At 40.7% G+C, this 57,671-nt stretch carries 60 protein-coding genes (1 of these 60 running past the window's edge); 30 read left to right on the forward strand and 30 right to left on the reverse strand.

The features are described 5' to 3' along the window. Positions 1-82 precede the first annotated feature (82 nt). The 7 genes from M2448_RS17900 to M2448_RS17930 all read right to left on the reverse strand — a co-directional run bounded on the left by M2448_RS17900 (position 83) and on the right by M2448_RS17930 (position 5,484). A complete protein-coding gene (locus M2448_RS17900) occupies positions 83-1,138 on the reverse strand; it encodes a hypothetical protein (RefSeq protein ID WP_280647508.1) in 1,056 nt (351 codons plus the stop codon). Between the two features lie 60 nt (positions 1,139-1,198). Continuing rightward, entirely contained in the window at positions 1,199-1,723 is a 525-nt protein-coding gene (locus tag M2448_RS17905) for a hypothetical protein (protein ID WP_280648049.1), read from the reverse strand. A gap of 42 nt (positions 1,724-1,765) precedes the next feature. Then, entirely contained in the window at positions 1,766-2,128 is a 363-nt protein-coding gene (locus M2448_RS17910; RefSeq protein ID WP_280647510.1) for a hypothetical protein, read from the reverse strand. 125 nt (positions 2,129-2,253) lie between these two features. After that, positions 2,254-2,865: a hypothetical protein gene (locus M2448_RS17915; protein ID WP_280647511.1), complete on the reverse strand. Its 612-nt coding sequence runs from the start codon at positions 2,863-2,865 to the stop codon at positions 2,254-2,256. Next, positions 2,862-3,917: an RHS repeat-associated core domain-containing protein gene (locus M2448_RS17920; RefSeq protein WP_280647512.1), complete on the reverse strand. Its 1,056-nt coding sequence runs from the start codon at positions 3,915-3,917 to the stop codon at positions 2,862-2,864. The genes M2448_RS17915 and M2448_RS17920 overlap by 4 nt, the downstream gene beginning before the upstream one ends. Before the next feature lie 109 nt (positions 3,918-4,026). Next, positions 4,027-4,179 carry a hypothetical protein gene (locus M2448_RS17925; RefSeq protein ID WP_280647513.1) on the reverse strand — a complete coding sequence of 51 codons (153 nt, stop codon included), beginning with the start codon at positions 4,177-4,179 and terminating at the stop codon, positions 4,027-4,029. Positions 4,180-4,263: 84 nt separating this feature from the next. Then, complete coding sequence (locus M2448_RS17930; RefSeq protein WP_280647514.1) at positions 4,264-5,484, reverse strand: carboxypeptidase-like regulatory domain-containing protein; 1,221 nt, start codon at positions 5,482-5,484, stop codon at positions 4,264-4,266. A gap of 678 nt (positions 5,485-6,162) precedes the next feature. Here M2448_RS17930 and M2448_RS17935 point away from each other — a divergent pair. From M2448_RS17935 to M2448_RS17945, 3 genes are all read left to right on the forward strand, one after another. After that, positions 6,163-6,816: a rhomboid family intramembrane serine protease gene (locus tag M2448_RS17935; RefSeq protein WP_280647515.1), complete on the forward strand. Its 654-nt coding sequence runs from the start codon at positions 6,163-6,165 to the stop codon at positions 6,814-6,816. Between the two features lie 145 nt (positions 6,817-6,961). After that, a complete protein-coding gene (locus M2448_RS17940) occupies positions 6,962-7,291 on the forward strand; it encodes a hypothetical protein (RefSeq protein WP_280647516.1) in 330 nt (109 codons plus the stop codon). A gap of 42 nt (positions 7,292-7,333) precedes the next feature. Beyond that, entirely contained in the window at positions 7,334-8,008 is a 675-nt protein-coding gene (locus tag M2448_RS17945) for an OmpA family protein (protein ID WP_280647517.1), read from the forward strand. Positions 8,009-8,396: 388 nt separating this feature from the next. Here the strand turns inward: M2448_RS17945 and rpsA are convergent, their stop codons facing one another. The 8 genes from rpsA to yihA form a co-directional block, all read right to left on the reverse strand. Further along, complete coding sequence (gene rpsA, locus M2448_RS17950; protein ID WP_280647585.1) at positions 8,397-10,193, reverse strand: 30S ribosomal protein S1; 1,797 nt, start codon at positions 10,191-10,193, stop codon at positions 8,397-8,399. Between the two features lie 173 nt (positions 10,194-10,366). Continuing rightward, positions 10,367-11,215 (reverse strand): hypothetical protein, encoded by an 849-nt coding sequence (locus M2448_RS17955; protein WP_280647518.1) that lies wholly within the window; start codon positions 11,213-11,215, stop codon positions 10,367-10,369. A gap of 180 nt (positions 11,216-11,395) precedes the next feature. After that, the gene (locus tag M2448_RS17960; RefSeq protein ID WP_280647519.1) at positions 11,396-12,445 is read right to left on the reverse strand and encodes an inorganic phosphate transporter; all 1,050 of its coding nucleotides are present in this window, start codon (positions 12,443-12,445) and stop codon (positions 11,396-11,398) included. Positions 12,446-12,455: 10 nt separating this feature from the next. Further along, positions 12,456-13,103, reverse strand: a complete 648-nt coding sequence (locus M2448_RS17965) for a DUF47 family protein (protein ID WP_280647520.1) — start codon at positions 13,101-13,103, stop codon at positions 12,456-12,458. A 212-nt stretch (positions 13,104-13,315) separates the two neighbouring features. Further along, entirely contained in the window at positions 13,316-14,176 is an 861-nt protein-coding gene (locus M2448_RS17970) for a hypothetical protein (RefSeq protein WP_280647521.1), read from the reverse strand. 69 nt (positions 14,177-14,245) lie between these two features. Continuing rightward, on the reverse strand, positions 14,246-14,890 hold the full coding sequence (locus tag M2448_RS17975) for a carbohydrate-binding family 9-like protein (protein ID WP_280647522.1): 645 nt from the start codon (positions 14,888-14,890) through the stop codon (positions 14,246-14,248). A gap of 40 nt (positions 14,891-14,930) precedes the next feature. After that, positions 14,931-15,413 carry a nucleoside deaminase gene (locus M2448_RS17980; protein WP_280647523.1) on the reverse strand — a complete coding sequence of 161 codons (483 nt, stop codon included), beginning with the start codon at positions 15,411-15,413 and terminating at the stop codon, positions 14,931-14,933. Beyond that, positions 15,410-16,015 carry a ribosome biogenesis GTP-binding protein YihA/YsxC gene (yihA, locus tag M2448_RS17985; protein ID WP_280647524.1) on the reverse strand — a complete coding sequence of 202 codons (606 nt, stop codon included), beginning with the start codon at positions 16,013-16,015 and terminating at the stop codon, positions 15,410-15,412. Before yihA ends, M2448_RS17980 begins: the two co-directional genes overlap by 4 nt. Positions 16,016-16,163: 148 nt before the next feature. Here yihA and M2448_RS17990 point away from each other — a divergent pair, with 148 nt between their 5' ends. Both M2448_RS17990 and M2448_RS17995 read left to right on the forward strand, forming a co-directional pair. Further along, positions 16,164-16,574 carry a hypothetical protein gene (locus M2448_RS17990; RefSeq protein WP_280647525.1) on the forward strand — a complete coding sequence of 137 codons (411 nt, stop codon included), beginning with the start codon at positions 16,164-16,166 and terminating at the stop codon, positions 16,572-16,574. 4 nt (positions 16,575-16,578) lie between these two features. Next, positions 16,579-17,064 (forward strand): GNAT family N-acetyltransferase, encoded by a 486-nt coding sequence (locus M2448_RS17995; RefSeq protein WP_280648046.1) that lies wholly within the window; start codon positions 16,579-16,581, stop codon positions 17,062-17,064. Here M2448_RS17995 and M2448_RS18000 read toward each other — a convergent pair. After that, positions 17,059-18,276: an FtsX-like permease family protein gene (locus tag M2448_RS18000; protein WP_280647527.1), complete on the reverse strand. Its 1,218-nt coding sequence runs from the start codon at positions 18,274-18,276 to the stop codon at positions 17,059-17,061. The genes M2448_RS17995 and M2448_RS18000 overlap by 6 nt on opposite strands. Positions 18,277-18,278: 2 nt before the next feature. Further along, on the reverse strand, positions 18,279-18,632 hold the full coding sequence (gene rbfA, locus M2448_RS18005) for a 30S ribosome-binding factor RbfA (RefSeq protein WP_280647528.1): 354 nt from the start codon (positions 18,630-18,632) through the stop codon (positions 18,279-18,281). A 734-nt stretch (positions 18,633-19,366) separates the two neighbouring features. On the opposite strand from rbfA, the gene M2448_RS18010 reads away from it, so the two are divergent. The 3 genes from M2448_RS18010 (at position 19,367) to nagB (ending at position 23,124) form a co-directional block, all read left to right on the forward strand. Further along, positions 19,367-20,191 (forward strand): ROK family protein, encoded by an 825-nt coding sequence (locus M2448_RS18010; RefSeq protein WP_280647529.1) that lies wholly within the window; start codon positions 19,367-19,369, stop codon positions 20,189-20,191. 49 nt (positions 20,192-20,240) lie between these two features. After that, positions 20,241-22,223: a glucosamine-6-phosphate deaminase gene (locus tag M2448_RS18015; RefSeq protein WP_280647530.1), complete on the forward strand. Its 1,983-nt coding sequence runs from the start codon at positions 20,241-20,243 to the stop codon at positions 22,221-22,223. 103 nt (positions 22,224-22,326) lie between these two features. Then, positions 22,327-23,124 (forward strand): glucosamine-6-phosphate deaminase, encoded by a 798-nt coding sequence (nagB, locus tag M2448_RS18020; RefSeq protein WP_280647531.1) that lies wholly within the window; start codon positions 22,327-22,329, stop codon positions 23,122-23,124. Positions 23,125-23,201: 77 nt separating this feature from the next. Here the strand turns inward: nagB and M2448_RS18025 are convergent, their stop codons facing one another. After that, a complete protein-coding gene (locus M2448_RS18025; protein ID WP_280647532.1) occupies positions 23,202-23,426 on the reverse strand; it encodes a DUF2007 domain-containing protein in 225 nt (74 codons plus the stop codon). A 182-nt stretch (positions 23,427-23,608) separates the two neighbouring features. On the opposite strand from M2448_RS18025, the gene M2448_RS18030 reads away from it, so the two are divergent. The 13 genes from M2448_RS18030 (at position 23,609) to M2448_RS18090 (ending at position 31,835) form a co-directional block, all read left to right on the forward strand. Further along, positions 23,609-24,043: a DUF2141 domain-containing protein gene (locus M2448_RS18030; RefSeq protein WP_280647533.1), complete on the forward strand. Its 435-nt coding sequence runs from the start codon at positions 23,609-23,611 to the stop codon at positions 24,041-24,043. Positions 24,044-24,118: 75 nt separating this feature from the next. Further along, complete coding sequence (locus tag M2448_RS18035) at positions 24,119-24,739, forward strand: hypothetical protein (RefSeq protein ID WP_280647534.1); 621 nt, start codon at positions 24,119-24,121, stop codon at positions 24,737-24,739. Further along, complete coding sequence (locus M2448_RS18040; protein ID WP_280647535.1) at positions 24,732-25,016, forward strand: transcriptional regulator; 285 nt, start codon at positions 24,732-24,734, stop codon at positions 25,014-25,016. The genes M2448_RS18035 and M2448_RS18040 overlap by 8 nt, the downstream gene beginning before the upstream one ends. A 189-nt stretch (positions 25,017-25,205) precedes the next feature. After that, positions 25,206-25,454 carry a GlsB/YeaQ/YmgE family stress response membrane protein gene (locus M2448_RS18045; protein WP_280647536.1) on the forward strand — a complete coding sequence of 83 codons (249 nt, stop codon included), beginning with the start codon at positions 25,206-25,208 and terminating at the stop codon, positions 25,452-25,454. A gap of 25 nt (positions 25,455-25,479) precedes the next feature. Next, on the forward strand, positions 25,480-25,719 hold the full coding sequence (locus M2448_RS18050; RefSeq protein WP_280647537.1) for a YtxH domain-containing protein: 240 nt from the start codon (positions 25,480-25,482) through the stop codon (positions 25,717-25,719). A gap of 17 nt (positions 25,720-25,736) precedes the next feature. Continuing rightward, positions 25,737-26,666: a peptidoglycan editing factor PgeF gene (gene pgeF / locus M2448_RS18055; RefSeq protein ID WP_280647538.1), complete on the forward strand. Its 930-nt coding sequence runs from the start codon at positions 25,737-25,739 to the stop codon at positions 26,664-26,666. A 39-nt stretch (positions 26,667-26,705) separates the two neighbouring features. Continuing rightward, positions 26,706-27,743, forward strand: coding sequence for an agmatine deiminase family protein (locus tag M2448_RS18060; protein WP_280647539.1), 1,038 nt, complete (start codon positions 26,706-26,708; stop codon positions 27,741-27,743). An 83-nt stretch (positions 27,744-27,826) separates the two neighbouring features. After that, positions 27,827-28,138, forward strand: a complete 312-nt coding sequence (locus M2448_RS18065) for a hypothetical protein (protein WP_280647540.1) — start codon at positions 27,827-27,829, stop codon at positions 28,136-28,138. A gap of 18 nt (positions 28,139-28,156) precedes the next feature. Then, entirely contained in the window at positions 28,157-28,381 is a 225-nt protein-coding gene (locus M2448_RS18070) for a hypothetical protein (protein WP_280647541.1), read from the forward strand. Positions 28,382-28,404: 23 nt separating this feature from the next. Further along, positions 28,405-29,280: a carbon-nitrogen hydrolase gene (locus M2448_RS18075; protein ID WP_280647542.1), complete on the forward strand. Its 876-nt coding sequence runs from the start codon at positions 28,405-28,407 to the stop codon at positions 29,278-29,280. Between the two features lie 14 nt (positions 29,281-29,294). Then, complete coding sequence (locus tag M2448_RS18080) at positions 29,295-30,023, forward strand: hypothetical protein (RefSeq protein ID WP_280647543.1); 729 nt, start codon at positions 29,295-29,297, stop codon at positions 30,021-30,023. Positions 30,024-30,152: 129 nt separating this feature from the next. Further along, the gene (locus M2448_RS18085; RefSeq protein WP_280647545.1) at positions 30,153-31,346 is read left to right on the forward strand and encodes an MFS transporter; all 1,194 of its coding nucleotides are present in this window, start codon (positions 30,153-30,155) and stop codon (positions 31,344-31,346) included. A gap of 36 nt (positions 31,347-31,382) precedes the next feature. After that, positions 31,383-31,835: a DUF3788 family protein gene (locus M2448_RS18090; protein ID WP_280647546.1), complete on the forward strand. Its 453-nt coding sequence runs from the start codon at positions 31,383-31,385 to the stop codon at positions 31,833-31,835. Positions 31,836-31,975: 140 nt separating this feature from the next. Here M2448_RS18090 and M2448_RS18095 read toward each other — a convergent pair whose 3' ends face one another. The 5 genes from M2448_RS18095 to M2448_RS18115 all read right to left on the reverse strand — a co-directional run bounded on the left by M2448_RS18095 (position 31,976) and on the right by M2448_RS18115 (position 41,368). Continuing rightward, on the reverse strand, positions 31,976-32,824 hold the full coding sequence (locus tag M2448_RS18095) for a hypothetical protein (RefSeq protein ID WP_280647547.1): 849 nt from the start codon (positions 32,822-32,824) through the stop codon (positions 31,976-31,978). An 80-nt stretch (positions 32,825-32,904) separates the two neighbouring features. Beyond that, positions 32,905-38,466, reverse strand: a complete 5,562-nt coding sequence (locus tag M2448_RS18100) for an MG2 domain-containing protein (protein ID WP_280697204.1) — start codon at positions 38,464-38,466, stop codon at positions 32,905-32,907. 310 nt (positions 38,467-38,776) lie between these two features. Beyond that, on the reverse strand, positions 38,777-38,956 hold the full coding sequence (locus tag M2448_RS18105; protein ID WP_280647549.1) for a hypothetical protein: 180 nt from the start codon (positions 38,954-38,956) through the stop codon (positions 38,777-38,779). A gap of 26 nt (positions 38,957-38,982) precedes the next feature. Next, entirely contained in the window at positions 38,983-39,777 is a 795-nt protein-coding gene (gene zupT, locus M2448_RS18110) for a zinc transporter ZupT (protein WP_280647550.1), read from the reverse strand. Positions 39,778-39,862: 85 nt separating this feature from the next. Next, on the reverse strand, positions 39,863-41,368 hold the full coding sequence (locus M2448_RS18115; RefSeq protein WP_280647551.1) for a pectate lyase: 1,506 nt from the start codon (positions 41,366-41,368) through the stop codon (positions 39,863-39,865). Positions 41,369-41,611: 243 nt separating this feature from the next. Between M2448_RS18115 and M2448_RS18120 the strand changes: the two genes are divergently transcribed. From M2448_RS18120 to M2448_RS18150, 7 genes are all read left to right on the forward strand, one after another. After that, complete coding sequence (locus tag M2448_RS18120; RefSeq protein WP_280647553.1) at positions 41,612-42,454, forward strand: hypothetical protein; 843 nt, start codon at positions 41,612-41,614, stop codon at positions 42,452-42,454. Positions 42,455-42,581: 127 nt separating this feature from the next. Then, positions 42,582-43,970, forward strand: coding sequence for an MFS transporter (locus M2448_RS18125; protein WP_280647555.1), 1,389 nt, complete (start codon positions 42,582-42,584; stop codon positions 43,968-43,970). A gap of 12 nt (positions 43,971-43,982) precedes the next feature. Further along, on the forward strand, positions 43,983-45,269 hold the full coding sequence (locus tag M2448_RS18130; protein WP_280647556.1) for an Nramp family divalent metal transporter: 1,287 nt from the start codon (positions 43,983-43,985) through the stop codon (positions 45,267-45,269). A gap of 115 nt (positions 45,270-45,384) precedes the next feature. Beyond that, positions 45,385-45,837, forward strand: coding sequence for a hypothetical protein (locus M2448_RS18135; RefSeq protein ID WP_280647557.1), 453 nt, complete (start codon positions 45,385-45,387; stop codon positions 45,835-45,837). Between the two features lie 756 nt (positions 45,838-46,593). Then, entirely contained in the window at positions 46,594-46,893 is a 300-nt protein-coding gene (locus M2448_RS18140; RefSeq protein WP_280647558.1) for a Dabb family protein, read from the forward strand. Position 46,894: 1 nt separating this feature from the next. Beyond that, positions 46,895-47,563 (forward strand): DNA alkylation repair protein, encoded by a 669-nt coding sequence (locus tag M2448_RS18145; RefSeq protein WP_280647559.1) that lies wholly within the window; start codon positions 46,895-46,897, stop codon positions 47,561-47,563. Between the two features lie 6 nt (positions 47,564-47,569). Continuing rightward, positions 47,570-47,884: a hypothetical protein gene (locus tag M2448_RS18150; protein ID WP_280647560.1), complete on the forward strand. Its 315-nt coding sequence runs from the start codon at positions 47,570-47,572 to the stop codon at positions 47,882-47,884. A gap of 202 nt (positions 47,885-48,086) precedes the next feature. On the opposite strand, the gene M2448_RS18155 is transcribed toward M2448_RS18150, so the two are convergent. The 5 genes from M2448_RS18155 to M2448_RS18175 all read right to left on the reverse strand — a co-directional run bounded on the left by M2448_RS18155 (position 48,087) and on the right by M2448_RS18175 (position 54,253). Further along, positions 48,087-50,300 (reverse strand): TonB-dependent receptor, encoded by a 2,214-nt coding sequence (locus M2448_RS18155; protein ID WP_280647561.1) that lies wholly within the window; start codon positions 50,298-50,300, stop codon positions 48,087-48,089. An 89-nt stretch (positions 50,301-50,389) separates the two neighbouring features. Continuing rightward, positions 50,390-50,857, reverse strand: coding sequence for a hypothetical protein (locus tag M2448_RS18160; RefSeq protein ID WP_280647562.1), 468 nt, complete (start codon positions 50,855-50,857; stop codon positions 50,390-50,392). An 81-nt stretch (positions 50,858-50,938) separates the two neighbouring features. Then, on the reverse strand, positions 50,939-51,556 hold the full coding sequence (locus tag M2448_RS18165) for a DUF6146 family protein (RefSeq protein WP_280647563.1): 618 nt from the start codon (positions 51,554-51,556) through the stop codon (positions 50,939-50,941). Between the two features lie 403 nt (positions 51,557-51,959). Then, positions 51,960-53,432: an NADPH-dependent glutamate synthase gene (gltA, locus tag M2448_RS18170; RefSeq protein WP_280647564.1), complete on the reverse strand. Its 1,473-nt coding sequence runs from the start codon at positions 53,430-53,432 to the stop codon at positions 51,960-51,962. A gap of 38 nt (positions 53,433-53,470) precedes the next feature. Further along, entirely contained in the window at positions 53,471-54,253 is a 783-nt protein-coding gene (locus tag M2448_RS18175; protein WP_280647565.1) for a sulfide/dihydroorotate dehydrogenase-like FAD/NAD-binding protein, read from the reverse strand. 465 nt (positions 54,254-54,718) lie between these two features. Between M2448_RS18175 and M2448_RS18180 the strand changes: the two genes are divergently transcribed. After that, positions 54,719-55,099: a DUF3244 domain-containing protein gene (locus M2448_RS18180; protein ID WP_280647566.1), complete on the forward strand. Its 381-nt coding sequence runs from the start codon at positions 54,719-54,721 to the stop codon at positions 55,097-55,099. 137 nt (positions 55,100-55,236) lie between these two features. On the opposite strand, the gene M2448_RS18185 is transcribed toward M2448_RS18180, so the two are convergent. Next, positions 55,237-56,160, reverse strand: a complete 924-nt coding sequence (locus M2448_RS18185) for a putative sulfate exporter family transporter (RefSeq protein WP_280647567.1) — start codon at positions 56,158-56,160, stop codon at positions 55,237-55,239. Positions 56,161-56,164: 4 nt separating this feature from the next. Next, positions 56,165-56,584, reverse strand: a complete 420-nt coding sequence (gene ybeY / locus M2448_RS18190; protein WP_280647568.1) for an rRNA maturation RNase YbeY — start codon at positions 56,582-56,584, stop codon at positions 56,165-56,167. 771 nt (positions 56,585-57,355) lie between these two features. Here ybeY and fbp point away from each other — a divergent pair. Continuing rightward, positions 57,356-57,671, forward strand: partial view of a class 1 fructose-bisphosphatase gene (gene fbp, locus M2448_RS18195; protein WP_280647569.1) — the start only. 713 nt of this gene lie beyond the right edge of the window; only the first 316 of its 1,029 coding nucleotides appear in the window; it begins with the start codon at positions 57,356-57,358; its stop codon lies off the right edge, out of view.

Raw genomic sequence — 57,671 nt, forward strand, 5'->3', positions numbered from 1 at the left:
ACTATATCCCTATTCCAAGAAATTATGGCTTAGAAAACCCAAATATACAACCTTGAAAAAATACCCAACTGTCAGATCTAGTCTAAACTTTTACATCTATAGTCCGTACCCATTCTTCATAATTCTCCCGTGTTATCTCCCTATAGCCAAAATTCTCAATAGTCTTTTGCAATTCCTTATACTCTTTATAGTTATTATCAATAAAAAGAGATGGTGTTTGTCCGAATTTATCAATGTACGCAAGCCCTATTTTCTGCAAAGTATTGAACTTCATAAATAAGGCATGCATATAATGAGGGAAATACTCTAATGTTTTCTCATTACACCTTAATGTAAAATCATCATAGTCATACTTCTTCTTGTATACTGCTGCCAGATTACTCAGTAGCATAGCAACACTTTCTTTTTGGCTCAAGGCATCCAGATATACCTTATTCTTTATCGCTTCGGCTGATATGGACATAGAAGATATCATATATGCATCTGTAGAGAAATGACCGTTAGTGAGTTCAATATTTACCCACCTGTCGTATTCATCAATATGTTTGATATACATATGATGTGGAGCTAAAGCTAAAAATGATTCCGCTCCCAGTTCATCCGATAAAATCTTATAATATAAGGGCAAAGATGTACATTGCCCTGTATGGGTTTCTATAACTTTTGTAACAAACAGTTTCCGACAATCTATATCTCCTGTAAAATCTTCAAAGTCATATGTAAAAGGTTGGTTTCCATTTAAAGGACATGGTTTAGTGAAATACTCAAATAAAGCAAAATTACCTGCTGTTTTATATCTTTCAAGATTATTAATTTTGATGAACTCACGGAGTTTGGTTACTGCGGCATCAATACTATCACAGAATGTATTATAGTCAAGTTTTCCCTCCAAATATGCCCATTCCGTAAGAAAGACTGCACGTTTTATACTCAAACTATCTTTCCCTTCAAGCATGGAGGATATTTCATTGTATGCAGTATCAAAATAAATATCATCAACTTCTCCAAGATCTATATGTAACACCGTTGTATTTGTATCTGACAATACTGATAGATTTGCCTGTCCATTCAAAGTGAAAGGACATGATAATATCCAAATGGTAATAAATAATATCGTTAAAAATAATTTATTCATCATTAAAGCCTATAACTTAATGTGTTGTTTTCTCATAATCTTTTTCCTACCATATAGATAATCTCATTCAATATCAATGAATGTATTAAGTCTTTTCAACCTCTCCTTTTTTTTAAAATAATCTTTTAGAGAATCCCTATTATCATCTCTACTTGGTATATATTCATTATAGCTTTTATATAATAGATAAATCCCTTCAATCTTCTCACAATTCAGCCTTTTCCGATTGTCTTCATACCAATCTCTAATCATCAGAACTTCTTGGCGGCTAGCTAAAATATTTGGAGCGTATGAAGTTCTCTCCCATTTATAACCTGTGATGTCTTCAAACATTTCTAGAAAGAGGGCATTATTCCCAGAAATTAGCATTTTAGAAGAATCATTATAATTCATATCACTTGGCTTTTCATTAATATGCGATAACATTCTATCCATAGGAAATGTCTTTCCATCAATGACAGATTTAAAATATTTATCCATCGATGAGATATGACTATTAAATAATGAGTCTATATCAATATTACCGCTTACAATATTATTGTTGAATATTACTGAAAATATAAAAATGAGAAAATATTTGATTTTCATACAGATTTATCTCTCCTTTACAATACTTAACTCTTCAAAACCCTACTTTTCCTCTTCTGTAAACCACTCATAGTAAGCACTATTTTTCTTAATTAGATATATCAGCGAAAAATTGTAATCCTGCAAGGCTCCATTCTTATAAATATATTTTACATCAGAATCTTGACATAAACATAATTCACCCATTGTTCCATCTTTATAATATATAATACATAAAATTCGAGCATCTCTTGAAGCAGGAAAATCTTTAGGTTGGAGATTTTTGATTTCAACATCAATATTCTTCAATATATCACAGTCTGTAATTATATGGTTTACAATACCCTCATACTCTTTATTTACTCCATTAAATGGCATACTCTTGCTCTTCTCTATATCACTACATTTTATGCTCAATGGCGACATAAAAGAATAATTGTAATAATAGACCTTGATTGAATCTAAATTGCAATTTTCACATATTGACACACTCTTATTATTACTACACCCGTTAAAAATGATCAAAGTAATAAGAATATATAATTTTAGCTTCATTTAGTATTCTTGATTTCCTTATATAATTTATAATACGGACTCTCAATAAAAGGCACTTTAGAATATGTTGTATCATTCAGTTCATCCATCTTTTCTAAAGCCTTTTTATCCATCCAAGAATAAAATCCTATATTGTTTTTAATGAGAAACTTTAGTTTATTGCCACTAGAATCTAATACCTCTCCATCAACAGCTATATCTGTTGAATATATATCCCCAATACTTATTTTTTTCTCAGAACCATCCTTATAATTTATAACTGCTATAATACGAATATCAATTCTATACTGTTTATCAGACAACTTGATATGCTTTAATTCCGAATCTATCTCCTTTAAAACGGCACAATCTGTAATTCTAGCATCTAAGATTCCATCCCTATTATTCTCATCTAAAAATGATGGTACTTCTAGTTTCAGATCATCCCAGTTGCGAGCTCTAGCATTAATAAATAAATTATTATAATACAGTATTTCAATAGAGCTTATCTCACAATTACACACAGTATCTACAATACTGTTTTGAATACCTGCTTGATTAAACTGTTTACTTGCATTATTACAGCTAAATAATAACACAAAAAATATTAGCCATATATAATATTTCATCTCTGTTGAAAATATGGAGAAATAGAATGACGGCGTCCATTAATCACTCGTATTGTGGGGATACGTCCATTACTAATGGGGGAAGATACTCTAACAGAACGTCCATAATGAGTTGCTCGATATGAACCATAAGGTATCTCCCCATTCATGCCTGCGGTATGTGCCTCAGATCCTTGAATAACTCTTTGTTCTTCCCTTTTAATATATATAGGGTCTGTAAATCGGACTAAATCTTTTGCAAAACCTATAGGATCTTTGATAGCTCTCATTCCATGATCCATTTCGTGATCCAATGTTGTAGCTGGAGATATTGCATAACCATTTCCACCATCTTCAACAGTACCTTCATAAGGATCCCATGAAATCATATGCAAATCACTAGGAGACTGATCTGGATTATAATTGTAATGAGAATTTCCTTTTCCTGCATATTTTATCCCTATTGCTACATCTCTATCAAACGCTGCTTCTTGTAATTTTTTTCCTCCACCATTTTCTATATTATAATTATATGCTAAAAGTACATCATTTACATAAGAATTATTTGGTGCATCCTTTTGATTATTCCCAGTAAACACCCAGTGAGTCCATTCCTTATTTTCATTTTGATAAAATATCCATATATCTTCCCCGTTGGGATCTATATACTTTATCGGATTATTAGCACAATACGCATATGGGCTGATGCTATAATACTTCTCAGATAATGGGTCGATAGTAACAAACCGCGCTTTCTCCTCATTCGTTAATTGCTTAGTATATGATATAGCCCCATTACTACCTTTAACAGTGACTAACCCCGTTCTCATATTCAGCTCAAAAAGACCATCCTTTTGAGGTATTTTCAATGTATGGTCTTTATCCATCTCATGCTTTGTAGTCAGCGTTTTGGTGCTGTCTCCAAACATCGCGTAAGGACTAGGTGTATAACGTTCTTTTGTGTCTCGATAGTCCGTATCAGAGCTAAAGTCATATCGTATCTGCTGGTTTTGCCCCGATACTGAAAGAATGCTGATAAAAACAAACAGGATTGTTGAAATTAGTGTTTTCATATGTTCATATTTTAGGCTAACAAATGCGATGCAATGTAAACATTTTTTAAGTTAATTGCAATAATCCTATGATTTATTTTTACCGTACCTGTATTCTTTCTTTTTATCCCTACCCCTTATGCGAACGTCCCAGATAATAGGTAATAAGAAGAGAACCGGCCTGCAATGCCAGAAGTGCCCAGAATGCGTTCCGTCTTCTGTTTTTACGCTTGAGTGATTTTAGTTCCTGATCCCTGTGGTCAAATGTATTATCTTCCATCATGTTATCAATGTTTTTAGAGTTTGTTTATCTATAGAACAATCTCAGACTCTATTTTGATCATTCCATCTATAAATATCAGCAGCTTCAATTCATCAGGAAGACTGTTCCGGTAACCACTGCACCGAAGAACAGGGCATTCTTCCAGTTGAAGAAACTCTTCTTTCTTGAAGGGGCTATTCCTGCAAACTCATGTTGGAGATATTGTACATCCGCTGTGTAATCGCTATTCCAAAACTCATCTTGTGTAGAATCGGGGAAATAGAATAATTCCTGACAATAGCCGCTCAGCATCCTGTTTCTCAGTTTAGCCTTATCCAATAATCCGATACAGTCTACATCACAGTAATATGAGATATCTTCCTCTCTGCCATATTCATTTATCGTCCGGAACTTATAGTAGGTATAACAATTACTCATGTAATACCTATTTCCTGCTTTGGCAAATTCGAAACGCCCCACTTTTCGCAGTACCTTTACCTGATTGCCCAGATACTTCTTATAGGGCTGTAGTTCCATTATTGAGTCTACCGATTCTATCTCCATCGATGAAATGGTCATATCATCTTTCCTTATCATTACTTCTCCCTTTGCCCATCCTTCTTTCCCTTTCAGAGGTTCTATCTGCAATATGATGAGTGAGCTATCGGACGTATATGAACGGGTAGTCTCATTATTGATACTTTTGCCGAATGTGAAAAGGTGCGAGGCATGGTATTCCGCCCCATACAATTCAGATGTCGGTGTTTCCGACTTCTTGAGCCTTCTGATATCTATTATATTGAAGGTGTAGGGCACGCGCTCTTTTTTCAGATTCTTCTTCAAAGTCTTTTCGGGCAACGTAGTTGCATATTTAAGATAGACCTCATTCTTTAACGAATCCGACCGTGTTTGCAGGAAATGCAGGAGATAACCGACATGCACTTCCGACAACAGTTTTTCTTTTGTATTCATCATCACTTCTTCCAGCAACTTATCGGCATCTCCCGGACTGATCACAATCGGATTCAGTGATACGGGATTTAATTCCATAAACACAATAGGATTGCGCTCTACCTCGGACTTCACCACCGATTTGGGTTTGTATCCGAAACACTGAAAATGAACAATATCACTCCCTGACTCCGGAATAGAAAACCGTCCGTTAACATCGGTATATACATAGTCGCGCGATGTTGCTCCATATTGTATTATCACATCGGGTATGGGCGTGTTGCTGTCTTTATCACGAACAGTCCCTTTTATTGCAACTTGTGCTGCAATATCCAGAGATGATAACAATAAGAGTAGAAGTACATATTTATTCATAAGTGTAAGGTATAGATAACTAATGTATTAAATAAAAAACAATTAAAACAGGGCTTTATCTCTCAGCAACAAAACTAATGCTTTTAACGAAACAATATTCTGTTTTATAAATTTTTATTTTAACTTTTACCGGCTTTCACAAAAAGTAACAGTCTTCAGTTAATAGCTTACAACGATGATTATTTTAACTAAAACCTGACATTCCTGACAAGTTTATTAGTTTATAGTCTACTAGCTTGCTAGTTCTAAATTTTCCTTTCTCTATACTAGAAACATCGTTCAGTGGAACAAGGTGTAGCTAACTCTATAATCTAGTACACTAGTTTTTAACTAAAAGCTGACAACCAACGGTCACAGGAGCGAAGCGTATGTAAGACTGACATTAGTTACGAGTTACAAGTATTACCTTTGCGTCTTCGCGTCTTTGACTCGCCTTCGCGTCGTCGATTTTCAATTGCGTGAGACTAATTTTAACTAAAACCTGACATTTCTCACAAAAAATTCAATCTTTTAGTTTTTGAACTTTAAATCCTTTAAATTGTATGTTTATTCAAAGATCGCTTCGTTGCATATCGGCACATTGTTAGCACATTGATATCCTATAGATAAAGTTTCCCTTATTTTATAATATATACCTTAAAATATATACCTTTGAGCCGGATATAAAAAAGAGAATACATGTTCGACATTGCGGAAATTATACCTATCATTATTATTGCCCTTACGGCTATCACCAGCGTTAAAGGGTTTAACGATATGGCTTTCTTCGACAGATATAAATTCAATGTCGGTGCTATACTGGGCACTTCGAAACAATGGGACAGGATGCTGACATCTGCTACCCTGCATGGCGACTACATGCATCTTATATTCAATATGTTCACGCTTTATATATTTTCCGATGTTATAATACATGAATTCGGGGTGTGGAAATATCTGGCAATATACTTCCTGTCTATTATTGGCGGAGGCCTGTTGTCGCTATGGATGCACCGTAAGGAGTATTATTACAGCGCTATAGGGGCTTCGGGGGGAGTGGTCGGCGTACTCTTTGCTGCCATAGCTATATATCCCAATATGACGCTCGGCATCATGTTTATAATACCTATGCCTGCATGGATATTCGGCATTGCATACCTGGCATTCTCGGTATATGCCATGCAGAAACAACAAGGCAATATAGGACACGACGCCCACTTAGGAGGAGCTGCTATTGGTCTGATAATGGCTATTCTATTCGAGCCGGCATTGCTGAAGGTACATCCGGAATATATTGGCCTAATGATTCTGCCTCTTATAGTTTTAGCGTATTTTGCTTGGAAGAAAAAATAGTTATATATTTGTTTAAAATTAACATAAACAAAATTGGGTACAGATTAAACCTATTCGATAAAAACAAGTCCAAACATTGAACATCGCAATCTATTTATTGTTATTAATTATATAACATCAGGATAAAAACTAAGCACAATTAGAAATGAGCAAGGAAAAAGACCTTATTCCGTACGACGAAGAAGATGCTGTAAAATATATACAGAACTATCTCCCACAAGAAATGAAAGGAAAATACACAAACGATGAGATCAATTATATCATCGATATTGTGTACGACTTCTATGACGAAAAAGGACTCATGGATGAAGACGCTAACGAGGATGCTATAGTGGATATAGACGAAGACGAAATAATCGCATATGTTCTGAAAAATACACAAAAGGACAAAATCAATAACTTCTTGGCCGACGAAATAGCCTTTATAATACAAGGTGAGCTGGCCTATTGCGATTCTATAGGAATATTTGAATAAATATAATATCATCACAAACAGAAAATTTAAAATTAACTAATTATGAAAAATTTTTCATTTATTGCAGCTATTGTATTGAGCTGTTCAATTCTATTCTCAAGTTGTGGCGCCAGTGATACAGTTAAAGGCGGTGGTATCGGAGCAGGAGCAGGTGGTGCTCTGGGTGCCGGCATCGGTGCTATTATTGGTGGAGGTAAAGGTGCTGCTTGGGGTGCCGGTATCGGTGCTGTACTAGGTGGTAGTGCAGGTGCTATTATCGGTAACAAAATGGACAAACAAAAGAAAGAACTGGAGCAGATCAACGGAGCTCAGGTTGAATCTATCAACGACGGACAGGCTATTAAAGTTACTTTCGAATCGGGTATCTTGTTTGCTACAAACTCAAGTACATTGAGTTCAGCTTCTCAAAGCTCTCTTACCAGCTTTGCTAACTCTTTGAACAGCAATCCTGACACAGACGTTCAGATATACGGACATACAGACAATACAGGTTCTGATGCTATCAACAACCCATTGTCTGAAAAACGTGCTCAGGCTGTTTACAACTTCCTGCAAACTAAGGGAGTATCGGGCAATCGTATGGTAACTCAGGGATTCGGTTCTACTCAGCCGGTTGCTGACAACAGCACTGCTACAGGAAGAACTCAAAACCGCCGTGTAGAGGTTTACATCCTTCCTAACGAAAAAATGATCAACGACGCTAACCAAGGTAGATAATATTTCTCCTTCATTATATAAACGGGGCGGCTAAATTTTTAGCCGCCCCGTTTTGTGTGATATATTATTTTTAAGTTCATTAGTTACCATGACTTTTAAGTCGTGGGTAAATGGAAGGAAAGGCAACGACTTTAGTCGAAGCTGTTATGGCTAAAGCCTTTGCAAGTATTCCTTTATCCTCTCCACTTAAAAGTGGAGGCAATTAATTCGTGACAACAAACAACATATAACTATATTGAATATAAACTAATTCCTAGCCTGTGTTTATCAAAAGATATATCTATCATCAGGTTTCGAAGTATATATACCTACTCCTTATAAAAACGAACGAGGGTGACGAATCTATTTCGTCACCCTCTGGAGTATTGTAAATAACTTCTATCAGTTATTATTTAGCATCACCACCCGAAAGTTTTTCTTTCAGTGCAGCCAGTTCTTCGATATCACCTAAAGTAGTTTTTTCTACATTAGAAGACTGAATAGTAGCTTGCTCTTCTTTCTTAGCAGATTTTCTTGCTTTCTTTTCAGCAGCAGCCTCTTTCGCTTCCGGTTTTTCGTCTTCGAACACACGGCTGTGTGAAACAATGATACGTTTAGAATCTTTGTTGAATTCGATAACTTTGAAGTCTAGTTTCTCTTCGATCTGAGCCGGAGTTCCGTCTTCTTTTACAAGATGTTTAGGAGTTGCGAAACCTTCTACACCATAAGGCAGAGAGATTACAGCACCTTTGTCAACCATTTCCACAACTGTGCCTTCGTGTACCGATCCTACTGTAAAGATAGTTTCAAATACATCCCAAGGATTTTCTTCAAGTTGTTTGTGGCCTAAGCTTAGACGACGGTTTTCTTTGTCGATTTCAAGCACCTGTACTTCGATGTCAGCACCTATCTGAGTTACCTCGCTAGGGTGTTTGATCTTCTTAGTCCAAGAAAGGTCAGAGATGTGGATAAGTCCGTCTACACCTTCTTCTATTTCAGCAAATACGCCGAAGTTAGTGAAGTTGCGAACTTTTGCAGTATGTTTGCTTCCTACAGGATATTTCTCTTCGATATTTTCCCATGGATCTGGTTTCAGTTGTTTGATACCCAGAGACATTTTGCGTTCGTCACGATCGAGTGTAAGCACTACTGCTTCTACTTCGTCACCCACTTTCATAAAGTCCTGAGCACTGCGCAGGTGTTGAGCCCAGCTCATTTCCGATACGTGAATCAAACCTTCTACGCCCGGAGCGATTTCGATAAATGCACCGTAGTCAGCCATAACCACAACTTTACCTTTCACTTTATCACCAACTTTAAGGTCAGCGCTAAGTGCATCCCATGGATGAGGAGTAAGCTGTTTCAAGCCGAGAGCGATACGTTTTTTGTCATCGTCGAAGTCAAGGATAACAACGTTGATTTTCTCGTCCAGTTTAACCACTTCTTCAGGGTGTTGAACACGTCCCCAAGAAAGGTCTGTAATGTGGATAAGTCCGTCTACGCCACCAAGGTCGATGAACACACCGTAAGAAGTGATGTTCTTAACTGTACCTTCAAGTACCTGACCTTTTTCAAGTTTCGAGATGATATCTTTTTTCTGTTGTTCAAGTTCAGCTTCGATAAGCGCTTTGTGTGATACAACAACGTTTTTAAATTCGTGGTTGATTTTCACTACCTTGAACTCCATAGTCTTTCCAACAAATACATCGTAGTCGCGGATAGGCTTCACGTCGATCTGAGAACCCGGCAAGAATGCTTCGATACCGAATACGTCTACGATCATACCGCCCTTAGTGCGACATTTGATGTAACCCTTGATGATTTCATCTTTTTCAAGAGCTTCGTTAACACGATCCCAAGAACGTGTTGCACGAGCTTTTTTGTGAGAAAGGATAAGCTGTCCTTTTTTGTCTTCCTGGCTTTCGATGTAAACTTCTACTTCGTCACCAATTTTCAGATCAGGGTTGTAACGAAATTCGTTCATCGATACTACACCGTCCGATTTGTAACCGATGTTAACAACAACTTCACGTTTGTTCATCGCGGTTACTTTACCCATTACCACTTCCTTGTCGTTTACTTTGTTCAACGACTGGTCATAGGTCTCTATAAGTTCTTCTTTACTTTTGCTGGAGTAAGTTTCTCCTTCTGCGTACGCGTCCCAGTCGAAGTCTGCAACCGGTTGTACATTTTTTAAATTATCAATCATTTAAATTCGATCTGGCACCTGTCCTGATCAGTATCATTAAATTGTTAAACATTATTGCTTCGAAAAGCGGTGCAAAGATATTGTTTTTCAATCAATAAAGCAATAGAATATTATAAAAAAAACTGTCTGCCACGAATCGGGACAGACAGCTGATATTATAGCATTGTTTCTTATTTTGCTTCTACGTATTCCACTTGATAAGAATAGTTATCGTCGTCTTCTCCCTTGTATTTCTCTTGCATCGAGAAAGTTTTCGGATAACCGTTATCATTGTATGTATATCCATATATTGTTCTGTATCGTTCTTCTTCTATAATTTCACTACCTGAATTATCTAAACCTTTATAGGTTGTAACTACCAACTTAGGATTTGAGAAGTTTGCATAATAACCCTCAAATTCATAATTAAATAGCCATGGTTTGATATTCATTCCCGAAAAACAACCCTTACCTTCACTCTCATAGGTGTATACTGTTGTATATTCAACTGTATAAGTACCGCTTTCATGATAGTTATATTCCTTCATCAACAGATTGTTTTCGTAAGTATAAGTAGAATACACCTCTGTATATCCGGAAGGTGTATTAAGTCCTTTCACTTCAAACCCTTTGTTGTCAACGATAATAGTGTCCATGTAGCTGATCTCTGTTGTGGAGTTCTTCTTAAAGTTTACAACAAAGACAGTATCTTTATTATAAGTATAATTAGTAAGATATGAACCATCACTGTATACCTCTTTTTTGCTTACTGGGTTGTCGTTAGCATCATAAGTGAAAGTAGTCTCATCTGATCCACCATCTTCGATTTCGATGATCTTTATCAAACGGTTAGAATCATCATAAGTCAGTTTTAATTCAAAATCATCTGTACCGGTAAGTAGGGAAGGAAGGTATACCTTTTCTTCAGTTGTCGGGTTATTGTCATCATCAATAATCTTGTTGTCATCATCGTCACTACATGAAGTAAACAGACATAGCGACATCAAGACGCTTAGAGCGATTAAACTCAAATTTTTCATTGGATTTTTGTGTTAGTTTATAATTATAAATGTGTTAGATACTATTCTGTTAAAGCATTGCTTGTCTTAAGTCGGCACAAAGATATTAATTCACAATATATTATGCAAGTAGTTATTATAAAAAAACGGGTAACCACTACGTGTTACCCGTCCCTGTATTCTATATTGAAACTGTACTTGTTATATCACGATCAGGCTTAAAGCATAATACATGAGCATAGCCATCAATGCACTGACAGGAATAGTCAATACCCAAGCAATAACCAAGTCCTTTGTCACCCCCCAGCGAACAGCCGAAAGGCGTTTTATAGAACCTACCCCGATAATACTACCTGTGATAACATGGGTTGTGCTCACAGGAATATGCCATTTTTCGGTAAGGAACAGTGTCAGGGCACCGGCCGTCTGTGCACAAAATCCCTCAATAGGAGTAATCTTGGTAATACGGTTACCCATTGTTTTCATGATTTTCCATCCTCCACACATTGTACCTACAGCTATTGCTGTAAAACAAGCTAGTGGTACCCAGTCGTGCATATCACTCATATCGCCCATATATAGCCATGGATGCACATCCGGATTTGTCGCAGTATATGAAATCAGTGCAGCAGCAATGATACCCATTACCTTTTGCGAGTCGTTCAGGCCATGCCCGATACTTAATCCTGCCGATGAAACGAGTTGCAGGTTTTTGAACCAGCGATCGGCTTTTGCGGGTTTTATCTTTTTGGCAAAATGGAGCGTGATCAGCGTAATAATATTTCCGGCAACCATCCCAATTAATGGCGCTACTACTATAAATAAAGCGATGATACCGATAACGCCGGAATGCACAGCAGCAAACCCTGATGCAGCAATACCTGCACCTGCAAATCCTCCGATCAGTGTATGTGACGACGAAGATGGTATTCCCAGCCACCATGTAATGAGATTCCACGATATGGCGGCAACCAGTCCGGCGATGATGACAAGTGACGGGTTTCCGAAGTTTTGCATGATAAAGTCCATATCTACAGTTTTAGATACTGTATCGGCAATACCAAAGCCACCAAAGATATATTTTGCTATAAAATAAGCTACAAAGTTGAAAAATGCCGCCCAGATAACGGCTTGTGTGGGAGTGAGGACTTTTGTGGATACCACTGTTGCGATTGAATTGGCCGCATCGTGAAACCCGTTTATAAAATCAAAAATTATGGCTAGAACAATGATTATTATTAATAGAGTCATTTTTTCGGGATTATGAGTACTTAACGATCATTGTTTTTATAATCTTACCTACAGCTTCGGCTGCGTCGGTGGCACGCTCCAATTCGTGAAGAATATCTTTGAGCTTGATCACCTCGATAGCATCCGTTTCATTCTCGAAGAGGTCGATAAGGAAATGCTCGTATACATCGTCAGCCTTCTTTTCCACACTACCAAGCTGTTCGCAATATTCTTTTATTTTTCCGGTATCTTTCTTTAGCACGTCCAATTCGTCTATAGCCTGCACCATCAATCCGGCCGATTCCCGTACAAACATTGCCAGACGGATTGCCGCTTCGGGCATAACCTTCGGGCTGTAAAGCATGATACGCTTAGCACAGCTGTTGATCAGGTCGGTTACATCATCCATTGTAGACGATAGATGATTGATGTCTTCACGGTCGAACGGCGTAATAAACGTTTCGTTCAGTTCCTCAAAAATCTGATTCTGGATAGTGTCTGCTTTTCGTTCCTGTTCTTTAATCTTTTTGTAATACTCTACAGCTTCGTTGTGATTCGTTACCTGTACGCATTCGATGATGAGATCCGATGCGGTAAGTATGACTTCCGCCATTCCCGTCATTAACGGGAAGAATTTGTTTTCTTTAGGTTTGAACCTATCGAATAAGTTATTTTTCATAAAAGTTTAAATATATCCATATTTAGAGGAAATACAAGCTCTTTGTATTTGCGTGCAAAGATAGAAAAAATATCCACCTATGAAAGTTTTTTTAACATAAAAATGACCTCGTATATCGTCCTCACTTATTGACGGTTAGGGACAGAAAAGGGAAACCTTACACAGTGTGCGATAAAAACAGGAATTATCTAACAAAAGACAGAAAAATTGGTTTATTGCATCGAATTATAAGGTGAACTAAGCAACTCGTCCGCATTACATCTCGTATAAACATTCAGATACCCCCTGTCATAAAAACAATCATAGAGCAAGTTGTTTCGAGAAGCAATATCAATTATTTTAAGTAACTGCAACATGGGAATATTCTTATCAAAACCGATCCGAATGCCTTTTCTTGCACAATCGGAAAGGTAAGATAAAGAATCCGGCTGATATTCTTTTTTTAAATCTCCTATAATCAGAGAAAATTTATCAATCTCCGATTGAAAAACTTTTGATGCTGAGATTTGATATCCTGAAATAATCTCTGCTTCATGCTGAAAATTCGTATCATAAGTGACAAGACTGAACCGATGTTCTTCAAACTTCACATTCTTAAGCTTTTCGGCATCGAGATTCTGAACATATGCATCATACTCTGCCTCATCAAGATCAGCGGGGCTAAAGCTTTCGTCACCTAAAAACATATTAAATTCATCGTTTCGAAGGTCTACTATCCATCGGCGGCAAATATCATTCTCCTTCATATAGCACATTAGTTTTGCAACAATATTCAATGGCATATTCTTAATTTTCACCGATGTCATAGTCACTTTATCGCCATCCGAAGGAATCGTATTTTTGACATTCTGAATCTTTGTAAATAAAGTATCGATATCGGGTATCTCTATCGAAGGATAAGTCATCTCTACCTTATCCTCAGTCCTTATTTTCCACAAATCCACTGTATAATAATTAAACCTCCCATGTCCTCTTCCCGGTTGAATCACATCAGCAGCAGGCAGAGCAAATTGAATTTCTCTACAATTATATCGAGTAGCAGCATTGTCCCCTCCTTTACCCCGTCGGCACAAGAAAAAGCAGTGCAGGAAACAAAGAATAGAATTACAAAAAATATCGGTTTATTTTGCATAATAGGCTTCTTATTCAAACGCAAGCTCTCCGAAATACTGAGGCGCATGGAAGTCCGGTTTTTCGGTAAGGATTGGGTTCCAAGACAGATAGTGCGGTACGGAAAGGTCGTCTCCGCATTTATAGAAATTAGCCCTTGCCTTCGCTCCCTTAAATGTTGTCAGCCCCGAATTCCAGTAGGCAGACACAGGTATTGCAACCAACAAACTCCACTTGAAGTCGCCTTCTTGCTTTTCTATTACATCCGTACCGAGACTAGGATAGCGTTTGATACGGCCTACTACCTCAGGTGTAGCATGTACTGCTCCTGCGCGTCCCTTACGATATGCCAAAAGCGCTGTGCCTATGCATGAAAATTCGGCGTTGTAATAATACGGAGAATCACCCAGAGACAAGAAAAACTCCACACATGAGTCTGTCCATACCGGTCCGTTGTCTTCTGTTACTACTCCTTTTATCTCAGCTTCTTCTACAAAAAAATTCAGATACAGGTATTCTCCGCTATGCGCTATTTTGAAAGAGACTTCGGGCTTAGCGGGAAACGCGTCAGGCCAGTTTACGTAAGACAGACTGTTTCCCTGAACGTTTTGCATACTCTCTATTATAAGAGCAGGAGTGTTGACATCGGCAACGGTAATAAATGGTACAAACAACATGGTTTTTAAGGTTAGATTTAAAAGGTTAGGTTAATATGTATTAGTATTCTGTTTTATCTTCTTTGCTGTCCCACAGACGGAAAGCACCAAGAGCCTGATCTCTGAGAATATTAGCGGCGGGTATCGACCGTTTCTCCGGTTTCAGATCTATCTGGTCATATATAAAAGAATCGTCGAAGCCTATATCCTTCGCGTCATCTTTTGTACATCCGTAGTATATCTTATCTATATGCGCCCAGTAGATAGCCGACAGGCACATAGGGCAGGGTTCGCACGAGGTATATATTTCACAGCCCGAGAGGTCGAATGTTTGCAGTTTCTTACAGGCTTTGCGTATAGTAATCACTTCGGCATGAGCCGTCGGGTCATTATTCAGCGTAACGCAATTACTACCCTGCGCTACTATAACTCCGTCCTTTACTATTACTGCACCAAAAGGACCTCCGCCTTTTGCCACGCTCCTTTTTGCCAGATTTATGGCTTTCACCATATATTCTGCATGTATATCTTTTTGCTTTTTCATTGTACTTTCAGGCTTTTATTTATCTCATCTATATAATCTAGTATTTCATCGCCACCCAGACGGTGTTCCGACGATGTGTAAAAGATACGTGGCAGTTCTTCCCACGTTTCTTTCAGTTTATCGGTATATAGCTTCAGGTTATTATTCAGTTGAGACTTGCTCAGTTTATCTGTTTTGGTAAACACAATAACAAAAGGTATTCCTTCCTCGCCCAGCCACTCCATAAACTCCATGTCTATCTTTTGCGGCTCGTGGCGGCAATCCAATAGCAAAAACAAACAGGTGAGTTCTACCCTGTCCATTATGTAATCTTCTATAATCACCCTGATCCGTTCTCTGCCTTCTTTGCCCCGTTGTGCGTAGCCATATCCGGGCAGGTCGACCAGATACCATTCGTTATTGATTATAAAATGATTTATCAGTTGGGTTTTCCCCGGTTTAGAAGATGTCATTGCCAGGCCTTTGCGGTTGGTCAGCATGTTTATAAGTGAAGATTTACCAACATTGGAACGTCCGATAAATGCATATTCGGGCTTACCGTCCTGCGGACATTTCCGGTAGTCGGTATTACTCATTACAAATTGTGCGTCTTTTATGATCATATATCCCTCTCTCTTTATTTGATTTATTATCCTATAATTTTAACGCTCCTGCAAAAATACTCTAAAAATATGAATATCTTTGTCTTCTGAACAAAACATCTTAGACTATTGTTTTTAACACCTGATTAATCAATATTAATAATAAAGTATGAAAAAGATTCTTTTCCTGATCGTGACAGTCCTAATCGCCGGGCTGCTTGTATTCGGCTATATATGGTACTATGTGCCATTCAGTGATTCGGGAGTGAAAGCCGGAATACTGAACAATGTGAAACATAAAGGAATTATCTTCAAAACATACGAAGGCGAACTGATACAATCGGGATTCCGTCCGGGAACACAAGGGTTGCAATCCAACGAGTTTCAGTTTTCGGTAGAAGACAAAGACCTGTACCAACAACTGATGTCGCTGAGCGGCCAGAATGTAAAACTGCACTATAAGGAATACTATGGTGCATTGCCTTGGAGAGGCTATACAAAGTATATAGTGGACAGCATTGTCGCCGCTACTCCGGTCGACAATCAGGGGCAGGAAATTCCACCTTATACCGGAGAATAGTCCGATGATAAGGGAGGCTACGGCCGCTGATGCCAAGCGTATAGCGGAAATATATAACTACTACACAGCTGAAACAATCATCACCTTCGAATACGACCTTGTGAGCGAAGACGATATGCGGAGGCGTATAGAGAAGATACAGGCAAAAGGCTACCCCTTCTTTGTCTACGAAAAGGACGGTGAGATCGCAGGTTATGCTTACCTGAGCAACTGGCGCGAACGCGCGGCTTACAACATCACACTCGAAACCAGTGTCTACCTTGATCATACACTGACAGGCAGTGGTCTGGGTAGCCTATTGTATGCCGAGCTGATAGAAAGAGCACGCCGGATCAATCTGCATTCACTGATAGGTGTAGTATCGCTGCCCAATGATACAAGCCGTCGTCTACACGAAAAGTTCGGGTTCAGGCTTATCGGGAATTTCCGCGAATCGGGCATCAAGTTCGGGAAGCTGATAGACGTAGAATTCTGGCAACTGATATTATAGGCGTTTGCGCAGATTGTTTACAGGATATAGTACAGCCAGAAAGCCAATAACATTCACTGTGACAAAGATTAGTATTATGTCGGGAAGTTGCACTTCTACCGGATAGGCATCTACTACAAACTGTCCGGCAGAAGATCCCAGACCGATCAGTCCGAAATGCTGCTGCAACAGACATAAGCAAACTCCAAGTATGATACCGGCAACAGCACCTATGAGCGTAATCAACCATCCTTCGAAAAGAAAAATACGGGATATCAGAGTTTTGTTTGCTCCCAGACTTTTCAGTATTCCTATATCCTCATTCTTCTCGATGATGAGTATAGACAGTGAGCCCACTATATTGAATACTGCAATGATAAGTATTATGCCGAGTATAAGGAAAGTCACCCATTTCTCTATATTCACCATACGGTAAAGGTCTTCCTGCTGCTGAAAGCGGTTTTTTACAAGCAGATCGTCGCCCAGTATAGCACTGATCTTCTTATGTACATCCTCTACGTTGGCTCCATTCTTCACCTTTATGTCGATAGACGATACTTCTGTTTCGTAACGCAACAGCTCGCGAGCCATCTCGATGGGTATAATAAGCATCTGATCGTCATATTTAACCTGATTGAGCGCAAATACACCACTAATGAAAACACTTGCGCGGTCGAAATCTGTAGACAGGTTAGATGGATTGACGCGTACATTGCGTTTCGGTACATATATTTCTACCGGATCTACAAAATTGGCACGTACACCTATAAACATAGCCAGTCCGGCTCCTATCACCCCATTGTCTACATCGCCCTCACGTAGCATAAACTTCCCGTCTATAATGACTTTGTCTATATTGGCTAGATCTTTGAAACGGGGAGAAACTCCTTTCAGTACAATCGGTTCCTGACGTTCGCCGTAGGTAACCAGTGCATTTTCTTCGAGTGATTCGGAGGTAAATTCTATTTCGGGCAAAGACTTTATCTGTTCTATGGCAGGTGAGGATGGATTGAACACTTTTCCGCTCGCGGGTGTTATCTGCAATTCGGGATCGAAGTCGCTGAATGTATTAGCCACCACTCCCGTAAAACCGTTGAATACGGATAACGCGCACACAAGCGCCAATGTAGCCACAGTGATACCGCATACCGATATGAACGATATGACATTGATAGCGTTATGCGATTTTTTTGCAAAAAGATAACGGCGGGCTATGTGCAGCGGCAGGTTCAAGCTTACTCTTCTTTATTATTATCAGAACCCAGCAGGCGGTCAATATTTTCCAGATAGTCGAGTGAATCGTCCAAATAGAACGACAGTTCGGGTATTATTCGCAGTTGCTTTCCTACCTTCTGTCCAAGATCGAAGCGCAAAGTCTTTACATTCGTTTTTATATTGGTCAGAATCTCTTTCCCTTGTTCGGAAGGGAAAATACTCAGATATACTTTAGCCAGTCCCAGATCGGGGCTCACGCGTACTGTGCTCACCGAAACCAGTACCCCGCGCATTTGCTGGGTTTGCTTTCTGAATATTTCGCTTAGCTCCTTTTGGATAAGGCGGTTTATTTTTTGTTGTCTGGTTGTATCCATTATTTTATATTTTAGCTTACAAAGGTAATATTTTTCAGTTAACAAAAAGTTGACACTTTTCCTCTATTTCTATATTGATACTTTTTTTAGTTGCCACGACTTTTAAGTCGTGGAATGCTAGTTGCCCTTAAGAAGACTTTAGTCGAAGTCCATTTGGCTAAAGCCCTTTGTTTATCGATCTGGCTACCCTCCAGCTAAAGCAGGAGGCAATTGAAATTTTAACTAAAACCTGACAATCATTACACATTCTCCTGTTTCTTCAACGATCACTACCAGTGGCATGTCAGCAGATCGCCCTCACACTGTTAGGCGTTAGTTGATTAGCACATTGATATATTATAGATAAATTTTTTCTTTTCAGATAAAGAGATTGTTTTATGTAAATTTAACAGTGCGAATGAGTATTTATTTTTCTTCCGACCGTATACCATGAAAGTGGTTCTAACCTTTTCCGAAAACAGCAATTTAAGAATGGTTTACGAAGCTTTTTTAACGAATGAAGCGATAGCGGTCGCCTCATATTCAGAATTAGCTGAATTTAAAATGTTAATTAACATATAATATACTCCTCTTTGTTTTTTGATCCATATATTTGTAATATATCTGGTGAATGAAAAACAATAAGGTGGTATTATATATGTTTCAAAAAAGAACTAAAGCAATGAAATAATTGTTTTTATTGGTATAAGAAACTATAAGTCTGCTTTGAATAAATACGCTATATCTTATTTATTATGAGAATCGGGATAGACATAGACGGCACAAGTATGAGGTTGGGAATCGTGGATGGCGGTCTTATTTACAGAAAACTTGTTGCACCTACAAAAGCGGATGAATCGCAAGATGCGATTATCGGGCAACTGATAGAGCAAATCAATCAAATAATCAATTCGAATATTCGTGGTATCGGTATCGGAGTGTCGGGTATTGTGAAAACAGATAAGGGCATAGTCCAGAATGCGATAAATATTCCTTCATGGCAGAAAGTCCCATTGAAAGATATTCTTCAGAAAGAATTCGGAATGCCGGTCTTTGTTAACAACGACTCTAACTGTTTCGCTTTTGGTGAGCGCTATTACGGAGAAGGTACTACATACCGCGACATTGTGTGCGTTACACTGAGTATTGGCGTGGGGACGGGTATCATTATTAATAATGAACTGTATATAGGTAATAATACCGGTGCAGGAGAAATCGGTAGCCTTCCGTACCTGCATTCTGATTTTGAGCGTTACTGCGGGCAGAAATTCTTTGTAAAGAATAATACTACGGCAAAAGAAGCCTACGAACTGGCTTTGCAGGGCGATTTGGCAATGCTGGCCTTATGGAACGAGTTGGGCGGGCATATAGGGGAGCTTATAAAAACTATCCTGTTCACATACGATCCGCAAGCAATAATTCTGGGCGGAGACATTACTACAGGATACGACCTGTTTGCCGAAAGTATGTTTGAAAGCGTATCCCGTTTCCCTTTTGCCGAAACTGTAGATAGGATAAAGATACTACGTTCAAAAAAAGAGGAAATCAATCTTCTGGGAGCAGCAGCTCTCGTCGTTTAAATAGTGAAATAGCCTACAACATCTAAAAACAATATATAAAAACATTAAAATGAGATTAGATTTAAGTTCACAGATCGTATTAGATAGAGTGCCCCAACGCTACTATCGTCCCGAAAATGAGTTTGAGTTGTCAGCACTCACCCGTTTCGAAAAAGTGCCCACCCACATTTATGAATCGTCTACCGAAGCTTCGCTACAGATAGCCGGAGATATTGCCCGTAAAATTAAAGAGAAACAAGCCAAAGGTGAAAACTTCGTGTTGGCTCTGCCTGGCGGACATTCGCCGCAAACGATATATTCGGAACTTATCCGGTTCCACAAGGAAGAAGGATTGAGCTTCAAAAATGTTATTGTATTCAATATATACGAGTTCTATCCGCTAGTGGCACAGTCTAACAGTAACCTGCGGCTGATAAAGGAATCGTTGCTCGATTTTGTTGATGTAGACCCTAAAAATATATATTCACCGGATGGATTCGTCCCTAAAGAAGAGATACTGAACTACTGCCGCGAATACGAGCAAAAAATACAGGAAGTAGGTGGAATCGACTATCTGCTGTTAGGCTTAGGGCGTGCCGGTAATATCGGTATCAATATCGCCGGTTCGAGTATGACGTCGCAAACGCGCCTGATCTTGCTCGATGTGCAGTCGAAAAAAGAAGCTATAAATACCTTCGGGTCTCTCGACCTGGTACCGCCTAGTGCCGTTACAATGGGATTGTCTACCATAATGAAAGCAAAAGAAATTGCATTGATTGCATGGGGCGAAGACAAAGCAAAGAGTGTGAAAGATGTGGTGGAAGGAGTAGTGACCGATGCCGTACCTGCATCCTGCCTTCAGGCTCATGGAAATGCAAGTGTGCATATCGACCTGAATGCCGGATTTGAGCTTACACGTATCAACCACCCTTGGCTGGTGACAAGCTGTGACTGGACTAGTAAACTTATCCGCAGGGCAATCGTATGGTTGTGCTTCAAGGTGAATAAGCCGATACTGAAACTTACCAATAAAGACTATCAGGACAATGGGCTGGGTGAACTGCTTGCCCTTTACGGTTCGGCATACAATGTAAATATCAAGATTTTCAACGACCTGCAACATACCATTACAGGCTGGCCGGGCGGAAAACCGAATGCCGATGATACCAATCGCCCCGAAAGAGCGAAGCCATATCCTAAAACGGTGATTGTTTTCAGTCCGCACCCCGATGATGATGTTATCTCTATGGGGGGGACATTCAAACGCCTCGTAGACCAGAAACACGATGTGCATGTAGCATACCAGACTTCGGGAAATATTGCCGTAGGTGATGAAGAAGTGATCCGTTACGTTTCGTTGCTCGAAGATGTGAGAAGTAAATACGATCCGTCAAACGAAGTAATGAAGAAAAAATATGCAGAAATCCTTCAATACTTGTTGCACGATAAGAAAGAAGGTGATATAGATACACCTGACATTCTGTTCCTGAAAGGATATATCCGACGCGAGGAAGCAACGACTGCTTGCCGCTATGTAGGTATGGATACAAAGAATGTCAGATTCCTCGACCTTCCGTTCTATGAAACAGGACGTGTAAAGAAAAACCCTATATCAGCGAAAGATGTGGAGATAGTAAAAGCCTACCTTAGTGAAGTGAAGCCACATGAGGTATTCGTAGCCGGAGACCTTGCCGACCCTCATGGAACACACAAAGTGTGTCTCGATGCTATCCTTGCAGCAGTAGATGAACTGAAAGGTGCGGAATGGCTTAAAGACTGCCGTTTCTGGATGTATCGTGGTGCATGGGCTGAGTGGGAGATAGACCATATAGAAATGGCTGTCCCTATTTCGCCGGAAGAATTACGTTCAAAAAGAAATGCGATACTGAAACACCAGTCGCAGATGGAAAGTGCTCCGTTCTTAGGCAATGACGAACGTTTGTTCTGGCAACGTTCCGAAGACCGCAACAAGGCTACAGCCGAGCTATACCATTTGTTGGGACTGGCATCGTACGAAGCTATCGAAGCCTTTGTAGAATATCATCCTTTATAATTATAATAACCGAAAGCAAGCCTTTCAGGATAATATATTATCTTTGAAAGGTTTGTTTTGTTACTGACTAATACTAAATATAACATAATATAAATAACGTATCATGAGATTGATTATCCAACCGAATTATGATTCCCTGTCGCAATGGGCTGCCAACTATGTAGTGTCTAAGATCAATGCTGCTAAACCTACAGCAGATAAGCCATTTGTATTGGGATTACCTACCGGCTCGTCCCCGCTGGGTATGTACAACGCATTGATAAAACACTATGAGGAAAAACGGGTTTCGTTCAAGCATATAGTGACTTTCAATATGGATGAATATGTAGGGCTTCCTAAAAATCATCCGCAGAGTTATTATACCTTTATGTGGGATAATTTCTTCAGCCATATAGATATCGATGCTGCCAATGTAAACATTCTGGATGGTAATGCTACAGATCTCACAGCCGAATGTGCTGCATACGAAGCCAAAATGAAGGCTGTAGGCGGAGTAGATCTGTTCTTGGGCGGAATAGGTGCTGACGGGCATATCGCATTCAACGAGCCCGGCTCGTCTTTGGCATCGCGCACCCGTATCAAGACATTGACACAGGATACCATTATAGCGAATTCGCGCTTCTTCGATAACGATGTGAACAAAGTTCCAAAGACTTCGGTAACGGTAGGAGTGGGCACTATCCTTGATGCGAAAGAAGTATTGATAATGGTAAACGGGCACAACAAGGCAAGGGCTCTGGCTCAGGTAGTAGAAGGGGCGGTGAATCAGATGTGGACTATCACCGCATTGCAGTTACACCCTAAAGGCATTATCGTATGTGACGAAGCTGCTACCGATGAACTGAAAGTAGGTACATACAAATACTTCAAAGATATAGAAAAAGATAATCTGGCAATCTGATCGGATGTCTACTTGTAGATAATAACAAGGGTCGGAAAATAGAATCCGACCCTTTGTTGTCTATATGCATAGGTAGTTTATACTTCCTCCCCTTGAAGAAATCCTCCCTTGATCAACAAGTCCTTAGCCCTGTTATAGTCTTCCGACCGCACTTGCAATCGAGCCGAATTACTTTCGGGCAGCGATATGGTAATATATTCCCCATTCACTACACAATCTATTCCATTGTCTAGTAAATATGATCTTGCAATAGCCAGATCGGCTTCAAAATCAGATGTTTTTACAGTTACAAGCTCATCCATAGTTATTTACCTTTAGTTAATACTCTCTATAAATGTACATAAAACCTTTGAATTATACAATATTTGAATTTTTATAAACAGTTGTTTATAAAATAATTTGGTTTATAAAATAAACTAGTTTATATTTGTGGCATCTTTAAAGATAAACACACAAAATATTAATACTAAAAACAACTGTAATTATGAAAAAGCTTATATTAATTAGTTTCTTGCTGGGAATTATATTTGCCTCAGTAAATGCTCAAAACAGTGTATCGATAGATGTAACAGGTTTAGATAATACTTCGGGGAAATTATATGTCGCTTTGTTCGACTCTAAAGTGCCTTTCCTGAGCAGTCAGGCAGTCGACGGTAAAATAGCGGATGTAACAGATAAAACGGTGAGTGTGACGTTCGAAGACCTGGAGGCAGGTGAATACGGCGTTGCAATGTTTTATGATGAAAATGCCAATGGAAAACTAGATCTGGGTGAGTATGGGATACCAACAGAGAAATACGGATTCAGTAATAATGTAGACCCTGCCACGCTACAACGTCCTCCGGTCTTCGACGAATGCAAGTTCGAGGTGAAAGGAAATACTGTGATATCCGTTAAACTCGTTTCCGCTATTAAATAAATAACACTATTTTTGTTTGGTTTCTCTGTAATAAAAAGATACCGGATTGTTGAGATCCTAAAATAAAGGAGAATTATGGAAAAGAATTTCACAAAACAAGAAAGTCTGAACCTTATCAATGAGATGATAGCCCAGGCTAAAAACAATATTCAGAAAGGCTCGGCAAATACGATGATTTTTGCAGGATATACAGTCGCTGTAATCGCTATACTGAATTTTATTTTGCTCGAAATGGGAACTCTGGCATATAAGGCATTTTGGATATGGCTACTTACAATACCTATGTCGGTCGGATGCTTTATTATCAGCCGGCGAATAGATCGGAAGTCACTCGTAAGAACGCATGTAGATAAAATAGTATCAACCATATGGATTACATTCTTTTATTCGGTTGTTCTGTTTCTGGCCTGCGTGTTTGGGTTTGCTCTGCTTTATAATGGGTGGATGCTGACAGTGCTTATAACTCCCGTAATACTGATAATGATGGGTGCAGCACAATATATAACAGCAGTAACAAGCCGCTTTCGTCCCTTTCGCATAGGAGCTATCGTATTCTGGATAGGGGCTCTGATATGTATTGTATTTCCGCTGGTAACAGACCTCAATCTTCAGTTTATAGTTCTGGCAATCTGTATGATTCTCGGATTTGTAGTACCCGGACATATTCTTAATAGTAAAGCTGTAAAAAATGTTTAAAGAACTCGATCCCCTGTTGCATTCACAACTCCGGCTGGCAATCGTATCATTGTTGCTATCGGTAGAGGAGGCCGACTTTGTCTTTATCAGAGAGAAGACAGGAGCTACAGCAGGAAATCTGAGTGTGCAGATAGACAAACTAAATGAAGCTGGATATATTACTGTCAGAAAGTTTATAGATGGTAAAAAACCGCGGACGGTATGCAAGATAACTCTTTTCGGGGTAGAGGCTTTCGACAAATACGTTAAAGCATTGCAGGATTATATAAAAAAATAAATTATTTATTTGTACATAAAAAGGATTATGAGAAGAATCATAATCCTTTTTTTAGAAAAATAATGTATCTTAGACGAAACATTTTTAACATTTTCGGCGTTATATTAAAAAAGATATGTAATAGTTGAAGCCGTAACACAGTCAAACTACCATATATCACAAATTATTAAATATCAAACTTTAAGTATTATGGGAAATCTTATTTGGTCGATTATTATCGGTATCGCAGCCGGTTTTATAGCAGGGAAAATAATGAAAGGAAGCGGCTTCGGACTGCTGCTCAACCTTGTTGTCGGTCTTGTCGGCGGATTGTTGGGAGGATGGATTTTTACGCTTCTGGGTATAGGTGTTAATGGTACTGTCGGTACTCTTGTAATGTCTACAGTAGGTGCCGTAGCTTTGCTGTGGATCATATCCCTGTTCAAGAAAAAGGAATAGTACAATAACATAAAAACAGATAATTATGAAAAAAGTATTGATTGGTGCTGCCGTAGGATTGGCAGTAGGTGCAGTAGTATATAAACTGTACAGAGAAGGTAAACTCGATGGTTTCTGTGATGATATGGGCAGACTTGCCGACAAAACAAAACGGAACCTGAAAAATGCTGTCGATGTAGGCAAAAACCAGGCTGAGTATATCAAAGACCGTGTAGAACAAGAGTTTCAGGCCGGAAAAGAAAGACTAAGTAGAGATAGCGAGTAAATAAATGAGGCTATAATATGCGTAGGGCATCGATAGATATCGATGCCCTCATATTTTTAGGGGAATTTATGTTTTTCGATCATGTAATATCGGTCGGATTCTGTTTCTTTGTATATGTAGATTGTAAACTAAGCGGAATGAAACTGATTACTATAAATAATGTAGAACTATTGCAATTCGATCTATTGCAGCAGGAAGGACTTTTCCATTTCTCAACAACCAGAAACGGTGGTGTAAGTGAAGATGCCTATGCAACATTCAATCTGGGATTTTATGCAGGCGATAATCCTGAAAATGTATATGGCAACAGGGAGATATTGGCTTCGACAATGAATATCCCCGTTCACAATCTGTTTGTACCATACCAGACACATAGTGATAAAGTATGTGTGATAGATCAGGAGTTCCTGAACCTTAGCGATAATGATAAATATACTCGCCTGAACGGAGTAGATGCTCTGATCACCGACCGCAAAGATATTAGTATCGGCGTTACTACAGCCGATTGCGTTCCTATCCTCATATACGATCCGCAGATGCAGGTTTTTGCAGCTATACATGCCGGATGGAAGGGTACAGAGGCTAAGATTGCGGGAAAGACGGTACAGAAGATGATTGCTATTTACGATTGTCGTCCCGAAAATCTGTTAGTAGGTATCGCTCCTTGCATTTCGCAGAAACACTTTGAAGTAGGAGAGGAGGTCGTGGATGCTTTTCGCGAAGCAGGATTTCCGATAGACGAAATAGCATACAGAAATCCCGATTCGCGTAAAATGCACATCGACCTTCGTATGGCAAACAGACTAGTGCTTACTGATCTGGGTGTGCTCGCACAGAATATAGAAAGTACAGACCTTTGTACCTATTCCGATTCGGACCGATTCTTCTCGGCACGCCGCCAGACTATACATTCCGGAAGGATGGTGACAGGTGGAATTTTAAGATAATTATTTGTATTTTTGCTTTGCATAAAAAAGAAAACTAAAATGACTCACCCTATACTTTTACCTCCCGAGTGGTATCCTCAGAGCGCAATACAGCTTACATGGCCACACCTGAGTACCGACTGGGAATATATGATAGAAGACGTAACAGCCTGTTATATCCGGATCGCTGTGGAAATACTGAAAAGGCAAAAACTGGTCGTTGTCTGCCACGACGATGATCTGGTAAGATATCAGTTGCAGGATTATAAGCACCTGTTCGATAACCTTATTTGTGTACAGTTGCCAACGAACGATACATGGGCGCGCGACCACAGCGGTATCTCCGTTTTTAAGAACGGAGAGAAGCATATCTACGATTTCACTTTCAACGGATGGGGACTGAAATTTGCATCTGACCTTGATAACCAGATTACCAGAGGGCTTCATGCACAAAAAATATTCTGTGACGATGTCGAACTCGATAACCGCAAAGATTTTGTCCTCGAAGGCGGTGCATTGGAATCTGATGGTAAAGGTACATTACTCACCACATCGGAGTGCCTGTTGTCGCCGAACAGAAATTCTTACCTGTCGAAAGATGGAATAGAAGATTATCTGAAAGAAGTTTTCGGACTCGATCGTGTGCTGTGGCTCGATCATGGTTACCTTGCCGGTGATGATACCGATAGCCATATCGACACGCTTGCACGTTACTGTGACGAACATACCATTGTGTATGTAAAATGTGATGACAAGGAGGACGAGCATTACGATGCACTGAATAAGATGGAAGCCCAGTTGGAAACATTTACCGATTACAGGGGCAAGCCTTACGACCTGATTCCGTTACCGATGGCAAAGGCTGTTTATGATGAAGATAATACACGATTGCCTGCTACCTATGCCAATTTCCTTATTCTGAACGGTGCAGTGCTTGTACCTTTCTATAACGATAAGGAGAGGGATGAGGAAGCACGCTTGCAGTTACAGAAAGCCTTTCTCGACAGGGAAGTGATAGGTGTCGATTGTTCTCCGCTGATTCGTCAGCATGGGTCACTACATTGTATAACGATGCAATATCCCGAAGGGTTTGTTTGAATTAAATAAACGAATGAACTCTTTAAATAGGAAGTAATACAGGACTGTTCGATAAAAAATAAATAACAATAATAAATAATGCTATGAAAACTATAAAATACTTTTTATTTCCTTATAATTTAAAACCAAAAGGTAAGTCATTAGTTATAAGACCGGATATAAATCAAATAAATAGGTTGTTGGATAAGCTAAAACTAGATAATAGAGAAATTGATTTACAACCAATCTCTGATTACTGTGATATAACACCTCAAACCTATATTATATATAAAGGAGATGATCATCCCCTTTTATCAAAAGGGATAGTAAGTGGATATGTTTCAGTCTTAAACGCAAAAGGGGCATATACTGAAGAGGAATTCTATGAGGCTGTTCAAAAGAAATATTTAGATTAGGCAAGATTCATATAGGTTATGAAAGATCAGAAAGCCTTATTGTTCCGGTGTATAAAGAACGATGTGCCAGCAATGGTATTTTCGGGTAACGACATATTATTCTTACCTTTACTCAGACAGTATTATCTGGATGCTGAGAAAGCAGGTTGCACACAGGAATTTCTGGATGATATAAAACTGAGGATAGAAGAGTTTGAGAAACATATAGAAATGTCTCCCGATACTATTAAATTACCGGATTAAAACAGATCATAATAGATAAATTCATGAAAATAGGACTTATACAACAAGCAAATAGCTCTGATATAGAGAAGAATATACAGGGACTCAAAGATAAAATACGTGTAGCAGCAAAGCAGGGTGCGCAACTGATTGTTTTACAGGAATTGCACAACTCCCTGTATTTCTGTCAGGTAGAAGACACTAATATCTTCGATCTGGCTGAGACTATTCCCGGCCCGTCTACAGATCAGTTCAGCGTTTTGGCAAAGGAACTAGGGGTTGTTATCGTACTTTCCCTGTTCGAACGCCGTGCGGCAGGACTTTATCACAATACGGCTGTCGTTCTCGAAAAAGACGGAACCATCGCTGGCAAATACCGAAAGATGCACATACCTGATGATCCGGCATATTACGAAAAATTCTATTTCACACCCGGCGATCTGGGTTTTCAGCCGATCGAAACATCTTTGGGAAAACTCGGCGTTCTCGTTTGCTGGGATCAATGGTATCCTGAGGCTGCCCGTCTGATGGCAATGGCAGGAGCCGATCTGTTGATCTATCCTACCGCTATCGGTTGGGAATCGACCGATGCACAGGACGAAAAAGACCGCCAACTGGGTGCATGGACAATATCACAACGCGGGCATGCCGTAGCTAACGGACTACATGTAGTTTCGGTAAACCGCACAGGCTATGAACCCGATCCGTCGGGGCAGACCAATGGCATTACTTTCTGGGGTAACAGTTTTGTAGCTGGGCCACAGGGCGAAATACTCTGGCAGGCGAGCAACGATAAAGAAGAAGTACAGATAGTAGAAATAGATATGAAACGTTCGGAGCAGGTGCGCCGTTGGTGGCCGTTCTTCCGCGACAGGCGTATCGATGCTTTCGGTGATATAACGAAGCGGTTCAGAGACTAATAATATATACAGTTTTGAAACACATTGCTTTACTACTGCTTATTCTTTTATTTTCTCTATCCTGTTCGTCCGAATCACGTAGAGAGAAGGCTGTCGAATTGTGGACAGAAAGGATAGAAGAACAGGTAAAACCATATGCCGAACTGAAAAAGGAAGCACTCGAAAAAAGAGATACCTTTCGTGTAGCCTATGACAAATATAAAGACGATAAAGACAAGCAAGAGCAGATACTGAACGAAGCTCAAGACTATCTTTTAACCATCTCTGATGACTTCTTCCGCTCATGGTATAATACCCCTTGGACATTTCACGGACATAGCCAGACACCGCGCGAGGGCAGCATTGCCTGTGGCTACTTTGTGACTACCACACTGCGCGATATGGGTTTCAATATTCCACGTATCAAATGGGCGCAACAGGCATCCGAATACCTCATAAAGAAAGTAAGTACCGACATCAAGCGTTTTCAACGAAAGCCGATGAAAGATGTTATAGGCTATATTGAAGCCAAAGGAGAAGGCTTGTACATTGTCGGTCTTGATATGCACGTGGGCTATATTTACTATATTGATGGCAAAATGACCTTTGTACATGCCAACTATTACCGGCCCAAAGTTGGTGTTATGTCCGAACCGTTGGTCGGGCAAAATCCGTTGAACGACTCCAAATACAGGGTTATCGGTAAGATATTCGATAAAGAAATGGTACGCAACTGGATACTGAATGTGGAGTATTCCGAATAAAATTATCTATACAGTCAACAGTTAGCAAAGGAGAAGTGGCAAGAATTAGGAATAGTGCAAAAGTGTTACCTTTGTTACCTTTTATTCTATCTAGTAACTAAAAGCTGTTTTGTAAAGAAGATTATATTAATGCCACTAATCAAAGACGAAAACAAACAATATCTGACTAAAAGTACACTCTGGTTGATGACAATCGGAGCGGGGCTTGTCGTAGCCAATAATTATTACAATCAGCCGCTACTGGGTATGATAGCGCGGGAGTTGGGCGAGTCGGAGGCTGCCACCAGTAAGGTAGCCATGTTTACCCAGATAGGCTATGCCGCCGGATTGCTGCTGATAATTCCGCTGGGCGATATGTACAGGCGGAAGAGGATCATACTGATTGACTTTGTCTTTATAATAGCTTCCTTGTTGGTATTCGCCCTGAGCCAATCGCTAGCGGTGATGATCGCAGCCAGTTTCTTTATCGGGCTTACGTCTGTTGTACCTCAGGTGTTTGTCCCCATTGCCGCGCAACTGTCCCGTCCCGGAGACAAGGGTAAGAACGTAGGCATTGTAATGAGCGGATTACTTGTCGGTATATTGGCTTCTCGTGTGTTTAGCGGTCTTGTGGGTGAATATCTCGGTTGGCGCGAAGTATTTTATATCGCTGCGGGGATGATGGTTGTAATGGCTGCACTGATAGCATGGCTGCTACCCGATATGCGCCCTACATTCAGCGGCACATACGGTCAGTTGATGCGTTCCATTGCCCGTTATACAAAAGACTTACCAGCTCTTCGTCTGGCCTCATTGCGTGGGGCGCTCGGATTCGGTTCATTCTCCATCTTCTGGACTACCCTTACATTCCGTCTCAAACAGGCACCCTTCTTTCAGGGGAGCGATGTAGCGGGTATGCTCGGACTCGTAGGTATTGCAGGGGCTTTGGCCGCATCTTTAGGTGGTTATATCTCGGGAAAAGTAAATAAGAATATCCTTATCGCCATATCCTGTAGCCTTATGATCCTCTCATGGGTGATATTCGGGGTAGTAGGCAGTTCATATATAGGGCTTATTATCGGTATCATATTCATCGATATGGGGTTGCAGGGAATGCATGTAACGAATCAGACAATCGTGTTCTCATCCCATCCCGAAGCGGCCAATAGATTGAATACGGTCTATATGGTGTCCTATTTTATCGGTGGTTCGCTCGGTACATTAGTCGGCGGACAAGCTTGGCAATACTATGGCTGGACGGGTGTTGTCACTGTCGGAGGTATGTTTGTTGTTTTATGTCTTGTAGTCCATTTATTATTTTGCAATAGATTGAGATATAAATAATTCATTATATTTGTTGTTTTAACAAACCAGTTTTTCATGGAAACACAATTACCTGATAGAATTTACAGAAAAGAGCCATTGCCCGATATGGCTGAAATAAGAAAATTTATCAAAGCAGCTAAGGCTGTAAAAGCATTTGATGCCCTTCTCAGTTTTCTGGATGAGAATTATAACTTCGAGCAACAGATCGTTTTCGGCGGACAAAGGTTCGGCGTTATGCTACGTTACCGTAAAAACGGAAAGACATTGGTTTCCATATTCCCCGAAAAGAACGCTTTCTCTGTCGTATTGGTGTATGGTAAAAAAGAGGTGATTACTTTCGAAGCACATAAGGAAGAGTTCAGTTCAGAAATGACTACGATTTTCGACAATACCCCGCAGCTTCACGATGGGCGATGGATGCTCATTACCTTAAAAGATAATACTCAGCTTACCGAACTGGAGAAAATGATAATGATCAAGAAATCTGTGAAGCGGAGAGATAGTTGACAGGATCGATGGAAACAAACACCTGAGGAACACAGATGCACAGACCGATAATGCCGCACAGATCGGCGGATTAATCAGTGGCTTTATATAGGCTTGCTGATGAGTTTTGCAATGCCAAAAGCGAAAGAAGACGATGCGTTTTAAAACCTGTCTTTGAACCAATATTTAAAATTCCACCATCTTCGGTAAAGTTTCCGTAATCTGAAACGGTGTTTGTAGTGGTACTTGCTCGTATAATATTTATCCCTGCGTGCCTGTATCGGGTATTTGTCGAGTAATGACCAATCGCGCTGAAAAATCTCATTTGTGGAAATCTCGGCTATGCCGTATTTTTTGCCTAGTATAGAGTAGATACTCTGGTCGTGGCGGTTTTCCTTAAATCCGGGTAGGTTGGGTACGCGTGACGGTGAATCGGTGGCAAGACTGTAATCGTCGAGATAAGCCTGATACCAGTCCTGTACAAATTGCATAACTGTAGGGCTTTTCTTGAAGAATATAATCGTTGATTCGAATTGCGGTGTGTGCGTATATGCTTTGTCATCATATACATTGTAATAAGCAAACACATCGCCTTTTGTCCATTCGTATTCGTAATACAGGGTTTCGGGCATGCCATTGTAGCTTTGCTCCTGACTTTTCACCCCTAGAATGCCTGTTGGAGTCTTGTCTACAATATCGTAGTATTCCAATAGCCGATCTCGTCCGTTAGGATTAAAATAGCAGCCTATGTCGGAATACAAAAGTACATCTCCCTCCTCCATCTTTTCCAATATTTTCAGAATGAAATAAGGTTTCCAGCACCAATAACCGAAACCTCTGGAATAAGGGATGAGGTAGCGTCCCCATCGTTTATAGAAGTCCTTGTCCAGATCTTTTTCGCAGATAGTATATATATCGTCGAATATATTCATTTCCTCCGTCATCTTTCTGAAACGGGGAAAGCCTTCTGTGAGGTAGTAACTGCCGAATGTACAAACTGCTCTTTTCATATAATGGGATAAACTGATACAAAAATAGGGCATTTATTTGATAAATACCCTATTTTGTTTTGTATTACTTCCTTATTCGTTTATTGCTTTACTTCAACCCATTGTCCGGTAGTCCGGCTTTGTTCGGTAGGGCTGTACATGGCTTCGCACGATACGGCAGGCAGGTAGAACCGTCCGCAATATGCAGCCTGTAATCTTACCTTGAATGCCATAGAATATCCCGAGCCGATATTGAAGTATGTATATACACGGTCGTCCCTTATATCCTGATAGTTGTATGATGCGGCTGTGTTGTTTGCTGTCTGATTGAATAGCCGGTTGTTGAATATTTCCCATCCCGACGCAAATATCTGGTTCAGGTTCATATCGGTAAGTACTTGTCCCGAGACATTCTGTACAATGACGCTGGCATAGAATTCCGTACCCTGTTTCAGGGAAGTGATGTCTATATCCTTACCGTTTTCATTCACATATTTCACATAGAGATTTACTCCGTTGTTCAGAGCCGGACTATTATCTACCAACGGCTGTGTGCGTCCGATGAGGCGGACATATAACTGTCCCTGTCCTTTGTTCTGGAACGAAACATTGATCTTATCCTGTGGTTTGATCTCTATTTCCTGGAATACCTTTCCTGAATTGACCGTTTGCTGCTTCACACCGTTCAGTGTCCAGTCGTAAGCAATCGTGCCCTTACCCATTTTCTCTGCCAGTTTCGACATAGCGATCAGCCCGTATGCTGCTGATTGGGTGGTGATGTAACGGTTGCTCAGGCTTTCCGATATCTTGAACGACAGCGCTAGTGCTTTGTCTACCTTGCCTAACAACAGGTATGTTTCCATAATCATGGCCATGTCGCGGCTCGAACTACCATAGGTGTTGTTATTGAAAGTATAACCTGTGATCTGATCGTTTGCATTGTTTATCAACTGGTTGGCAGCATCTTTTTTACCTGCCAGTACATACGCCGCAGCAAGTCGCCAGCGTGCCTGCGTAGACAGATTCGCCATTTCTTTCAGGCGGTTCATTGCTCCCAGTTCAGGCTCACCTGCCAGTGCAAGCGTATACAAACGGTATGCCTGTTGCAGGTCACTCATCGAATAGCTGTAGTATGTATTGTATATATCCTGCTTGTTCCATGTTTGTGCCGATTTCTTCTGGAATTGTTTCCACTTGTTTATTACCGAAGTCGGTACATCGCGTCCTGCACGTTGTGCCTCTACAAGGAAATGTCCTGCATAACTGGTCACCCATTCGTTCGGGTAACAGTCTCCCGGCCAGTACACAATACCACCGTCACTCAACTGACGCGATGTAATGATGTTTATCGCTTCTTTGATATGATTGTTCATCGTCTCCTTTTCGGCATTGGTCAGTGCGCGGAAGTTTTCAATATACAACAACGGGAATCCCTTCGATGTTACCTGCTCCGAGCATCCATGAGGATAATAGCGCAGGAAGTCGAGATTCTTACCCAAGTCGATACCCGGCATGCGCGATACTTCTAGACGTGTCCAGTCTCCGTCCTTGATATTGTCGAATGTCAAACTCATTTCCGAAGATTCGTTAGCAGCAACCAGTGCCTGCGATGTCATCAATATAGGTGTGTTTGGGTTGCGTATTTCGATATCTACAGTTTCGGTAGCAGATTCGCCGCTACCTGTAGCTTTAATCACAACTTTCTCAAATCCTGTCTTTTTACCGACTTTCACTTTGAAGTACACCATCTTGTCGCCTGTGTCGGTAAATGTAACCGATTTGCTTGTTCCGTCAGTGAATTGGAACAGTCCGCCCGACTGGATATTTACGGTCACATTCTTCACTTTCTTGTCCATAGCGAAGACATTGACAGGAAGCAGTATCTCTTCGTCAGGCCCTGCAACTCGCGGAAGTGTAGATAGTATCATCAGCGGATTGCGTACAGGCACAGTTTTCTCTGCATTTCCGTAAGCGCTTTTCGCATTTCCGGCTACTACCATTACACGTACCGAACCAAAGTATGATGGCAGTGTAATTTTATGATTGTCTGTTTTTCCCCCACTCAGTGAGAACGGTCCCAGATACTTCACCACAGGCTTGAAGCGGCTCATAGTATTGTTGCCCGGTTTCAGTGCTTCGTCACCTCCGATACTGAGAAGTGGTCCCATTTTTCCGGTTTGCGCGCCTACTACCATATCGAACATATCCCATGTGCGTATACCCAGTGCCTGACGTGCATAGAAATCGCTCCATGCGTTCGGTGTTTTAAACGATGTAAGGTCTAGCAAGCCTTCGTCTACAATGGCGAGAGTATAAGTCATATCCTTTCTGTTCTTTTCAGATACCGAAACGGTAAATTCTTTCTCAGGGCGTAGCTCGTTAGGCATATTTATAACAGGGGTAAGCTGTGTGTCCTTATTCTCTACATTTATATTCAATACTCCATACAAGCGTATCGGTAAATCGTTATTTGTCTGAGCGTGCGGTTGCAACAGTGTGGCGAATATGTAGAAATTCGGTGCCATTTCTTCCGTAACGGTGAATGAGTACTTGGTGTCTTCTTTCGCGCTTGTATTTACCCAGTTCTTAGTGATGATGCGCGAACCGTCTTCTATACTGATAAGCGCACGCCCGTCAGAACTTTTCGGCAGATTGACGGTGACTTTTTCACCTACCTTGTACGATTGCTTATCGGTAGTGAACGAAAGCATTGTCAATCCACTAGGATCTTCTTTGTCGGAACGTCCTCTCCACGACGGCCAGTCTACATACAATACCCTTCCGGATATGTGTCCGCCCTGCTTATCCTCTATCATTACCAGATAGCGTCCCCATTCGGGATAATCGACACGCAATTTGACCTTCCCTTTACCTCCATTGGTTGTGGCTATAGTTTCGTCAAGAATAACTTTAGTCGAAGTATTATTGACGTAAGAAGACAGGTTGTCGCTTGAGTTCCACCACCAAGCCCAGTCTATCTTATATATTTTCACTTTGAGGTCTGCCCTGTTCACCGGTTGGCCTTTTGCGTTCAGGGTAACAATGTCAAGTGAATTGTCTTTGTCTGTTTCCAGCCATCCGTGTTCGGTTTCTGCCGGAGATTTGATCCCGATATATGCAGGAAACGGCGAATAAATAGCTGTCTGGGTGTAAATACTGGCATCGCCTCCCGTCTCAAATACACGTGATATGAAATCGGCTTTAAGCATACCCGGTGCACTGGCAGCCTGTGGCAGGTTAGCCCTGACCGAAGCATTACCCGAAGCATCGAGCTTACCATCGAAGATAGTATATGTGTCTGCCGCAAAATTGGATGCAGGATTGTTGAACGAATATTTCTCATATCCCTTGAATGGTGTATAGGCCTTGCTTAATGTCATTTCCACCTTAGCAGCCAGATTGGATGCCGGTGCACCATGAAGCCATTGCGAAGACAATGAGCCTGTAAATGTGCCTGAACTGGCGTCTACCATATCACCTACATCGAGGCGGATTTTAAGCCTGTTTGGTTTTACAGTTTCTATTTTCAGTGTTTTGTAGAATGTCACGCCGCCTACTTTCACACGTGCCTGCCAGTTTCCGGTGATAACATTGGCATTTGTAGCCATACGGAACGGATAGAATCCGTCTTTGCCCGATGTAGATACATAGCGCTGAGCCATTTGTCCGCGCGGGGTATAAAGTTCCAGTGAAACCGGATGGTCTTTAGGTAGTGTTTTGGCTTTATCTTCAAGAATGAATGTTACAAATATGGAATCTCCCGGACGCCATACGCCGCGTTCGCCGTAGATATAGCCTTTCAGTCCCTTCTTGATCTCCTTGCCGCTCACATCGAAATTGCTGAGAGACAGAGACAGATTTGATGTGACTTTCAGATAGCCCTTCTCTTTTTCGTGTGAAACAATCACGGCAAAAGGTACACCATTTTTGTAATCTATCTCAGAAAATCCGTTTCCATCGGTTTTTCCGCTACCGATACGTTGCATCTGATAGTTATATATATCTACTGTTGCACCTGAAATCGGACTGGTCGTTAGTATATTAGTAAGAGCAACTGTCATTTTCTTGTCCGAGCCCAGTTTTGCCGTAATACCTATATTGGATGCCAGTACCATACATGTTTCGGAGGATTTCTCCATGAAATAGGTTGGGTGACACGGATTGTCCCTTTCTGCCCATACATAGTCGTCCCAGTTGCGCTCATCATAATAATAGTACCCTGGTTTATCCCATCTGGCTTCTTCAGCTTCGCTTATTTCATCGAAGTGTTCAAGAGTGGCTTCTTCCGGAATCTGCGGAGTCATGCCATCGCAAGGATAGAGCGAATACTCTTTCTTCATTGTAAATTCGAGGCGGTAAACGGCTCCCGGGTCTTGTTTGATCATCTTTGACAGATCGAGAGAGAAGTTATTCCATTCACCCAGTTTGAGTGTAGGATCGGCATCGAGACGGATGCGTTTTTTCAGTATAAGCCGTCCGAAACGCTTCAACTCATCGCTTTCTCCGAAGTCGTTGGCCTGAAGATACCCCAAGATATTATTCTCGAATATCTTTACTACTTTCACATCTACTGCCCAGAGGTTTACGGCCTGAAACGGAATTATCAGATTGTTCGAGTTGGGTAGTATATTGCCTGAATTTACGAGCTTTATTTCAGGCTTATGTCTTTCTATATTGATAGCAGCTGTATAATCTTCGGCAAGGGTACGGTTACCTGCGCTTTTGAGTTCTTTGAATATTTTGAGCTCTATGCTGGTACCACTTGTCGTTTTATCCAGATATATTCTCAGCACATTCTTTTGTATGTCGAAAGAGAAATTTTCAACTTCTCCCGGACGTATCAACCCCTGTATATTCTGATTGAGCGAAAGCGGATCGCTGAACGTTACACGGATACATTCTTGTGGGCTGTATTCGGTGGCAACATCTATTACTGAGAAATCCTGTATCTTGGGAATGGCGATTTTAATTTCCTCGCTTTTCTTCACTTTTATAGGGTCTCCGTTGACATGCAATGTGTATTCCAGATCAGTCTGATCGCGGCGCAAGCTGTCGATAGTCAGATTGAATCGCCCTTTTGCTTCGGTAGGGCTTATTTTTATTCTTGCATCCTTCGCATTAGGGCCTGTGAGTGTAAACATCTTCGTTACATTCTCCAAATCGGCATTGTCAGCAAGCTGTACTGTGCCCTGTACTACATTCCATATCAGGTCATTGTCCTTAATGGATGAGTATGGCATGAGTGATACGGTGTAGTTCTGTTCAGGCACATGGAAGTTGAAGTAGAAGTCTTTGAAATCGCTCTCTACTTTAAGCACTTTATCGAGATGAAACCATGCCTCGTATTCCTGTCCACGCTTAAGCTCTCCCGGCTCAGGTACGAACTTGATAGTGCGGGTACTTGTCCAGTATGCCTTTCCTTTTATAGATGGGGTAAACTTGAACATTTCCTGATCTATTTCCTTATTCAGTTCCACAGTGGGGATGTCTTGTGTTAACTCGATCTGTATTTCAGATGACGATGTTATCTGACCGTAGGTAAATGCTGCAATATATTTTGCAAACTCGGGATTTATATCCCGGGAACCGCCTCTTTTACATGAATTGAGTAGGAAGAGGCACGACAGAATAAAGAAACCGGCGAGGAACAGATGTTTTTTCATACGATATATATTTGTGCTTTGTAATTGCAATATTGGGAATACAGACTTGGAGCCTGTTTAAATTTTATACGAATATTTTGTGATGTCTTTTTCTTTGTTCAAATTTAAACGGGCTCTGATATGCAAATATATAAGAATATTTCAGATAATGTTAATTTGAAAGCAGAATATACATCTCTCAAAACGCGCTGTCTGTGGGGCTTGTGAGTGATAAAAACAACGATTTGATCGGCAAAAGTGATCTTTTTGTTAAAACCGGCGTTACGATTTGTTTGTTTATTTTAACATTAATGTTGTAGACAGATCGGGCTTATTTTGCTTTTCCCTGTTTCTTTTTAGAGCGTATTATCAGAGATGCACCTGTAAGGGCTAAAGCTGATGCACCACTTATAAGTCCTATTACATCATGATCGAAAAAGAAGATAAGAATTGCAGATGCAAGAGCAAGCACTGTGGCGGCGGCGACTAAAACAATACCCCATTTTTTCATAAGTGTGTAGTCGTTTATTGTGATAATTATACAAACAGATACAGGCTAAAAGCCATTACTAACATTCCGGCAACCAACCCCGAAATGGAGATGTGGTGCTTTCCATACTTTTCGGCGCTGGGTAATAGTTCGTCAAGGGAAATAAATACCATAATGCCCGATACGGCGGCAAGTATAATACCATTCATCACCGGAGTCCAGAACTGCATGAGGAAAAGATAGGCGATAAGTGCGCCGAAAGGTTCAGCCAGCCCGGAAGCAAAGGAGTACCAGAAAGCTTTTTTGCGACTGCCTGTAGCATGATAGATGGGAACTGCTACAGCTATTCCCTCAGGTATGTTGTGTATGGCAATAGCTATGGTGATGGGGATAGCTACATCGAGCGAACCCAAAGCCGACGTAAAAGTGGCGATTCCTTCGGGGAAATTGTGTATTGCAATGGACAGGGCAACTACAATGCCGGTACGTTTCAGCGAACTTTTGCTATTCATGTCCTCTACACCCTGAATTTCGTGTGGATTCAGCGATTCGGGAATAAGGAAGTCTATCAGGTTGATAAGCGCAATACCACCGAAGAATGCGAGAATGAGATATAATGTTCCCAGTTTTTCGCCGAACGCGGATATCAATTCTATTTTTCCCTGAGGTATCATTTCCATGAACGAAACATAGAGCATAATGCCTGCTGAGAATCCTAAAGAAGCGCACAGGAATTTGGTGTTGGTATGCTTGGCTATCAGCGCGATAAGGCTGCCGATACCAGTGGATAATCCGGCAACAGCAGTGAGTATAAAAGCCAATAGTATGTTCTGTTCGGTCATTCTTGTATTCCGAATGTTAAAAAGCCGATGCAAATATACGCTTTTGCATCGGGCTATTCCAAATATTTCGGGCTGAGAGTTTCTGTTACTCTACAATAGAATTAAGATATACTTCCAGATTGGTATATGAGCGGCTGAGATTGTATTTCGTACCGTCACTACTGTCATTCGGATTGAGACCGTTCGCCTTTTCCCATTCATCAGGCATTCCGTCACCGTCGGAGTCGGTAAGGGCAGGGGTGGAATCGTAGGTCGGCCATCTTCCTACATCAGCCTGTGAGTCGATGATACCGTTTGTGCTGCCATTTGATCCCTGATATGTATATGTTCCGGTCTTTACTTCGTTTACAATACGCTTGTCCACCTCATCGCGTTTGTAGGATGCTCCTGCACCAGCGAGTACCAGTTCGTAAGCCGCTTGCGCGGTATGTGTTTCGCATTCTGCTGTATTGTATGCAGTAACAGACTTGCAATCGGCTACGGAGAATGTTCCGTTTGAGGCATTCAGGGTTATTCCATCCCAGTTATTAGTATTCACTTTACTTATTAGTGCAGGATATGTACTTACTCCCGAAATGGCTGCCGAACTACCATCGAAGTAGTTGCCGTTTACATAAAAGCTTCCATGAGTACCTTTTGCATTTACATTCTTGCCATCGTCGGCATAAGCTTCAAGAATACGGTTTACAACGTTTTTCTTGGCAGCTGTAGCCGGCCCCGGTTTGTAGTAGTTGTTTACTATGTTGTATGAGCCGCCTTCTGCGGCATAGCTGCTGTTGCTTCCCCAGTTATATAGCACATTGTTTCTGAAGTCGACTAGTTCCAGATCGGGTTTGCCTGTATAGCGGCTGCCGCAAAAGCGCGGGTTACGACTGTTGTGATGTGCCAACAGATTGTGATGGAACGATGCGCCTTGTCCACCCCATATACCGCCATATCCGTGCGACCCTTTTCCATGTACCGAGTTTGCAAGGCTTTCGGAAAGTATACACCACTGCATGGTGAAGTTTGTATTGTCGTAGAAAGATGAACATTCGTCGGTCGACCAACTCATCGAGCAATGGTCTATGATAATGTTTTTGCGTTCGCGCCCCCACAGAGCATCGTCAGCAGTTTGTTTTTCGTCTCCCATACGGAAACGCATATATCTGATGATGACGTTATCGGCTTTGATGCTTGTCGTATAATTTTTGAGGCAGATACCTTCTCCCGGTGCGGTTTGTCCGGCAATGGTAAGATTTCCGTTCTTTATTTCCAGTGAGCTTCGCAATTCGATAATACCACTTATGGCAAAAATGATGGTGCGTGCTCCAGTCTGGTTTACAGCCCATCGGAGTGTGCCTGCTGAACCGTCGTCGGCCAGCGAAGTTACTGTATATACTTTTCCGCCTGCTCCACCTGTTACATACTTGCCAGCTCCATCGGCTCCGGGAAATGCAGGTACAGTATCTCTCAGTGGTGTAGGATAGGTTATCAGTGAAGGTGTTTCCGGCGTAGGGTCGGGTGTTATAACAGTTTCACCATCGTCAGACGATGAACAGGAAAAGAGGAATAGCGAAACGGATAGAATAAGGTAAAATATTTTTCGCATGTGTTTCATGGGTTAAAATGTGAATGTGAAACAAATATATTACATCTCTTAAAAAAGATAACTATCTGTTTCTCAATTAAGGCGGAATGCCCCCGTTATTAGAACAATTTGTCACCCTCTTTCTTAGTTTATATATTAGATTTTTTTACTGCACACAATTTTGGGTTTTTACTATTTATTTTCAGCAATACGGATTTTAAATAATTATTTATACATTGGGCGCAATAACAGACAGTTTAAAATATGAAACGAGTAAAAAATAAATATATTCTAATAGCAATAGTGTTTGCAGTCAGTTTTTTAACGCAGGCTGCTTATGCTCAAAAGACACAAACGATGCTACAAAAAGAAAACCTTAAAGGGAAAGTAAAATCAGTACGTGTAACAAATGAAAGAGATTTTTATATTAAAGTCTGGTTTGACAAAACCGGTAAAATAAGCAAGAAAGAGGAAAGTCGTGTGGATATGATAGTGATATGGGATAATTACATCTACGACGAAAAAGGGCGTTTAATATCTATCAGTGTTTATAGTGAGGATAATCCGACAGAGAAAAGTGAAGTTACCTATAAATATCTCAACGATAGTGTACGGGAATCTTACAATGGAACTGATAAATACGATGAAAGAGGAAATTGTATTTTGGAAATACGACAAAGAGGTCAGGGATATGAGCATCTCGAGCGGATTTATAACCAAAATAACCAACTTGTTGAAGCATTTTCACATAATGGTTTAGAGCGGTTGAATATATGGAAAACGGATAGTGACGGAAAACGGGCATATGAGGTAACTGAATGGGTTGAACCGATGAAGAGAAATCATGTGTTTTTTGAATACAACAAATTTGGTGATGTTTCCCTGATAACTCTTAAAACGGAAAACGGATATACTATGTTGAATAAAACAGGGACAATGATATACAACGGTTATGATAGTGCAGGAAACTGGCTTGAACAAATACGTCCGGGAGATTTGTCGCGTGGTGATTATGATATAAAGAATAATTATAGAATGTATCATGAAATGTATGATACTTATCTCGACGGGTTTCACATTACACGAGTCATCGAATATTATGAGTAAATGCTGATTATAGATCAAAGTCCTGTCGTTAAAAATAAAATAAGCTTTCATTCTTCGGTCTGTAAACATTTTGTACATTTAACACCTCAATGATTAAGGAGATCGTTAAGGTTTTAAAAGTTGTGAAATGGAGGAAACAAGTTCGAAAACAAATACAGGTCTGCTGTTATTTATAATCTGTCTCGGAGCTTCTCTTGTGCCGTTTATGAGTTCGGCCCTAAATCTGGCTTTGCCCGATATCAATAAAGATTTGTCTCTGAGTGCCGTTATGTCAGGTTGGATTCCGACTTCTTATATGCTGTCGACAGCTATTCTGCAAATACCCTGTGCGCGCATTGCCGATATGATAGGCAGGCGTAAAGTGTTTATAGGCGGTGTCGTGTTGTTCTTTATATTTACGGTACTTAGCGGATTGGCTACTACGGGAACCATACTGATCGTTTACCGCTTCCTTTCGGGTATAGGCAGTGCCATGATGTTTGGTACCAGTACAGCGATACTCACATCTTCCGTACCTGCCGAGAAGAGGGGGATGGCACTGGGTGCAATAGCAGCTACAGTTTACTTCTCACTCGCAGCCGGCCCTTTTGTGGGCGGTATGCTTACCGAGTATTTCAATTGGCATAGTATTTTCTTCGTATCGGCTGCAATGAGTCTTATCGTAGCTGTGGGCGGTATGCTTATTATAAAAGATGACTGGAAAGAAGAGACACGAAGTAAGTTCGATCTTGTCGGTTCTGTACTGTTTGCCATAGGAATTTCAGCCCTTATATTCGGTTTTTCAGAGCTACCGCATGTACGTGGTTTTATTTTTATTGGTATCGGTATAGTAGTCTTGCTTCTTTTTGCTTTTTATGAAAAGAAACAGGAATTTCCTGTATTCAATATTCGTGTATTTCTCGAAAACAGAGTATTTCGTTTGTCATCTTTGTCGGCACTGATAAACTATTCTGCAACATTTGCCATCTCTTTTATGTTAAGTCTGTATCTGCAATATGTTCGGGGTCTTTCGCCACGCGATGCAGGGTTTATACTTATTATACAATCTATCGTTATGGCTGTTGTTTCACTCAGGTCGGGACGTTTGTCCGATAAAATGTCTGCCACATTTCTGGCTACATTGGGTATGGCGATTATTGCGGTAGGATTATTCGGCCTTTGTTTTATCTCCGAAACTACGAGCTATTATTTTCTGGGAGCAGTATTGTTTCTGCTAGGACTTGGGTTCGGTATATTTTCATCGCCGAATACGAATATTATAATGAGTTCGGTGGAAAAGAAACATTACGGGCTGGCATCGGCCACGATGGGAACAATGCGCCTAACGGGGCAGGCTTTCAGTATGGGAATAGCAATAATGGCGATCTCCATTACCATAGGCAATGTGGAATTGTCTCCGGCTGTGCATAGCCAACTGATGAGCAGCATGCGGATAACATTTATTATCTGTCTGGTACTGTGTTTGTTTGGTGTATATGCTTCGTCTGTAAGAGAGAAAAAGAAGAAAAGTGTTTAGATATAATGTTTGATGAAAAATCTGTTCAATAAATTAAAGAAGGATTATACAACAATAAACAGAAAGCAAAAATCCAGTGCTTTCGAGTTATTGAAATACATTGGACCCGGCTTGCTGGTAACAGTCGGATTTATAGATCCGGGTAACTGGGCATCGAACTTTGCTGCCGGATCGGAATTCGGATATGCTTTGCTTTGGGTGGTTACGCTGTCTACCATTATGCTTATCATCCTTCAGCACAATGTAGCCCATCTGGGTATCGTTACAGGACTTTGCCTTTCGGAAGCTGCAAACAAATACCTGCCGCGCACAGGTTCACGCATTGTGCTTTGGTCTGCTATCGGCGCTTCCATATCTACCTCACTTGCCGAAATACTGGGTGGGGCTATCGCATTGCACATGCTTTTCGATATTCCGATAAAAGTAGGCGCGGTTTTGGTTGCTGTTTTCGTCTTTGTGATGATGTTTTCCAATTCGTACCGGAAGATAGAACGTTATATAATTGCTTTTGTTTCGTTGATAGGGCTTTCATTTATTTACGAACTTTTTTTGGTAGATATAGAGTGGGGAACGGCTGCCAGAGCATGGGTAGTGCCTTCTGTTCCACAGGGCAGCATGCTTATTATAATGAGTGTGCTCGGTGCTGTGGTGATGCCTCACAACCTTTTTCTGCACTCGGAAGTGATACAGAGCCGTCAGTGGAATCTCGAAGATGAGGCGGTGATCGAAAAGCAGTTGAAATACGAATTCTTCGATACGTTCTTTTCCATGCTTATAGGCTGGGCGATAAACAGCGCCATGATATTACTGGCGGCAGCTACCTTTTTCAAACAGGGAGTAGTGGTTGACGATCTGCAACAGGCGCATTCGCTGTTAGAACCTTTACTGGGAAGTAATGCGGTAATCATTTTCGCTGTGGCATTGCTGTTTGCAGGAGTTTCATCGTCTATGACATCGGGAATTGCGGCAGGCTCTATTTTCGCGGGAATGTATGACGAACCTTATAATATAAAAGATATCCATTCGCGTGTAGGTATTCTTATCTCTCTGGGTGTTGCTCTGCTTATTATATTTATGATAGGCGATCCCTTCAAAGGGCTGATCATATCGCAGGCTATACTGAGTATGCAGTTGCCGATAACCGTATTTTTGCAGGTACGGCTTACCTCGTCGAAAGAGGTAATGGGCAAATATGCGAATACTACATTTACAAAGATAATGCTATATGGTATTGCATCTATAGTGACTTTTCTGAATGTGTTGTTGCTACTGAGCTTCTTTGTGGATATAAAATTGTAATTCAGATAAGCTGGCGTATGCAATACGCCCCTACAACCTAGTCATGTCTCGTAAAATTATTGTGTCTTTATTCTCAAAATAACTATCTTTATCGCTCATTATAGATATTATGAATATGAAAAAATATATGATTTTTGCCCTTTGCTGTGTATTCACAGCGGGTGTGCTTTCCGGTTGCGGATCGAAACCGAAGACTGATGAAGCCGGAGATAAGACTGTTTCGACAGCAAAAAGTGAAGCTCCCAAAGAGAAGTTTGTAAAAATGGCAGCAGAAGCTAATAAAAAAATGCCGTTGGTAGTACCCGGAGGTTTGCGTCAGGATAAGGAAGAAGCTTTATCGAAGACCGAATATAAATATCATTATACATTTACGAAAGAGCCTGCCGTATCGGCTGAGGAATTTGTAAGGAGTACGAAGCCTATGCTGTCAATGGGTTTGAAGACAGTGAAAGATGACAATGTGGATATGCTTCGCAAGGAGAAGATAACGCTGATCTATGCGTATCACAAGATGGACGGTTCTTTATTTGCTGAGGTGAAGATTTTACCGGAGGAGTATAGTAAATAATGCGAATCAGTAGTTGAAATTATATGTTTGTTTATTAGTTACTAGTTACTTTGCCCTTTGGGCAGTTACAAGTTACAAGTAAAACTCTTTATTTATCGTCTCCAGATCGTGCTTTAGCCCGCGCCGTTAGCTTTATGGACGGGGTACCCGTAGGGAGAGAAAGGCGTAAAACAAAAACGTGTTTGAGCTTAGTTGTCGGTTCGTATTATGCAAAAGCCATGGGCGAGTTTTTTTGTTTAGCCTTTGAGCCCTCTAACGGGTCGTCCTATGAAGCGTGGCGCTAAAGACTTTTTGATTCCTTTTGGGGCTTAGGCCAAAAGGAATGCAAGCAATCTGTAATTGCGCGCAGTAGAAAATAAACAAACGATTATTCAATACAATCTCAAATACTGATTGGCATAAATAAAAATAGAAAAGTTTATCTATATGTCAGTTAGCAGTGATCAGTCAACAGTTAACATGAAAAAGTAATGACAAGTAAAAACATCAGAAATCCGTTACTTTCGTTACATTTTAGTTAAAATATCAGGGCATGTTGTAGGGGTATAATATTTTACGCCCAAAATGAGAATAATGCTTCTAAAAGCGGGCGGATGATAATCCACCCCTACAGGCAAAGCCGCGAAAAAAAGGATGTGTAAGAGTGGGGAATGGCGAAGAGAGTAACAGGATACGAAAAACAACGTAATTCATTACTTTCGTTACATTTTAGTTAAAAAATAAATTCAAACAATTGAATAACAATATTATACGATTATGGTAAAACATATAGTGATGTGGAAGCTCAAAGAAGAGGCTCATGGAAACGATAAGGCTGCCAATGCCAAACTAATTAAAGAAAAACTGGAAGCTTTGAGTGGAAAAATAGACGGCTTGCTGAAAATAGAAGTCGGCATTGATTTTCTCGGAGGAGGTAACTTTGACGTCGTTCTTTATTCCGAACTGTCGAAAAAAGAAGATCTCGATGTATATCAGAACCATCCGTTACATCAGGCTTTACTTCCTTTTATCAGGGAAGCTGTTACGGACAGAAAAGCTGTAGATTACGAAATTTGATATGCAGCAGGAAGATATAATAAAAGATATCCGTACGCGTTGCCGTATGGGAATGAATGGTATTACCTCTACCAGTATGCGGCAGAAAGGGCTTGCATATAAGGTGAATTTTGGCTTAGCTATCCAACAGATAAAAGAACTCTCGGAGCGTTATCAGCCCGATAAGGAGCTTGCCGAAACATTATGGAAAGAAGATACCCGCGAACTGAAAATACTGGCAACCCTGCTTTATCCTGTTGCGGAATTTACAGAAGAAACGGCTAACGAGTGGGTAACTGCAATCCCCAATCAGGAGATACGCGAGCAGGTATGTATGAATCTGTTTCAGAATTTGCCTTTTGCCGGAAAAGTGGCTATAGAATGGGGAGGCAATGCCGATGAGGATATCCGCACAACAGGTTATTGGCTTGTTGCCAGACTGTACCTGATAAAGAAAGCTGAAAATATACTTCCGGATGCCTTTAACTATATCTGGAATGATGCGGTCTCTGATAATATATCGTTGAGGAATGCCGCTTTACAAGCGTTGAAGCATATCGGTCGGCAGTCGGAAAGTACCGCCGATAATATCTTAAAAAAATTGTCTGTATATAAAGAAAGTTCCGACCTTGTAAAACAAGAGGCGTATAACGGACTGGCTTTTGAGTTTGAGTATTATTTTGATAAATAATAGAATATGATTTCCTACTTTAGTGTCATACTACTGGTTGCTATTTCTATAGCCTTGCCTATATATCTTTTGATCGGGCATTTCTTGCAAGGTAGGAAATCTCCGAAAATAGTTCTTGTATTGTCAGCTTTATGTAGCTTTAATGTGATCGCAGCCATATTGCTGATAGCCCTGTTTTCTGAAGGGAGGGATCTGGCGGCAATGGCAGCTATGGCATTATTTATTCTGGCTGCTTTTTTTGTCGTGTTGATCGTATTGATTATGCTTTTCAAGAAGATGAAAGGCCGGGCCAGAGCCGGATATGATGATCTTCCCGATTGAATAAAAATGAGTTGTGAATCCGAAAACCTTATAACTCTGAGTATTATTCCGATAAATAAAATAAGCTCCTCCCCAACCCCTCCAAAGGGAGGGGCTCAATACTATGCCACGAAAAAGGCATTGGAGGTATATCAATTTAGAAAAAATATTCGCTTTGCGCATCCTCCCCTTTTGGAGAGGTTAGGAGGGGTGCCTGGTTTTTTTACTTGCCTATGGCATAGCGAAATCCTACATAAAATTTACGTCCTTGTGTAGGCCCCCATACCATAGTAGCATCGAAATTGTCATCGAACGGGTTTTCGGCTGAGATAATCGGATTCTTCTGCTTGAAGTCGGTAATATTCTCAGCTCCCGCATATACACTCCATGTACGGAAGTTCTTTGTGATCTGCGCATTCAGTATGGTGAACGAGTCGAATGTGGTTTTCCACAGCGGGTTCACAGCATCGGGTGTCGGCATGCGGCCACCACCATTAAACTGAGCGGTGAGGTCGAACACCCACTTTCTCATTTTGGTTTCGTACGATGCTGTAGCAAGTGCTTTGTAATCGCTTACTAACGGTTTCTTCATCAGCTTGTCGCCGTATTGGGTCTTTGCATTCATCCAACGGTATGCGCCGAGTATGTTGAATCCTCTGAACAATGGGTACGACACTTCCACCTGAAAGCTGTTGGCATACGATTTACCGTTGAGATTGTAGAATCTCACAGCATGGGGATCACTGTCTACATCGGTCACCACCTGATTGTCAAAGTCAGTACGGTACCATTCTCCCGATATGGTGAGTTCCTCGCCTTTTACAGGGATATGGAAAGAGACACTAGCACCGTAGTTCCATGCCGATTCCTGTTTCAGGTTTTCCGCTATCTGTATCTTACGGCTGCTGGCAAGGTAGAAACTGTTTTCGGGCATCACAAATACGGTGCGATAGCCTTTTCCGGCAGAAGCCCTCAGATTGACCCAGTCGGCAGGCATATATTTCAGGTGCAGACGCGGAGTGACGAATACCTTGTCGTGCAGGGTACTGTAGTCGGCACGTATTCCGGCCAACGCAATAAACTTATCGTCCTTGTTGAAAGTGTATTGTGCATATCCGCCTGTTGTAGTCTCGTGATCGGGCTGATAGGTCAATGGCTGGTTCAGGATGATAGTCTGGTTGTATTGATCCCAGTTCATACTTAGCCCTGTGCTTAATTGATGCTCTTTACCTAGTTGGGTTTCATACATCAATGAGGCGTACAGATTGCTGCCATACACGTTATATTTTTGCAGTGCATAACGCGATTTCTGATCCTGATACGATCCCGTAAATATCAGGGCGATGTTGCCATTGCGCTCTTCATCGAGTATATAGGAGTTTTTGGTATAGAACTCGCCTCTGTTTGCTTTTACCGATATCTCATACGGATTGTCTTTATTGACGGAAGCATCGTTGAGCGTGTGCATTGTCTGTCCACTGGTACGATAGTCCTGTAAAAAGCGGAATCCGAACTGGGAAGTGTATCTGCCCGACATATAGTGCCAGCGGTTCATTATGTTGAACTGATGCTTTTTAGGCATATCGAGGAAACTGTCGTCGTTGTCGTCATGCGAAGCCTGTTCGTTCGAGTAATGGAGGAATACACCTGTATTGAGCTTATCGTTCAATATGAACGCAGCATCGGCATTGGCTTCGTAGCGTCCGGCATCGCTGGCAAATACATTCAGACTGAGCGGATCGGCACTGTTAGGCTTCTTGTATTCCACATTCATCTGTCCGGTGATGGATTCGTATCCGTTCTTTACTGAGGCTGCCCCTTTCGATATCTGTATGCTTTCCATCCATGGACCGGGTATATAATCGAGTCCGTAGGTAGAAGCAGGGCCTCTGAAGTTAGGATAGTTTTCGGTCAATGTCTGTACGTATGTCCCTGCCAGTCCGAGCAGTTGAATCTGTTTTGCTCCGGTAACGGCATCGCTGAACGATACGTCTACCGAGGGGTTGGTCTCGAAGCTTTCGGAGAGGTTACAGCAGGCTGCACGATGCAGCTCCTTTACCGTTATCTTTTCGGTCTGTAATATCTCTTTACGTGATTTGATGGTTCCGGGAGGTGTCTTTTCAATGACTACTTCGCCCAGCTCATTACTCTCTTCGAGGACAATGTTCTGTATGTCTGCAAAATCGTGGATATGGACTACCTTGTCTTTGAATCCCACATAAGAGATTGCCAGCATGTGGTCTTTATGTGGGGTTCCGGCTATTTCGAAATAGCCTTTGTCGTCTGTTACTACACCGATCTTTGCATTTTCCCATTTGACGGATGCACCTATCAGAGGTTGTTTCTGAGCATCGAATACATATCCTTTTAGTGTCTCTTTGCCGAATGCCAGAGCAGGGAGTAACAGTAGTATAATAAATATCTTAATTGTTTTCATTTGATTTTCAATAATATAGTTTATATAATACAATAATGCTTTATCGCATATCAATACTGATACACAACAAGTAGCGATGTATTAATAAATCAAATGATAAGTACCCGTATGAGGGAGAGGTATTCGCGTGGCGGAATATCCGGAGGGGATTTGAACAGGGAATAATGGTCTGCGAACTCTGTCGTATCAGGCAGGAGCGCTGATGCTAATATAAGCGAATTGTCGGAAATCCATACAACTGGAGTAGCTACATGCGGACGAAACGATGCCGCATCTATGTCTATCGACAAACGTGATGCCTGACAATGTGTTTCGCCGGAGAATGCTGTAGTTTCACACGAATCGTGACTTTCTGCTTCGGTAGCAGCACAACAAGGGGCTGTGGCATCTGTATGTTGTTCATGACTAATAGCACAGCAGGTATGCTGTTGAGCCATAATGAGAGTTTGCCCGCTGCAAGATGCACAGCAATAGTTGATTATAGTTACCCCTGCACCTGTAAAGAAAACGGTTGCGGCAGCTATAACTAGTATTATATTTTGAGCAAATCTTTTCATAATTCTCTGCAAAAGTAAAGAATTGTTCTAAATAACGAGCTATTCAGGACAAGTTTTTAGGATTATTAGATATTCTCCGTATCACAGATTTTTGACCACAGGGTAGTCTATATCGTATTTCTCTTTCATAAAGAGGAAGAACATATACAGCTTGTACTCGAAGTCGAGCCCGTAACTTATATTCGGATCATAATTTATAGGAGCCTCGTATATGTAAGGATTGAATTGAAGCGACTGATTATGGCGGCTGTTCCATGCTGAGACCATAATTGTATTCTTTGTTTTCAGATATGGAACGGAATAGTATTCTTTAGGCAGTTGTGTTTTCAGGAATGTATCATATCCCGCATCGAGGACAGTAATGTCGTATCCGTCTTCATTATCAGCCACCCCGCTGTCCCACCATGTTTTTGTAGTGATAAGGATAACATTAGGCCAAGGTTTGCAAGTATTAGGGGTTATATCCGTCGCTCTAAATTTATAAGTCGACTCTATTGCTGCGAGGTGAATGTATTTATTCTCCAGCGAATCTTCTTCCGGATATCCGTCTATAACAAAGAGTATTCTTTGAGGATGATCTGTCGCAGTAGTCTTTCCGATGAGAGAATCGGCTAGCTGCTGTAAACTGATGAGTTTGTCACTCTGTGCAAATGTGCAGAGGGGTAATATAACTAATAATAAGATGATGGTCTTTCGCATTGCAGTCTGTTTATCAGATTGGTTTCAAAGGTAAAGAAAAATAATATGGCGTGATTGTCTTGGAGATGTATTTTTCTTTTTAAAGTTTATCTATATATCAGTTAGCAGTGACCAGTCAGCAGTTAACAACAAAAAACGATCTTTGACAAGTATGGATTTAAAGGATTAAAATTTAAAACTAAAAGATTGAATTTTTTGTGAGAAATGTCAGGTTTTAGTTAAAATTATTTCACGCGAAGAAGTAAAGGAAAAAATCTAAGATTACATATACTGCGCTCCTGTGACCGCTGGTTGTTAACTGATAACTGTTGGCTGTTAACTGTACAACTTTGTCAGGTTTTAGTTAAAAAAGAAAGGAGACTATAGCCACAGCTACAATCTCCCTATACGATCTTTGAAATATTTATCCTTTCAGTGCTTTATCCATAGCGGCAGCAGCCTTACGTCCGTCTCCCATAGCAAGGATAACGGTTGCTCCTCCACGTACAATATCTCCTCCGGCATATACATCGGCCAGATCGGATTGCATTGTGTCCTGATTGACAATAATTGTTCCCCATTTGGAGATTTGCAAACCTTTAAAAGTCGATGGAATCAGAGGATTTGGCGAAACGCCCACACTGACGATCACCTCGTCTACATCGAACCATTCAGTTGCACCTTCGATAGGCACAGGTTTGCGACGACCTGAAGCATCGGGCTCCCCAAGTTCCATTTTTTGGAGCAGCATCCGTTGTACACGACCATTCTCATCACCCTCATAGCGAACAGGGTTATGTAGGGTATGGAATTCAATTCCTTCTTCTTTCGCGTGTTTTACCTCTTCTATACGTGCCGGCATTTCTTCTTCTGAACGGCGATACACGATCATAGCCCTTTCTGCACCCAGACGCTTAGCAGTACGCACAGCATCCATTGCGGTATTTCCGGCGCCTACGATGGCTACTTTCTTGCCTTTCTGCACAGGAGTGTCACTCTCAGGATTCGAAGCATCCATCAGATTGACACGAGTAAGGAACTCGTTGGACGACATCACGCCTATCAGGTTTTCCCCCGGTATATTCATAAAGTTGGGCAGTCCTGCGCCACTGGCAACAAAGATACCTTTAAAGCCTTCTTCGTGCAGGTCTTCGTATGTTATGGTTTTACCGACTATGCAGTTGTTTATAAACTTAACACCCATCTGGCGAAGTACATTTATCTCTACATCGACTATTTCGTTTGGCAGACGGAACTCAGGAATACCATATTTAAGTACGCCACCAATCTCGTGTAATGCTTCAAATACGGTAATGTCGTATCCCAGTTTAGCCATATCGCCTGAGAAAGACAGTCCGGCAGGACCTGATCCTACTACGGCTATTTTAATGCCATTAGGCTGAGCAAGTTCTGGTATAGCTATCTGTCCGCTTTCGCGCTCATAGTCTGCAGCGAAACGTTCCAGATAACCGATAGCCACAGGCTCTTTCTTCATCTTCTGTATGTAGATACACTTGGCTTCGCATTGTTTCTCCTGTGGGCAGACACGTCCGCATACAGCAGGCAGTGCACTCGTCTCTTTCAGTACCTTAGCCGCTTCGAGGAAGTTTCCGCGCTCTATATTCTTTATGAAAGAAGGTATCTGTATATTTACGGGACATCCTTCCATGCAGGTAGGGTTGGCACAGTCGAGACAGCGCGCTGCTTCATAAACGGCTTGTTCGGCTGATAGTCCCAGATTTACTTCTTCTTTCAGTGTATGGCTTCTGTACTCGGCATCGAGTTCCGGCATGTGTACACGTGGTCTGTCACCGCGTTCTTTGGCTTTCATATTCTTGCGGAGTTCCTCTCTCCAAGCCTCACTCCGGCGTGCCTGTATATATTCTTGTTCTGTCATATTTGGTTGTTGGATGATAGCTGTTAAATTAATTGATGTTAGTTGTATGCTCGTAGTCTCATCAACATTTCATCGAAGTCTACTTCGTGTGCATTGAATTCAGGTCCGTCGACACATACAAACTTCGTTTTACCACCTACTGTGACACGACATGCTCCACACATTCCGGTGCCGTCTACCATGATGGTATTCAGCGACGCTATTGTCGGGATGTTGTATTTCTGGGTAAGAAGGGAAACGAATTTCATCATAATAGCAGGTCCTATGGTTACACACAGGTCTACCTGTTCGCGGTTTATTACCATTTCAATGCCGTTTGTGATGAGCCCTTTGTGTCCGTATGTACCATCATCGGTCATTACTATTACTTCATCCGAATATTCGGCGACCTGTTTTTCCAGAATTACGAGGTCTTTCGTGCGAGCTGCCAGTACGGATATTACTTTGTTACCTGCACGTTTCATCGCTTCTATTATAGGTAGCATCGGGGCTATACCTACACCTCCTCCGGCGCAGATTACCGTACCGTATTTTTCGATGTGGGTGGCTTGTCCGAGAGGTCCTACGACGTCTGTGATGTAATCACCTACATTGAGGTCGCATATCTTACGAGACGAAGCTCCTACTGCTTGTATAACTATGGTTATAGTTCCTTTTGTTAAATCAGAGGCAGCAATGGTAAGAGGAATGCGTTCGCCTTTTTCTCCTACTCTGATGATAACAAAATGTCCGGCTTTACGGCTTTTGGCAATAAGGGGAGCCTCCACCTCAAATTTGACTACATTCTCAGAGAAATACTCTTTGTCTACAATCTTATTCATTAAAAATATCAGTTTAAGATTAGGTATCTATTGTTTGAGTTTAGTTGCATTTTAACTATTGAGATAATCAGAATGACAAAGTTACGACAAAGTTTATATCTAATAGCAACTCGAGCGACTAAAATATCATTAATATTTCTTTGTTTTTATATTTAAACAGAAATACAATGATAGTTGAGATATACTAAAGAAGTCAGACAAACTCCATTGTTTTTCGAATAAAAGCACCCGATATGACAGGGGTGAAATGACAAATAGTAAAATATTTAAGTCGAAAAAAATCATATTTTTTTTAATTCACAAATTTATATTTTATTGATTATGTGGTTTTTATCAGTGTAGTGCCTCTGGAAAAAGTTATATCAGAAATTAAATGATTGCTTTTCTTTTCTCTATGTCCTAGCTTTGTAAAATAAGTAAGGCAACAATATAGCTGTTTGAATTTTCATAAGCCCATTAAACAATATGTATTCGTTTGGTAATCTGAAAAACAATAACCTTGCTATAAGTAATGACAATGACTGGTCTGAAATAACCTTGAGGGCTACAGTGATTGCCTCTGATAGAATAAGGGAGACTGCAACAAAACTGATTCCGTTATTTCTACCTGTACAGATATTTCAGAATGCTTTTGCCCTAAGGATTAGAATATTATCAGTAGAAAAAGTCAATATAAAAATAACGAATGGTGCAGGGGCACCAGTGTATCTTCGCCAATATATACCTAGTTCTGTGGATAATGAACTCAGAATAAGTATTTCAGGTTGGAAATACGGAGATTATAATATTTGCTTTACCAATTCGTCCGGAGTTGCTATTGCAGCAGGAGAATTCAGCATACATTAGATCTAATTAGGCTAAAAGATAATTCCCATACCAGACTTAGCTTATTTACAATTATTAATGGGAAATCTTTTGCAACAGCTACTTGCAAATAGCTATTTTGGAAAGAGTGAATCTTGTAGATTCGCTCTTTCTGCCTTTTAGAAGAAGAATTGTATCCAGCAATAAGATAAGACCGCTATTATAATCCAGAGTAATACGCCTTGCATGAACGTATTGACTCCTGTTTTCTTTACTTCATCTATATTGATAGACGTACCTATAAAGAACAGTGATATCATCATCCCTCTTTTGCCCAGCCAGCTCAGGTGCTGGTTGGTTTCTTCCATTCCGGGTATGTAGTTGCCTATCAGTATAGCTACGACAAACAGAAAAATGAACCAGGGGATATTTATTCTCGAAGTGTTGTTCTTATTGAAAAAGGCAATACACAATGCCAGCGGGATAATCCACAGTGTGCGGGTAAGCTTCACTGTCGTTCCAACCTGTAAGGCTTGCTCTCCGTATGCGGAACAAGCACCGACGACAGAACTTGTATCATGGATCGCTATTGCTGCCCAATAACCGAAATGCGTCTGATCCATATTTAATAAATGTCCTATAGCCGGAAATATGAATAGGGCAACCGCATTCAGTACAAAGATGACTGCCAGCGAAAAGCTGATCTGATTGTTTTTGGCATCTATCACCGGAGCGATGGCTGCGATGGCACTCCCCCCACAAATAGCTGTTCCTCCCGAGATAAGCATAGACGTATTTTTCTCCACTTTGAATAATCGTCCCAGTAGTATGCCACTGATCATGGTTACTGCTACCGACACGATGGTAATCATAAATCCGGTTCTTCCTGTTTGTACTACATCGTGGACAGACATTGCAAATCCCATACAAACAATAGAGCCTTGCAACAAGTATTTAGTCAGCCGTCCTGTTTTTAGAGTCTCATCTCCTTTATAGAAGAAAGCAAGCAGAATACCTAGTAGTAAAGCTAAGGGTGCAGAAAAGAAAGGGAATAAACAGCAGATCGGGATAATGTAGTATAATTTGCTTAAAATCTTTTGCATAACTTTATTGTCCTAACAGCTTGAGAGCCTCATTTTCACACTGAGTCATATAGGCTCTTTCTTTTGGCGTTTTATCATTGATGCCGCAAAGATGCAGGATTCCGTGTATAACAACTCTAAGCAATTCATTATTATAATCGGTTTGGAATTTTTCAGAATTACTCTTTACCGTATCGAGGCTGATGAATATATCACCCGAAATAATATCATCTTCCGTATAATCGAAGGTAATGATATCAGTGTAATAGTCGTGCTGTAAATATTCCTTATTCACTTCCAATATCTTTTCATCGGAACAAAAAATATAGCCAATATCACCGACTTTCTTATTGTGAGTAGCTGCAACTGTTTTTATCCAACTTGTTATTTCTCTCTTCTTGATAGAAGGCATCTTGACTCCTTCGGCATGATATATTACAGGCATAATGTTATGAGATTAGAAGTGAATTTACAAGTGCAAAGGTAACTTTATTTTTAGAGTTAAGTTCTAGAGAACAGACTTAAATTAAGGATAGACTGCAAATCAATTTTAACTAAAACCTCACATTTCTTACAAGTTTATTAGTTTATAGTCCACTAGCTTGCTAGTATTATTTTCTGTTTTTCGTAGGGGCTGATCCGCGTGTCTGCCCGTTTATTTGATCTTCAGGCGAACCCATGGATTCGCCCCTACAAGCTCGTTCCCTTTTGAGGCTCTGCAACCCCCTCTCACTTTGGAGAGGGTCGGGGTGAGGTGAATTTTAACTAAAAACCTCACATTCCTGACAGAAATTCCAATCTTTAAACTCTTAAACTTTTAGAGCCTGTTTAAATTTTACCAAAACATTTTGTTATCGTCCTTTTTTCGTTCATTTTCAGTCTCTTTTTGTCCGATTTTCCCCTTTCTTCAGCTTGAATAGCCCGCTATTCGCGCTTCAGATAAGAAAAAATCATTCCAAAAATAGTTCTGAAAACCTAAACGAATAAAATTTAAACAGGCTCTAGATCGTATGTTATTTCAAAGACCACTTTCTCTATAGATAAATCTTTTCATTTTCCCTATATCTGTCCTGAGTCAGTAGATGCGAAACTCACCTATCGGTTATAGATAAAACTTATACGCACATAAACAAACACTATTCCGTATCGTGTCAAACTATAAGAATATTCTTATAACTTTGGGCTATTATAAAGATTAACTAATAATTTCATCATTATGAAAAACATTGCAAGAAAAACATTGGATGAGTTCATCATCGAAAGACAAGAGGACTTTAAGTACTCTACAGGTGAGCTTTCGCGTCTTCTCAACTCAATTCTTTTGGCAGCCAGGGTAGTGAGCTATAAGGTCAATAAGGCCGGACTGGTAGATATATTAGGGGCTGTAGGTACAACCAATGTACAAGGTGAAGATCAGAAGAAATTGGACGTGTATGCCAATGATGTATTTATACAGACTTTGGTAAACAGGGAAATAGTATGTGGTATAGCATCCGAAGAAAACGACAATTTCATTACCATACAAGGATTGG

The sequence above is a fragment of the Dysgonomonas sp. PF1-14 genome (assembly GCF_029892965.1).
Taxonomy (GTDB): domain Bacteria; phylum Bacteroidota; class Bacteroidia; order Bacteroidales; family Dysgonomonadaceae; genus Dysgonomonas.

Excerpts from the sequence above, each read along its gene's own strand:
- M2448_RS17900 (WP_280647508.1), bottom strand. The coding sequence starts at position 1,138 with ATGATGAATAAATTATTTTTAACGATATTATTTATTACCATTTGGATA.
- M2448_RS17905 (WP_280648049.1), bottom strand. The coding sequence starts at position 1,723 with ATGAAAATCAAATATTTTCTCATTTTTATATTTTCAGTAATATTCAAC.
- M2448_RS17910 (WP_280647510.1), bottom strand. The coding sequence starts at position 2,128 with ATGTCGCCATTGAGCATAAAATGTAGTGATATAGAGAAGAGCAAGAGT.
- M2448_RS17915 (WP_280647511.1), bottom strand. The coding sequence starts at position 2,865 with ATGAAATATTATATATGGCTAATATTTTTTGTGTTATTATTTAGCTGT.
- M2448_RS17920 (WP_280647512.1), bottom strand. The coding sequence starts at position 3,917 with ATGAAAACACTAATTTCAACAATCCTGTTTGTTTTTATCAGCATTCTT.
- M2448_RS17925 (WP_280647513.1), bottom strand. The coding sequence starts at position 4,179 with ATGATGGAAGATAATACATTTGACCACAGGGATCAGGAACTAAAATCA.
- M2448_RS17930 (WP_280647514.1), bottom strand. The coding sequence starts at position 5,484 with ATGAATAAATATGTACTTCTACTCTTATTGTTATCATCTCTGGATATT.
- M2448_RS17935 (WP_280647515.1), top strand. The coding sequence starts at position 6,163 with ATGTTCGACATTGCGGAAATTATACCTATCATTATTATTGCCCTTACG.
- M2448_RS17940 (WP_280647516.1), top strand. The coding sequence starts at position 6,962 with ATGAGCAAGGAAAAAGACCTTATTCCGTACGACGAAGAAGATGCTGTA.
- M2448_RS17945 (WP_280647517.1), top strand. The coding sequence starts at position 7,334 with ATGAAAAATTTTTCATTTATTGCAGCTATTGTATTGAGCTGTTCAATT.
- M2448_RS17955 (WP_280647518.1), bottom strand. The coding sequence starts at position 11,215 with ATGAAAAATTTGAGTTTAATCGCTCTAAGCGTCTTGATGTCGCTATGT.
- M2448_RS17960 (WP_280647519.1), bottom strand. The coding sequence starts at position 12,445 with ATGACTCTATTAATAATAATCATTGTTCTAGCCATAATTTTTGATTTT.
- M2448_RS17965 (WP_280647520.1), bottom strand. The coding sequence starts at position 13,103 with ATGAAAAATAACTTATTCGATAGGTTCAAACCTAAAGAAAACAAATTC.
- M2448_RS17975 (WP_280647522.1), bottom strand. The coding sequence starts at position 14,890 with ATGTTGTTTGTACCATTTATTACCGTTGCCGATGTCAACACTCCTGCT.
- M2448_RS17980 (WP_280647523.1), bottom strand. The coding sequence starts at position 15,413 with ATGAAAAAGCAAAAAGATATACATGCAGAATATATGGTGAAAGCCATA.
- yihA (WP_280647524.1), bottom strand. The coding sequence starts at position 16,015 with ATGATCATAAAAGACGCACAATTTGTAATGAGTAATACCGACTACCGG.
- M2448_RS17990 (WP_280647525.1), top strand. The coding sequence starts at position 16,164 with ATGAAAAAGATTCTTTTCCTGATCGTGACAGTCCTAATCGCCGGGCTG.
- M2448_RS17995 (WP_280648046.1), top strand. The coding sequence starts at position 16,579 with ATGATAAGGGAGGCTACGGCCGCTGATGCCAAGCGTATAGCGGAAATA.
- rbfA (WP_280647528.1), bottom strand. The coding sequence starts at position 18,632 with ATGGATACAACCAGACAACAAAAAATAAACCGCCTTATCCAAAAGGAG.
- M2448_RS18010 (WP_280647529.1), top strand. The coding sequence starts at position 19,367 with ATGAGAATCGGGATAGACATAGACGGCACAAGTATGAGGTTGGGAATC.
- M2448_RS18015 (WP_280647530.1), top strand. The coding sequence starts at position 20,241 with ATGAGATTAGATTTAAGTTCACAGATCGTATTAGATAGAGTGCCCCAA.
- nagB (WP_280647531.1), top strand. The coding sequence starts at position 22,327 with ATGAGATTGATTATCCAACCGAATTATGATTCCCTGTCGCAATGGGCT.
- M2448_RS18025 (WP_280647532.1), bottom strand. The coding sequence starts at position 23,426 with ATGGATGAGCTTGTAACTGTAAAAACATCTGATTTTGAAGCCGATCTG.
- M2448_RS18030 (WP_280647533.1), top strand. The coding sequence starts at position 23,609 with ATGAAAAAGCTTATATTAATTAGTTTCTTGCTGGGAATTATATTTGCC.
- M2448_RS18035 (WP_280647534.1), top strand. The coding sequence starts at position 24,119 with ATGGAAAAGAATTTCACAAAACAAGAAAGTCTGAACCTTATCAATGAG.
- M2448_RS18040 (WP_280647535.1), top strand. The coding sequence starts at position 24,732 with ATGTTTAAAGAACTCGATCCCCTGTTGCATTCACAACTCCGGCTGGCA.
- M2448_RS18045 (WP_280647536.1), top strand. The coding sequence starts at position 25,206 with ATGGGAAATCTTATTTGGTCGATTATTATCGGTATCGCAGCCGGTTTT.
- M2448_RS18050 (WP_280647537.1), top strand. The coding sequence starts at position 25,480 with ATGAAAAAAGTATTGATTGGTGCTGCCGTAGGATTGGCAGTAGGTGCA.
- pgeF (WP_280647538.1), top strand. The coding sequence starts at position 25,737 with ATGCGTAGGGCATCGATAGATATCGATGCCCTCATATTTTTAGGGGAA.
- M2448_RS18060 (WP_280647539.1), top strand. The coding sequence starts at position 26,706 with ATGACTCACCCTATACTTTTACCTCCCGAGTGGTATCCTCAGAGCGCA.
- M2448_RS18065 (WP_280647540.1), top strand. The coding sequence starts at position 27,827 with ATGAAAACTATAAAATACTTTTTATTTCCTTATAATTTAAAACCAAAA.
- M2448_RS18070 (WP_280647541.1), top strand. The coding sequence starts at position 28,157 with ATGAAAGATCAGAAAGCCTTATTGTTCCGGTGTATAAAGAACGATGTG.
- M2448_RS18075 (WP_280647542.1), top strand. The coding sequence starts at position 28,405 with ATGAAAATAGGACTTATACAACAAGCAAATAGCTCTGATATAGAGAAG.
- M2448_RS18085 (WP_280647545.1), top strand. The coding sequence starts at position 30,153 with ATGCCACTAATCAAAGACGAAAACAAACAATATCTGACTAAAAGTACA.
- M2448_RS18090 (WP_280647546.1), top strand. The coding sequence starts at position 31,383 with ATGGAAACACAATTACCTGATAGAATTTACAGAAAAGAGCCATTGCCC.
- M2448_RS18095 (WP_280647547.1), bottom strand. The coding sequence starts at position 32,824 with ATGAAAAGAGCAGTTTGTACATTCGGCAGTTACTACCTCACAGAAGGC.
- M2448_RS18100 (WP_280697204.1), bottom strand. The coding sequence starts at position 38,466 with ATGAAAAAACATCTGTTCCTCGCCGGTTTCTTTATTCTGTCGTGCCTC.
- M2448_RS18105 (WP_280647549.1), bottom strand. The coding sequence starts at position 38,956 with ATGAAAAAATGGGGTATTGTTTTAGTCGCCGCCGCCACAGTGCTTGCT.
- zupT (WP_280647550.1), bottom strand. The coding sequence starts at position 39,777 with ATGACCGAACAGAACATACTATTGGCTTTTATACTCACTGCTGTTGCC.
- M2448_RS18115 (WP_280647551.1), bottom strand. The coding sequence starts at position 41,368 with ATGCGAAAAATATTTTACCTTATTCTATCCGTTTCGCTATTCCTCTTT.
- M2448_RS18120 (WP_280647553.1), top strand. The coding sequence starts at position 41,612 with ATGAAACGAGTAAAAAATAAATATATTCTAATAGCAATAGTGTTTGCA.
- M2448_RS18125 (WP_280647555.1), top strand. The coding sequence starts at position 42,582 with ATGGAGGAAACAAGTTCGAAAACAAATACAGGTCTGCTGTTATTTATA.
- M2448_RS18130 (WP_280647556.1), top strand. The coding sequence starts at position 43,983 with ATGAAAAATCTGTTCAATAAATTAAAGAAGGATTATACAACAATAAAC.
- M2448_RS18135 (WP_280647557.1), top strand. The coding sequence starts at position 45,385 with ATGAAAAAATATATGATTTTTGCCCTTTGCTGTGTATTCACAGCGGGT.
- M2448_RS18140 (WP_280647558.1), top strand. The coding sequence starts at position 46,594 with ATGGTAAAACATATAGTGATGTGGAAGCTCAAAGAAGAGGCTCATGGA.
- M2448_RS18145 (WP_280647559.1), top strand. The coding sequence starts at position 46,895 with ATGCAGCAGGAAGATATAATAAAAGATATCCGTACGCGTTGCCGTATG.
- M2448_RS18150 (WP_280647560.1), top strand. The coding sequence starts at position 47,570 with ATGATTTCCTACTTTAGTGTCATACTACTGGTTGCTATTTCTATAGCC.
- M2448_RS18155 (WP_280647561.1), bottom strand. The coding sequence starts at position 50,300 with ATGAAAACAATTAAGATATTTATTATACTACTGTTACTCCCTGCTCTG.
- M2448_RS18160 (WP_280647562.1), bottom strand. The coding sequence starts at position 50,857 with ATGAAAAGATTTGCTCAAAATATAATACTAGTTATAGCTGCCGCAACC.
- M2448_RS18165 (WP_280647563.1), bottom strand. The coding sequence starts at position 51,556 with ATGCGAAAGACCATCATCTTATTATTAGTTATATTACCCCTCTGCACA.
- gltA (WP_280647564.1), bottom strand. The coding sequence starts at position 53,432 with ATGACAGAACAAGAATATATACAGGCACGCCGGAGTGAGGCTTGGAGA.
- M2448_RS18175 (WP_280647565.1), bottom strand. The coding sequence starts at position 54,253 with ATGAATAAGATTGTAGACAAAGAGTATTTCTCTGAGAATGTAGTCAAA.
- M2448_RS18180 (WP_280647566.1), top strand. The coding sequence starts at position 54,719 with ATGTATTCGTTTGGTAATCTGAAAAACAATAACCTTGCTATAAGTAAT.
- M2448_RS18185 (WP_280647567.1), bottom strand. The coding sequence starts at position 56,160 with ATGCAAAAGATTTTAAGCAAATTATACTACATTATCCCGATCTGCTGT.
- ybeY (WP_280647568.1), bottom strand. The coding sequence starts at position 56,584 with ATGCCTGTAATATATCATGCCGAAGGAGTCAAGATGCCTTCTATCAAG.